The sequence below is a fragment of the Nocardia aobensis NBRC 100429 genome, from assembly GCF_000308375.1.
Taxonomy (GTDB): Bacteria; Actinomycetota; Actinomycetes; order Mycobacteriales; family Mycobacteriaceae; genus Nocardia; species Nocardia aobensis.
In genome coordinates, this window is sequence record NZ_BAFQ01000050.1 from 1 (window position 1) to 46,134 (window position 46,134).

The 46,134-nt window shown below is 67.8% G+C and carries 51 protein-coding genes; 34 read left to right on the forward strand and 17 right to left on the reverse strand.

The features are described from left to right. From aosR to RJ03_RS06085, 9 genes are all read left to right on the forward strand, one after another. Positions 1-552, forward strand: a 552-nt coding sequence (aosR, locus tag RJ03_RS06045; RefSeq protein WP_174372266.1) for an oxidative stress transcriptional regulator AosR, incomplete at its 5' end; no start/stop codon positions are given. A 42-nt stretch (positions 553-594) separates the two neighbouring features. Next, positions 595-1,653: a P1 family peptidase gene (locus RJ03_RS06050; RefSeq protein ID WP_036498667.1), complete on the forward strand. Its 1,059-nt coding sequence runs from the start codon at positions 595-597 to the stop codon at positions 1,651-1,653. A 163-nt stretch (positions 1,654-1,816) separates the two neighbouring features. Beyond that, complete coding sequence (locus tag RJ03_RS06055; protein WP_036498668.1) at positions 1,817-2,239, forward strand: M67 family metallopeptidase; 423 nt, start codon at positions 1,817-1,819, stop codon at positions 2,237-2,239. Positions 2,240-2,286: 47 nt separating this feature from the next. Continuing rightward, positions 2,287-2,598 carry a MoaD/ThiS family protein gene (locus RJ03_RS06060; protein WP_051024368.1) on the forward strand — a complete coding sequence of 104 codons (312 nt, stop codon included), beginning with the start codon at positions 2,287-2,289 and terminating at the stop codon, positions 2,596-2,598. A gap of 5 nt (positions 2,599-2,603) precedes the next feature. Then, positions 2,604-3,566, forward strand: coding sequence for a cysteine synthase (locus RJ03_RS06065; protein ID WP_036498670.1), 963 nt, complete (start codon positions 2,604-2,606; stop codon positions 3,564-3,566). 100 nt (positions 3,567-3,666) lie between these two features. Further along, positions 3,667-4,449, forward strand: coding sequence for a rhomboid family intramembrane serine protease (locus RJ03_RS06070; RefSeq protein WP_036498673.1), 783 nt, complete (start codon positions 3,667-3,669; stop codon positions 4,447-4,449). 69 nt (positions 4,450-4,518) lie between these two features. After that, positions 4,519-5,283, forward strand: a complete 765-nt coding sequence (locus tag RJ03_RS06075) for a cyclic nucleotide-degrading phosphodiesterase (RefSeq protein WP_036498675.1) — start codon at positions 4,519-4,521, stop codon at positions 5,281-5,283. Positions 5,284-5,335: 52 nt separating this feature from the next. Further along, a complete protein-coding gene (gene rph / locus RJ03_RS06080; protein ID WP_036498678.1) occupies positions 5,336-6,103 on the forward strand; it encodes a ribonuclease PH in 768 nt (255 codons plus the stop codon). After that, a complete protein-coding gene (locus RJ03_RS06085) occupies positions 6,103-6,711 on the forward strand; it encodes a non-canonical purine NTP pyrophosphatase (protein WP_036498681.1) in 609 nt (202 codons plus the stop codon). Before rph ends, RJ03_RS06085 begins: the two co-directional genes overlap by 1 nt. 155 nt (positions 6,712-6,866) lie before the next feature. On the opposite strand, the gene RJ03_RS06090 is transcribed toward RJ03_RS06085, so the two are convergent. Genes RJ03_RS06090 through RJ03_RS06100 form a run of 3 tightly spaced genes read right to left on the reverse strand, consistent with a single transcriptional unit; the run spans position 6,867 to position 8,693 of the window. Next, positions 6,867-7,283: a DUF3817 domain-containing protein gene (locus RJ03_RS06090; RefSeq protein WP_036498686.1), complete on the reverse strand. Its 417-nt coding sequence runs from the start codon at positions 7,281-7,283 to the stop codon at positions 6,867-6,869. After that, the gene (locus RJ03_RS06095) at positions 7,280-7,762 is read right to left on the reverse strand and encodes a hypothetical protein (protein WP_063820341.1); all 483 of its coding nucleotides are present in this window, start codon (positions 7,760-7,762) and stop codon (positions 7,280-7,282) included. Before RJ03_RS06095 ends, RJ03_RS06090 begins: the two co-directional genes overlap by 4 nt. A 55-nt stretch (positions 7,763-7,817) precedes the next feature. Then, the gene (locus RJ03_RS06100; protein WP_036498692.1) at positions 7,818-8,693 is read right to left on the reverse strand and encodes an oxidoreductase; all 876 of its coding nucleotides are present in this window, start codon (positions 8,691-8,693) and stop codon (positions 7,818-7,820) included. Positions 8,694-8,923: 230 nt separating this feature from the next. Here RJ03_RS06100 and RJ03_RS06105 point away from each other — a divergent pair, with 230 nt between their 5' ends. After that, positions 8,924-10,957 (forward strand): MDR family MFS transporter, encoded by a 2,034-nt coding sequence (locus tag RJ03_RS06105; protein ID WP_036498696.1) that lies wholly within the window; start codon positions 8,924-8,926, stop codon positions 10,955-10,957. 55 nt (positions 10,958-11,012) lie between these two features. Here RJ03_RS06105 and RJ03_RS06110 read toward each other — a convergent pair whose 3' ends face one another. Both RJ03_RS06110 and RJ03_RS06115 read right to left on the reverse strand, forming a co-directional pair. Further along, the gene (locus RJ03_RS06110) at positions 11,013-12,221 is read right to left on the reverse strand and encodes an FAD-dependent oxidoreductase (RefSeq protein WP_036498699.1); all 1,209 of its coding nucleotides are present in this window, start codon (positions 12,219-12,221) and stop codon (positions 11,013-11,015) included. 188 nt (positions 12,222-12,409) lie between these two features. Beyond that, complete coding sequence (locus RJ03_RS06115) at positions 12,410-13,069, reverse strand: PadR family transcriptional regulator (protein ID WP_036498701.1); 660 nt, start codon at positions 13,067-13,069, stop codon at positions 12,410-12,412. 380 nt (positions 13,070-13,449) lie between these two features. Here RJ03_RS06115 and RJ03_RS06120 point away from each other — a divergent pair, with 380 nt between their 5' ends. Continuing rightward, positions 13,450-14,064 (forward strand): NAD-dependent epimerase/dehydratase family protein, encoded by a 615-nt coding sequence (locus RJ03_RS06120; protein ID WP_036498705.1) that lies wholly within the window; start codon positions 13,450-13,452, stop codon positions 14,062-14,064. Between the two features lie 31 nt (positions 14,065-14,095). Here RJ03_RS06120 and RJ03_RS06125 read toward each other — a convergent pair whose 3' ends face one another. Then, a complete protein-coding gene (locus RJ03_RS06125) occupies positions 14,096-14,881 on the reverse strand; it encodes a helix-turn-helix domain-containing protein (protein ID WP_036498770.1) in 786 nt (261 codons plus the stop codon). An 85-nt stretch (positions 14,882-14,966) separates the two neighbouring features. On the opposite strand from RJ03_RS06125, the gene RJ03_RS06130 reads away from it, so the two are divergent. Together RJ03_RS06130 and RJ03_RS06135 are read left to right on the forward strand one after the other, a co-directional pair. Further along, entirely contained in the window at positions 14,967-15,404 is a 438-nt protein-coding gene (locus RJ03_RS06130) for a hypothetical protein (RefSeq protein WP_036498707.1), read from the forward strand. A gap of 41 nt (positions 15,405-15,445) precedes the next feature. Next, complete coding sequence (locus RJ03_RS06135; RefSeq protein WP_036498710.1) at positions 15,446-16,105, forward strand: pentapeptide repeat-containing protein; 660 nt, start codon at positions 15,446-15,448, stop codon at positions 16,103-16,105. On the opposite strand, the gene RJ03_RS06140 is transcribed toward RJ03_RS06135, so the two are convergent. Then, positions 16,102-16,839 (reverse strand): VIT1/CCC1 transporter family protein, encoded by a 738-nt coding sequence (locus tag RJ03_RS06140; RefSeq protein ID WP_051024369.1) that lies wholly within the window; start codon positions 16,837-16,839, stop codon positions 16,102-16,104. The two genes, RJ03_RS06135 and RJ03_RS06140, sit on opposite strands and share 4 nt — an antisense overlap. 101 nt (positions 16,840-16,940) lie before the next feature. Here RJ03_RS06140 and RJ03_RS06145 point away from each other — a divergent pair, with 101 nt between their 5' ends. Continuing rightward, on the forward strand, positions 16,941-17,588 hold the full coding sequence (locus RJ03_RS06145) for a class I SAM-dependent methyltransferase (RefSeq protein ID WP_036498714.1): 648 nt from the start codon (positions 16,941-16,943) through the stop codon (positions 17,586-17,588). Here the strand turns inward: RJ03_RS06145 and RJ03_RS06150 are convergent. Both RJ03_RS06150 and RJ03_RS06155 read right to left on the reverse strand, forming a co-directional pair. Continuing rightward, a complete protein-coding gene (locus RJ03_RS06150) occupies positions 17,560-18,522 on the reverse strand; it encodes an MBL fold metallo-hydrolase (protein WP_245552196.1) in 963 nt (320 codons plus the stop codon). The genes RJ03_RS06145 and RJ03_RS06150 overlap by 29 nt on opposite strands. Before the next feature lie 22 nt (positions 18,523-18,544). Continuing rightward, complete coding sequence (locus RJ03_RS06155; RefSeq protein WP_051024370.1) at positions 18,545-18,991, reverse strand: MarR family winged helix-turn-helix transcriptional regulator; 447 nt, start codon at positions 18,989-18,991, stop codon at positions 18,545-18,547. A 93-nt stretch (positions 18,992-19,084) separates the two neighbouring features. Here RJ03_RS06155 and RJ03_RS06160 point away from each other — a divergent pair, with 93 nt between their 5' ends. Then, positions 19,085-20,032 carry a phosphotransferase gene (locus RJ03_RS06160; protein ID WP_036498718.1) on the forward strand — a complete coding sequence of 316 codons (948 nt, stop codon included), beginning with the start codon at positions 19,085-19,087 and terminating at the stop codon, positions 20,030-20,032. Between the two features lie 11 nt (positions 20,033-20,043). Here the strand turns inward: RJ03_RS06160 and RJ03_RS06165 are convergent, their stop codons facing one another. Then, complete coding sequence (locus RJ03_RS06165; RefSeq protein WP_036498721.1) at positions 20,044-20,610, reverse strand: YbhB/YbcL family Raf kinase inhibitor-like protein; 567 nt, start codon at positions 20,608-20,610, stop codon at positions 20,044-20,046. Next, positions 20,607-21,509 carry a CE1 family esterase gene (locus RJ03_RS34850; RefSeq protein ID WP_051024371.1) on the reverse strand — a complete coding sequence of 301 codons (903 nt, stop codon included), beginning with the start codon at positions 21,507-21,509 and terminating at the stop codon, positions 20,607-20,609. Before RJ03_RS34850 ends, RJ03_RS06165 begins: the two co-directional genes overlap by 4 nt. A gap of 82 nt (positions 21,510-21,591) precedes the next feature. On the opposite strand from RJ03_RS34850, the gene RJ03_RS06175 reads away from it, so the two are divergent. The 12 genes from RJ03_RS06175 to RJ03_RS06230 all read left to right on the forward strand — a co-directional run bounded on the left by RJ03_RS06175 (position 21,592) and on the right by RJ03_RS06230 (position 32,668). Further along, positions 21,592-22,026 (forward strand): MarR family winged helix-turn-helix transcriptional regulator, encoded by a 435-nt coding sequence (locus RJ03_RS06175; RefSeq protein WP_036498724.1) that lies wholly within the window; start codon positions 21,592-21,594, stop codon positions 22,024-22,026. A gap of 106 nt (positions 22,027-22,132) precedes the next feature. Continuing rightward, positions 22,133-22,708, forward strand: a complete 576-nt coding sequence (locus RJ03_RS34855) for a methyltransferase family protein (RefSeq protein WP_051024372.1) — start codon at positions 22,133-22,135, stop codon at positions 22,706-22,708. Positions 22,709-22,777: 69 nt separating this feature from the next. Then, entirely contained in the window at positions 22,778-23,866 is a 1,089-nt protein-coding gene (locus RJ03_RS06185) for a calcium:cation antiporter (protein WP_036498727.1), read from the forward strand. Positions 23,867-24,143: 277 nt separating this feature from the next. Continuing rightward, on the forward strand, positions 24,144-24,989 hold the full coding sequence (locus tag RJ03_RS06190) for an ABC transporter permease (protein ID WP_036498730.1): 846 nt from the start codon (positions 24,144-24,146) through the stop codon (positions 24,987-24,989). Position 24,990: 1 nt separating this feature from the next. Continuing rightward, a complete protein-coding gene (locus tag RJ03_RS06195; RefSeq protein WP_036498733.1) occupies positions 24,991-25,857 on the forward strand; it encodes an MlaE family ABC transporter permease in 867 nt (288 codons plus the stop codon). A gap of 5 nt (positions 25,858-25,862) precedes the next feature. Next, the gene (locus RJ03_RS06200; RefSeq protein WP_083870621.1) at positions 25,863-26,888 is read left to right on the forward strand and encodes an MlaD family protein; all 1,026 of its coding nucleotides are present in this window, start codon (positions 25,863-25,865) and stop codon (positions 26,886-26,888) included. Then, positions 26,885-27,883: an MlaD family protein gene (locus RJ03_RS06205; protein ID WP_036498738.1), complete on the forward strand. Its 999-nt coding sequence runs from the start codon at positions 26,885-26,887 to the stop codon at positions 27,881-27,883. Before RJ03_RS06200 ends, RJ03_RS06205 begins: the two co-directional genes overlap by 4 nt. Further along, positions 27,871-28,917: an MlaD family protein gene (locus RJ03_RS06210; RefSeq protein ID WP_036498741.1), complete on the forward strand. Its 1,047-nt coding sequence runs from the start codon at positions 27,871-27,873 to the stop codon at positions 28,915-28,917. The genes RJ03_RS06205 and RJ03_RS06210 overlap by 13 nt, the downstream gene beginning before the upstream one ends. After that, positions 28,917-30,002 (forward strand): MlaD family protein, encoded by a 1,086-nt coding sequence (locus RJ03_RS06215; RefSeq protein ID WP_036498785.1) that lies wholly within the window; start codon positions 28,917-28,919, stop codon positions 30,000-30,002. Before RJ03_RS06210 ends, RJ03_RS06215 begins: the two co-directional genes overlap by 1 nt. Next, the gene (locus RJ03_RS06220) at positions 29,999-31,060 is read left to right on the forward strand and encodes an MlaD family protein (RefSeq protein ID WP_051024373.1); all 1,062 of its coding nucleotides are present in this window, start codon (positions 29,999-30,001) and stop codon (positions 31,058-31,060) included. Before RJ03_RS06215 ends, RJ03_RS06220 begins: the two co-directional genes overlap by 4 nt. Further along, positions 31,057-32,013, forward strand: a complete 957-nt coding sequence (locus RJ03_RS06225) for an MlaD family protein (RefSeq protein ID WP_036498743.1) — start codon at positions 31,057-31,059, stop codon at positions 32,011-32,013. Before RJ03_RS06220 ends, RJ03_RS06225 begins: the two co-directional genes overlap by 4 nt. Positions 32,014-32,035: 22 nt before the next feature. Then, positions 32,036-32,668, forward strand: coding sequence for a hypothetical protein (locus RJ03_RS06230; protein WP_036498745.1), 633 nt, complete (start codon positions 32,036-32,038; stop codon positions 32,666-32,668). A 25-nt stretch (positions 32,669-32,693) separates the two neighbouring features. Here the strand turns inward: RJ03_RS06230 and RJ03_RS06235 are convergent, their stop codons facing one another. Further along, positions 32,694-33,173, reverse strand: a complete 480-nt coding sequence (locus RJ03_RS06235) for a carboxymuconolactone decarboxylase family protein (RefSeq protein WP_036498747.1) — start codon at positions 33,171-33,173, stop codon at positions 32,694-32,696. After that, on the reverse strand, positions 33,170-34,264 hold the full coding sequence (locus tag RJ03_RS06240) for an NAD(P)H-dependent amine dehydrogenase family protein (RefSeq protein ID WP_051024374.1): 1,095 nt from the start codon (positions 34,262-34,264) through the stop codon (positions 33,170-33,172). Before RJ03_RS06240 ends, RJ03_RS06235 begins: the two co-directional genes overlap by 4 nt. Before the next feature lie 124 nt (positions 34,265-34,388). Between RJ03_RS06240 and RJ03_RS06245 the strand changes: the two genes are divergently transcribed. Then, the gene (locus RJ03_RS06245; protein WP_036498749.1) at positions 34,389-34,685 is read left to right on the forward strand and encodes a DUF6412 domain-containing protein; all 297 of its coding nucleotides are present in this window, start codon (positions 34,389-34,391) and stop codon (positions 34,683-34,685) included. 113 nt (positions 34,686-34,798) lie between these two features. Further along, the gene (gene yidC / locus RJ03_RS06250) at positions 34,799-35,632 is read left to right on the forward strand and encodes a membrane protein insertase YidC (RefSeq protein ID WP_051024375.1); all 834 of its coding nucleotides are present in this window, start codon (positions 34,799-34,801) and stop codon (positions 35,630-35,632) included. Here the strand turns inward: yidC and ctaD are convergent. Next, positions 35,629-37,374: an aa3-type cytochrome oxidase subunit I gene (ctaD, locus tag RJ03_RS06255; RefSeq protein ID WP_083870622.1), complete on the reverse strand. Its 1,746-nt coding sequence runs from the start codon at positions 37,372-37,374 to the stop codon at positions 35,629-35,631. The two genes, yidC and ctaD, sit on opposite strands and share 4 nt — an antisense overlap. Before the next feature lie 339 nt (positions 37,375-37,713). On the opposite strand from ctaD, the gene RJ03_RS06260 reads away from it, so the two are divergent. Further along, entirely contained in the window at positions 37,714-40,263 is a 2,550-nt protein-coding gene (locus tag RJ03_RS06260; RefSeq protein WP_036498751.1) for an ATP-dependent Clp protease ATP-binding subunit, read from the forward strand. Positions 40,264-40,277: 14 nt separating this feature from the next. After that, positions 40,278-40,688: a DUF1801 domain-containing protein gene (locus RJ03_RS06265; protein ID WP_218000926.1), complete on the forward strand. Its 411-nt coding sequence runs from the start codon at positions 40,278-40,280 to the stop codon at positions 40,686-40,688. Between the two features lie 75 nt (positions 40,689-40,763). On the opposite strand, the gene RJ03_RS06270 is transcribed toward RJ03_RS06265, so the two are convergent. Beyond that, positions 40,764-41,480 (reverse strand): TetR/AcrR family transcriptional regulator, encoded by a 717-nt coding sequence (locus RJ03_RS06270; RefSeq protein ID WP_051024376.1) that lies wholly within the window; start codon positions 41,478-41,480, stop codon positions 40,764-40,766. Between the two features lie 113 nt (positions 41,481-41,593). On the opposite strand from RJ03_RS06270, the gene RJ03_RS06275 reads away from it, so the two are divergent. Next, positions 41,594-42,364 carry an SDR family NAD(P)-dependent oxidoreductase gene (locus RJ03_RS06275; RefSeq protein WP_036498754.1) on the forward strand — a complete coding sequence of 257 codons (771 nt, stop codon included), beginning with the start codon at positions 41,594-41,596 and terminating at the stop codon, positions 42,362-42,364. Positions 42,365-42,468: 104 nt separating this feature from the next. After that, positions 42,469-42,951, forward strand: coding sequence for a nuclear transport factor 2 family protein (locus tag RJ03_RS06280; RefSeq protein ID WP_036498801.1), 483 nt, complete (start codon positions 42,469-42,471; stop codon positions 42,949-42,951). Between the two features lie 13 nt (positions 42,952-42,964). On the opposite strand, the gene RJ03_RS06285 is transcribed toward RJ03_RS06280, so the two are convergent. Then, a complete protein-coding gene (locus RJ03_RS06285; RefSeq protein ID WP_232329416.1) occupies positions 42,965-44,032 on the reverse strand; it encodes an AraC family transcriptional regulator in 1,068 nt (355 codons plus the stop codon). Positions 44,033-44,041: 9 nt separating this feature from the next. Between RJ03_RS06285 and RJ03_RS06290 the strand changes: the two genes are divergently transcribed. Beyond that, positions 44,042-45,514, forward strand: coding sequence for a flavin-containing monooxygenase (locus RJ03_RS06290; protein WP_036498757.1), 1,473 nt, complete (start codon positions 44,042-44,044; stop codon positions 45,512-45,514). 55 nt (positions 45,515-45,569) lie between these two features. On the opposite strand, the gene RJ03_RS06295 is transcribed toward RJ03_RS06290, so the two are convergent. Then, the gene (locus RJ03_RS06295) at positions 45,570-45,992 is read right to left on the reverse strand and encodes a PPOX class F420-dependent oxidoreductase (RefSeq protein ID WP_036498760.1); all 423 of its coding nucleotides are present in this window, start codon (positions 45,990-45,992) and stop codon (positions 45,570-45,572) included. Positions 45,993-46,134 lie beyond the last annotated feature (142 nt).

Below are 46,134 nucleotides of genomic sequence, written 5' to 3' on the forward strand. Positions count from 1 at the left end.
AAGAACTCGCTGAGCGGGCTCAAGCTGCGGTCGGAGATGGACCCCCGGGAGGCGGACGTCCTGCGTTCGCTGGTGGGGGCGGTAACCGGACTGCTCACCGATCGGGCCCGATCCACCCCCGAGGACGATCTCGCGGAGCTGACCGGACTTCGCACCGGCAACAGCGTTCCCCCGGACGATCCGCGACTGGCGCGGCTGCTGCCCGACTTCCATCGCAAGGAACCCGGTTCTCCGGACGCCGACCGCGCCGATCTCAACAGCGCCCTGCGCAGTCTGCACGAACCCGAGATCATCGACGCGAAGGTGGCCGCCGGCACGGTGGTCCTGGAAACCCTGCCCGAGCGCGGCGGCAAGATCGTGCTCACCCCCGAACAGGCCGACGCCTGGCTGAACGCCCTCAACGACGTGCGGCTGGCGCTGGGCACCGCACTGGGCATCGACGCCGACACGCCCGACCAGCTCGATCCCGATGATCCGCGCGCCCCGCACCTGGACGTCTACCACTGGCTCACCTGGATGCAGGATTCGCTGCTGCACGCCCTCGCTCCCTGACTCCGCGCGCGCTCGCGCAGGCCCACCTCTGCAGGAGGACATGTGACTTCGGTGCCGGGACCTCGGGATTCGATCACCGATGTGGCGGGTGTGCTCGTCGGCCACCACCACGAACTCGATCCGGACGCGACGCTCGGCTCCGGCGCCGCGACCGGCTGCACCGTGGTGCGCGTGCCGGGCGGAGCCACCGCGTCGGTCGATGTGCGGGGCGGGGGACCGGGCACCCGTGAGACCGATCTGCTCGATCCCGGACAGACGGTGCGGCAGGTGAACGCGGTGCTGCTCACCGGCGGCAGCGCCTACGGGCTGGCGGCCGCCGACGGGGTGATGCGCCGGCTGGAGGAGGACGGCGAGGGCATTCCGATGGATCCGGCCGATCCCTCGCGGGTGGTGCCGATCGTTTCCGGCGCGGTGATCTTCGATCTCCCGGTGGGAGCGTGGGGTATCCGGCCGACCCCGGAATTCGGTTATCGCGCAACGCGATCGGCGAGCGAGACTTTCGAGCGTGGCAGTGTGGGGGCCGGCGTCGGTGCGCGGGCCGGTTCCATCAAGGGCGGAATCGGTACGGCCAGTGTGCGTTTCACCGCGGGACCGGCCGCCGGCCACACCGTCGGGGCGCTGGTGGTCGCCAATCCGGTGGGTTCGGTATTCGATCCGCGTACCGGCCTGCCGTGGGGTGCGGGTACCGACGGACCGGAGCATTTCGGTCTGGCACCGGCCACCGCCGAAGCCCTGGCCCGTGCCAATGCGCTGCCGGTGAAGGGGACGGTGCTCAACACCACCATCGGTGTCGTCGCCACCGATGCCGCGCTGGATCCGGCGGGCTGTCGCCGGCTCGCGGTCACCGCGCACGACGGGCTGGCTCGGGCGATCCGGCCCGCCCATTCCCCGCTCGACGGCGACACGCTGTTCGCGCTGGCCACCGGCACGATCACCGCGGAGTCGAATATTCCACTGCCACCCGCGTTTCCGGCGGATCTGTTGCTGCTCGACGAACTGTGCACCGCGGCCGCGGTCTGTGTGGAGCGGGCGATCGTGGACGCGATCCTGCGGGCGAACCCGGTGGCCGGCATCCCGACCTACCGCGAGTTGTTCGGCTGAGCCCCGGCCTGCCCCGATCGAGGCATTCCGTGCCGTGTGATGCGCTATATCAGGCCCGCCCGTGCGGTGGGTGGGAATAGCCGAATATCCTCGGCCGTTGACGGCAGCGATACGACCCGCGCGGGCCGGGCGCGTCGCGGGCGTGAGCGGAAGGATTCGAACTGTGCTGGTGATCAGGGCCGATCTCGTGGATGCGATGGTGGCGCACGCCCGCGCCGATCATCCCGACGAGGCCTGCGGTGTGATCGCCGGCGCCGAGGGCTCCGACCGCCCCGAGCGTTTCGTGGCCATGGTCAACGCCGAGCGCTCGCCCACCTTCTACCGGTTCGACTCCGGCGAGCAGTTGCGGGTCTGGCGGGAGATGGACGACCGTGACGAGGAGCCGGTGGTGATCTACCACTCGCACACCGCCACGGAGGCCTATCCCAGCCGGACGGACATCTCGTACGCCTCCGAGCCCAACGCCCACTACGTGCTGGTGTCCACCCGCGACCCGCAGGAGCACGAACTGCGCAGCTACCGGATCCTCGACGGTGTGGTCACCGAGGAACCGGTCAAGATCGTGACCGAGTACCCCCCGGCCTGAGCCCGACGCGTCCGCGAACCAGGCGACCAGAAGAAACAGGAGCACCCATGTCGGTAACCGTGTCCATCCCGACCATCATGCGCACCCTCACCGGAGGTGAGAAGCGGGTCCAGGCGACCGGTTCCACCCTCGCCGAGGTGATCGGCGACCTCGAGGCCAACTACCCCGGACTCGAGCAGCGCCTGCTGTCCGACGGCAAGCTCAACCGCTACGTCAACATCTACGTCGACGACGAGGACGTGCGCTTCGCCGGTGGGCTGGAGGCCGAGGTTCCGGCCGACGGCTCGGTGACCATCCTGCCTGCCGTCGCCGGAGGCGGCCTGGACAGCACCGTCGCCGGCGGCGCGCTCGGCCGCTGATTTCCGTGGCACGCTACGAATCGCTGATCGAGACCCTCGGCAACACCCCGCTGGTGGGTCTGAAGACGCTGTCGCCCCGATGGGATGGTGACGACCACGTCCGGTTGTGGGCCAAACTGGAGGACCGCAACCCGACCGGGTCGATCAAGGACCGTCCGGCCCTGCGCATGATCGAGCAGGCCGAGACCGACGGCACGCTGCGGCCCGGCTGCACGATCCTGGAGCCGACCAGTGGCAACACCGGCATCTCGCTGGCCATGGCCGCCAAACTCAAGGGGTATCGCCTGGTCTGTGTGATGCCGGAGAACACCTCGGTCGAGCGGCGGCAGTTGCTGACCATGTTCGGCGCCGAGATCATCGACTCCCCGGCCGCCGGCGGCTCCAACCAGGCCGTCGCGAAGGCCAAGCAGATCGCCGCCGAACATCCCGACTGGGTGATGCTGTACCAGTACGGTAATCCGGCCAATGCCGATGCGCACTATCAGGGCACCGGCCCGGAGATCTTGGCGGACCTGCCGGAGATCACCCACTTCGTCGCTGGGCTCGGCACCACCGGGACCCTGATGGGGACCGGCCGCTACCTGCGGGAGAACGTCGCGGAGATCGATATCGTGGCCGCCGAGCCGCGCTACGGCGAACTGGTCTACGGGCTGCGCAACATCGATGAGGGCTTCATTCCGGAACTCTACGACGAATCGGTGCTGACCTCGCGGTTCTCGGTGGGGCCCTACGACGCGGTACGGCGCACGCGGGAGCTGGTGCTGGAGGAAGGCATTTTCGCCGGTATCTCCACCGGCGCGATCCTGCACGCCGCCCTCGGGGTGGGCAACAAGGCGTTGCGCGCGGGTAAGCGGGCCGATATCGCGTTCGTGGTGGCCGACGGCGGCTGGAAATACCTGTCGACCGGCGCGTACGACGGCACGCTGGAGGAAGCCGAGGAACGTCTCGAAGGTCAGCTCTGGGCCTAGTGCTTCCGGCGGGCCGGTCGTCCCGCGGCCGAGTGCCGGTCCTGGCCGCAGCGGTACCGTTGAGGGCGAGCGACCGGACGGCCGGTCTCGCGAGGAGGTGATGGCGGTGGCCGAGCAGATGGGTCCGTCGTTCGACCCGGATCGGATTGCCGCGCTGCGGGCCGAACTGCAGAAGTCCGCGGGAACGCCCGCTGGTTCCGTACCGTCCGGTTCGCAGTTTCCGTCGCCCCGGCCCACCTCCTCGGCGCCGGCGTCGGCGTCGGAGCCCGGACGTACCGCCGCGCTGAAGTTGTTGTGGCAGCGGGCAATTGCGATGACTCTCACGTTCGTGGCGTTGTTGTACGCGGTCGAGGGCGTCGACACCGTCTCGCATCACGACCTCGACGGTGCGGGGGTGCGACCCCGGACGGCCGCGGGGCTGGAGGGCATCGTCTTCGCTCCCGTACTGCACGCGAACTGGGCGCATCTGATCGGCAACACCCTGCCGGTGATCGTGCTGGGCCTGCTGACGCTGCTCACCGGGATCGGTCGCGGACTGGCCGCCACCGCGATCGTCTGGGTCGTGGCGGGGGTCGGCACCTGGCTCACCGGGGCGAGTGGTTCGGTGCACATCGGCGCCTCGGTGCTGGTGTTCGGCTGGCTCACCTATCTGATCTCGCGCGGCCTGTTCACCCGCCACCTGTGGCAGATCCTGGTGGGTGTCGTCGTGGGGTTGGTGTACGGCTCGATTCTGTGGGGTGTGCTGCCCGGCCAGGCCGGAATCTCTTGGCAAGGACATCTTTTCGGTGCGTTGGGTGGACTGCTGGCCGGCTGGGTACTCTCATCGAATGAACGTCGTCATCGTCGCGAGGAGAGTGCCGGCCGCCTCGCATCGTCGGGGTGACTGCGGCACTCGGCCGGCGATTTGGGGGATCCCCAGTTGAGTGAGAATGCAGCGTGGCAGCATGGGGGAATGCGACTCACCGTCCTCGGGTGTTCGGGCAGTGTGTCCGGCCCGGATTCCCCTGCGTCGGGCTATTTGCTGACCGGTCCGGATATGACCCCCACCGTGATCGATTTCGGTCCCGGCGTGCTGGGCGCGTTGCAGCGCTACCTGGACCCTGGCGAGGTCGACATCTTCCTCACCCATCTGCACGCCGATCACTGCCTGGACCTGCCCGGATTGCTGGTGTGGCGGCGATATCACCCGAACCCGCCGACGGGGAAGGCCATCGTGCAGGGTCCCTCGGATTCGGCGCTGCGGATCGGTAACGCCTCGGCCGAGATCGGCGGCGAATGCGACGACTGGTCCGACGTGATCGATATGCGCCCCTGGCAGGAGGGCGCCGAGGTGCGTTTCGGTCCCGGCCATACGGTGGTCGCCCGCCGGATGTACCACCCGCCGGAGTCCTACGGCCTGCGCATCACCACCGCCGCCGGCCGCACCCTGGTCTACACCGGTGATACCGCCTTGTGCCCCGCGGTGTTCGAACTCGCGGAGGGCGCCGACGTGCTGCTCTCGGAGGCCTCGTGGACCCACGATCCGGCCAATCGCCCACCGGGCATTCACCTTTCGGGTACCGAGGCCGGAATGATCGCCGCCCGTGCGGGTGTCGGCGAACTGCTGCTCACCCACATTCCGCCGTGGACCTCGCGCGAGGACGTCATCGCGGAGGCCAAGGAGCAGTTCAGCGGTCCCGTGCACGCGGTCTCGCCGGGTGAGGTCATCGAAATCTGAGCACCCACCCCGCCGGGGCGGAGGCGTCGTACCCATCCCTTAGGCTGGCGTTGTGTCTAGACGAGCCGATGGCAGAGCGGACGACGAACTCCGCGAGGTAAGGATCACCCGGGGATTCACCACGCATCCGGCGGGTTCGGTACTGGTCGAATTCGGTCAGACGCGGGTGATGTGCACCGCGAGCGTCACCGAGGGGGTGCCCCCGTGGCGGCGTGATTCCGGATTGGGCTGGCTCACAGCCGAATACGCGATGCTACCGGCCGCCACCCACACCCGCAGCGGGCGCGAGTCGGTGAAGGGCAGGGTCGGCGGGCGCACCCAGGAAATCAGCCGTCTGGTCGGCCGGTCGCTGCGGGCGTGCATCGACCTGGCCGCGATCGGCGAGAACACCATCGCCCTCGACTGCGACGTCCTGCAGGCCGACGGCGGCACCCGCACCGCCGCGATCACCGGCGCCTACGTGGCGCTGTCGGACGCGATCACCTACCTGGGCGCCGCCGGCCGCCTGGCCGACCCGCAGCCGATCTCGTGCATGATCGCCGCGGTCAGCGTCGGCGTGGTCGACGGGCGGGTGCGCCTGGACCTGCCGTACGAGGAGGATTCGCGCGCCGAGGTCGATATGAACGTGGTCGCGACCGACACCGGCACCCTGGTCGAGATCCAGGGCACCGGCGAGGGCGCCACCTTCCCGCGCTCCACCCTGGACAAGCTGCTGGATTCGGCACTGGCCGGCTGCGAGCAGCTGTTCGAGGTGCAGAAGCAGGCGCTCGCGCTGCCGTATCCGGGGCAGCTGCCCGAGCCGGGCGAGAAGAGGAAGTAATGGCGCGCCGGGTACTGGTGGCCAGCCGCAACGCCAAGAAGCTCGGCGAATTGCGCCGCATCCTCGACGAGGCGGGAGTCGCGGGTCTCGAGATCGTCGGCCTGGACGAGGTGCCGCCGTTCCCGGAGGCCCCGGAAACGGGCGCGACCTTCGAGGAGAACGCTCTCGCCAAGGCGCGCGACGGCGCGGCGGCGACCGGATTGCCTTGTGTGGCAGACGATTCCGGCCTCGCCGTCGACGCCCTCAACGGTATGCCCGGCGTGCTGTCCGCGCGCTGGTCGGGTCGCCACGGTGACGATGCGGCGAACAACGACCTGCTGCTCGCCCAGCTGGGTGACGTCCCCGACGACCGCCGCGGCGCCCGCTTCGTCTCGGCCTGCGCCCTGGTCGCCGACGGCCGCGAGGTCGTCACGATCGGCGAATGGCCGGGCACGATCGCGCGAAAGCCGGTCGGCGACGGCGGTTTCGGCTACGACCCGCTGTTCGTCCCGGACGGCGGAACGGTCTCGGCGGCCCAGCTCACCCCGGCGGACAAGGACGCCGCATCACACCGCGGCCGGGCCTTGCGCGCCCTGCTACCCGCACTGGCCGACCTGGCGAAGTCCTGAAACATGACTCCCGCGCAACCCTGACCGCGTGCGCGGGAATCCGTTCGAACAAATCTCAGTTACGGCTGATTTGGTGAGCACATGGGTAACTCACCGGGTACGGGCTGACTGGCTACCGGCCTGACCGCCAGCCGCCAACGCGCGTCTCCCCGCGCCTAGGTCTGGCCCAAAACCCCGGAGAGGCGGATTTGCCGGGTGCGGTAGTGCTCGCAGACGAAGGACAGGAACGGGATGGTGCCGGCCAGGGCGGTGATCACCAGCGTGAGCGGCTTCCACCGCGTCTTGATGCCCAGGTCGATGGTGAACACCAGGTACAGCATGTAGAAGATGCCGTGGATCTGGCCGACGTAGAAGAGCCAGTGCGGCGCCTTGCTGCTGTCGTCGAGCAGCAGGTACTTGTACACCATCTCCGCGCACAACAGCAGCAGCCAGACACCGGTGATGTAGGCGAGCACGCGGTAGCGGGTCAGCGCCGAGCGGATGCGGCCGGTGTCGCGGGCCGCGGGGGCCGGCGTGGCGGCCGGTGCCGGTGTGGTGGTGGCGGCCGGGGTGGTGGGGTGGTCGGCGCTCAACCGGCTCTCCTCTCGGTGTCGGGGCCGTCGAGCCCCACGGCGTGCATCCGCTCGCGCACATCCTGTGCGTGCAGATCGGCAAGATATTTGTTGTATTCGGCCAGCACCGGGTCATCGTCGCGGGCGGCGGTCGGCCGTTCCGGCAGGATCCCGGCCGGGATCTCGCGCGGGGCAGCCCGTTCGATCCTCCGCCGGGCCGGGGTCGCGGATTCGGCCGGGCTCGATGGCTCGGTGGTCTCCGGTGCCTCGGTGTGCTGGGCGGCGGTATCGCGCTCGAGTCGCACGAACCGGAAGTAGGCGAAGACCACGAATCCGGCGAACAGCGGCCATTGCAGCGCGTAGCCGAGGTTCTGCGCGGTTCCGGACGAGGATTCGAACCGTCCCCACTGCCACCAGCCCAGCCCCAGGCAGGCCAGCGCGGCCACGACCACCAAGATGATCAGAGCCGGGCGACGATGTGGTGCGGACACGCGTACCACGGTACCCGGTCTACTACACGGCCCGTAGTGTGAGGTGCCCGGCGATCACCGCTGGTCAGAATTTGTAGGTGACGCCGGTCAGCCGCTCGGATTCCTCCCACAGCCGCCGCTGCAGATCGGTGTTCTTCGACAGCGCGCTCGACGGCGACGGCCGGACCGGACCGCGCGAACCGAACAGCAGCGTCGGCCCCCAGTAGGTGTTCGGATCGGCGTCCGGCACGGTGGCCGCGAACAGGCTCGACTCGGCGGCCTTGCGCGGCGAGTGGCCGGCCAGGGCGATGAAGGGTTTGGCGACCTTGTCGAGCGGGGTCTCGGTGCGGGTGAACAGATCGGTGGGCGAGACACCGGGATGTACGGCGTAGGACCGGATGGCTGATCCCGATTCGGCCAGGCGTCGCTGTAGTTCCCGGGCGAACATCAGATTCGACAACTTCGACTGGGCGTAGGCGAGGTTGCGCTGGTAGCGGCGGTTCTCGTAGTTGAGGTCGTCGATCCACAGCTTCGGGGTCTGCCGGTGCGCGATGCTGGCGAGGCTGATCACCCGGTCGCCGATGCGGTCCAGCAGCAGTCCGGTCAGCGCGAAGTGCCCGAGATGGTTGACCCCCCACTGGGTTTCGAACCCGTCCGCGGTGCGCGAGAAGGGGATGTTCATCAGTCCCGCGTTGTTGATCAGCACATCGAATTCCCCGGTGCGCTCGGCGAATTCGCGAATCGATGCGAGGTCGGCCAGATCCAGTGCGGATACCCGGACGTCTCCCTCGATACCCTCGGCGACCTGCTGTGCGGTCGAGGTATTGCGGCAGGCCATGATCACGGTCGCCCCCTTGGCGGCCAGGGCCCGGGTGGTGTGCTTGCCGATACCGCCGTTGGCCCCGGTGATCACGAACGTGCGTCCGTGCTGCGCCGGGATCTCGCTGGGATTCCACGCCATGGTGAGACCTCACTGTTTACCGTTGGGGAAGGAGCCTCGTCGCATCCTCACCGCCTGACCTTACTCCAGAGTAAGTTCCGGCGGTAGGGTTGTGTCACAGTGTCCTCAGGGTATCGATCGTGGTCTCCGCGCACTCGATTTGAGTGCCGGAGATTTGCGGTGTCGGCGAGCGAGCTGGCCTATTGCCGTGTTGCGCCGACCGAATCGGGCTCAGGGCACATACTGAGCTAATGTCCGGTGTTGCCGCAGTCGCCGAATCGCCCGCACCCGTGAGTCATACCCGCGCCAACGTCGTCTTCATCACCGTGGTGCTGGGGATGTTGATGGCCGCGTTGGATCAGACCATCGTGTCGACGGCGTTGCCCACCATCGTCGCCGATCTGGGCGGCGCCGGGCATATGGCCTGGGTGGTGACGGCATATCTGCTGGCCGAGGCGGTCGCCACCGCGCTGGCCGGCAAATTCGGTGACCTGTTCGGCCGCAAACTGATCTTCCAGCTCAGTGGCCTGATCTTCATCATCGGCTCCATGGTGGCGGGGCTCGCCCACGGCATGACGTTGCTGATCGTCGCGCGCGGTATCCAGGGCGTCGGCGCGGGCGGGCTGATGGTGACCTCGATGGCGCTGATCGCCGATGTGATCCCGCTGCGTGACCGGGGCAAATATCAGGGTGCGCTGGGCGCGGTCTTCGGCATCACCACCGTGGTCGGCCCGACGCTGGGCGGGCTGTTCACCGACCATGCCAGCTGGCGCTGGTGCTTCTACGTGAACGTGCCGCTGGCGATTCTGATGATCGCCGTTGCGGCGCGGGCGATTCCGTCGATCCGCGCGGCGGTGCGGCCGGTGGTCGACTATGCCGGCATCGCGCTGGTCGCGATCGGTGTCAGCTGTCTGATCCTGGGACTGGAATGGGGTGGTCAGGAATATCCGTGGGGTTCGGCGACGATCATCGGACTGTTCGCGGCCGCGGTGGTGCTGCTGGCCGCGTTCGTCTTCGTCGAGACACGCGCGGCCGAGCCGATGCTGCCGATGCATCTGTTCCGCAGCAACGTCTTCACCGTCTGCTCGATCCTCAGCTTCATCGTGGGGTTCGCGATGCTCGGCGCGATGACCTATCTGCCGGCCTATCTGCAGTACGTCAACGGTGTGTCGGCCACTGCCTCCGGACTGCGCACGTTGCCGTTGGTGGTCGGCCTGTTCACCACCTCGATCATCTCCGGGCAGGTGGTCGGCCGGACCGGCTACTACAAGTACTTCCCGGTCGCCGGTACCGCGGTCATGGCGGTGGGGCTCTATCTGATGTCGACCATGGGCCGGACCACGGGCTTCTGGCTGCAATCGCTGTACATGCTGATCCTGGGTCTGGGTATCGGCCTGGCGATGCAGGTGCTCACGATCGTCGTGCAGAACACCGTCCCGTACCAGGACCTGGGCACCGCCACCTCGGGTGTCACCTTCTTCCGGACCGTCGGATCGACTTTCGGCACCGCGATCTTCGGCACGCTCTACAGCAATCAGCTGGAACCGAATCTGCGTCAGGCGCTCACCGAGGTGCCCGGGGTGCCGCCCGCGGTGGCGCAGAGTCCGCAACTGCTGCACCAGCTTCCGTACGCGCAGGCGATTCCGATCATCGACGCCTATGCCGACACCATCGATTACGTCTTCCGCTGGGTGGTGCCGGTGGCCGTGGTCGGCTTCGTCGTGGCGTGGTTCCTCAAACAGGTGCCGCTGCGCGACAGCGTCCGTGCGGAGGCGGCCGATGTGGGCGGCGGCTTCTCCGTGCCCGATTCCCCGGATCGCGCTGTCCGCCTGGAACATTCACTGGCGAACGTGCTGCGCAGACTGCGCGACGACGAGCTGCCCGATCCGCGGATCCTGGCGGCCGCCGACAGTCCGCTCGGCCGGGATCAGGCCTGGGCCATCGGGCAGGTGAAGATGTTGCAGCGCGCCCGTGGATCGGCAGATCTGGCAGCCGTGGCCCGTGCGCACTGGATGCCGCCGGAAGTGCTGGAACCGGTGTACGACAAGGCCGTACGATCCGGATACATCGAAGTGGACGGCGACCGAATGGAATTGACCGCGAGTGGCCAGGCGGAGTACGACCGCATTCTCGCCGCCTGGCGCAAGTGGCTGTGCCGCTATCTCGACGATTGGGATTGCGCCGACCCGGATGATCGCGCACTCTTCGACCGGGCGCTGGACAACATCGCGGCGAAACTGCTGGAGGAAGTGGAACGACCGGAGGCGCTGCGGCTGACGGTGTGATTCACCGCCGGCCGCAGCACCGCGTCCGATTATTCTGAACTACACGGCGATACGCTCACGCGACGGCGAGTTCGGCGCGCTCGTCGACCGGTGCGTCCCAGTCGATGGTGTAGCTCTGCTCGCGCGCCATGACCTCTTCCATCTTGAAGAGTTTGGTCGCCAGCGGCATGACCAGCGGCATCATCCGGCGCATCACCGGGCCGACGGTCTTCGACTGGTTGATCTTGGCGCCGCGGGCCGCGACCTTCTCCACCCGGGGACGGCGGATCCGTTCGTAGGCGGCGAAAGCGGTTGCCGGCGAATCGAAATCGCGCAGGCATCGAGCCAGCTGCACGGCGCTCTCGATGGCCAGCGACGCTCCCTGGCCGGTGCTGTTGGACGGCGCGTGCACCGCGTCGCCGACCAGGACCATACGGTCGCGATACCAGTGCGGCACCGGCGGCATGATGTGCAGGCCGCCGGTGACGACCAGCTCTTCCGGCGGCGTGTTGCGCACCAGCTCGGCGCCGGGGGTGTCCTCGGCGTAGACCTCGCGCAGTGTCCGCAACCACTGTTCGGCCGGAACCTCGCGAGCCTCGGTCAGCGAAAGATATTGCTTCTGCGGCAGATTCGCGCCCCAGGCGATCCGGCCGTCCGGCATGGGCCAGTACAGGTAGTAGGCGTTGCGTCCGTAGGCGAACACCATGGTCTCCGGGGGGACCGGAGCCGAGCATTCGGTGTAGGCGCCGAACCCGAGCATGCCGGTGTAGTCGGCCCCCGGGGCGTTCGGATCGATGAGCGTGCGCACGCGCGATTTGATGCCGTCGGCGCCGACGACGATGTCGGCGGTGGCGGTGGATCCATCGGCGAACCGAGCGGTCACACCGTCACGATGTTCCTCGACGCCGACCAGGCGCTTGGAATATTCGACGGCCACACCGGCCTCGACGGCGTGATCGTGCAGCACCTGGTGCAGATCGCTGCGATCGATCGCGTGCAGCGGTTCCAGGCCGGCGGCGGTGGGCAACTCGATGTCCTTGTGGCCCAACGACATCACCATGCGACGGATCGGCAGTGCGATCGCGCGCACGGCATCGCCGGCGCCGATGACGTCCAGGGCCGCCAGGCCGTTGGGGGCGAACCCCAGGGCGCTGCCGATGTTGTAGGCCGGTCCCGGATAGGCCTCGTAGACGGTGGCCTCGATCCCGGCCGCGCGCAGGGCGGTGGCGGCGACGGGGCCGGCGACGCCGCCCCCGATGACGAGGGCGGATGTAACTGCGGACATGGGAATTCTCCTCGAGTGGATGAACCCGATCCGATCCGCGCACGCGCCGCCCAGTTATCCTGAAGTTGCCATACTCGGGCTGGGTTCGCCTGCGTGAATGCGGTTCGAGAGGTAGGTGGATCGGGCTCGGCGCGGTGTTGCCGCACTTCGCCGGGCCCGGTTCGTATCGTGGTTTTTCGTCCTGGATTTCAGTCGGCGGTCGGCTGTCGGAACGTCCCTCCTTCCACCATCGCGGCGATCTCGGCGGGCGGAATCTGCTCCGAGTGGGCACGCCGCCAGAAATCGATATCGGGGAATGTGCCGGCGGCGAGTTCGGTGCGCAGTCCGGCGACCCACGCCGCCTCGGCCTCGAGCATCGCCACGCCGAATTCGGCCTCGACCAGGAAGAGCCGGGGCAGAAATTGCGTCTGCTCTTCGATTTCGCGGCGCCGCACGGCGATCTCCGCGGCGAGCAGCCGGGTGCGTTCGTCGAGCAGCGGGATCACCTCGTCCGGCGGCAGCAGGGCCACCACGGACAGGCCGGCCACGAACCGATGCGGTTCGGGTTCGGGGGTCGAGATCAGTTCGCGGATCCAGTCCTCGGCCTCGGCGCGGCCGGCGTCGGTGAGCCGGTAGATCGTCCGCTCGGGCCGGGCGCCGTCGCGTTCGCTGCCGATGACCTCGACGAACCCGTGCTTCTCGAGGTTCTGTACGACCGTGTAGAGCGACCCCCATTTGATGTCCATATCGCGGTCCTTGCCGCGTTCGCGCATCTGGGCCGCGATCTCGTACCGGTGCATGGGACGTTCGATCAGCGTCGCCAGGACCGCCAGGGCCAGCAGGTTGGCGACCTTTCGCTTCTTTGGCATCGCCCGCACCTCCTTACTCGTCTACGAATATACGTCTGCGAGTATGGCGTCGGCAAGAGTCTTCATTGCGTGATGGGTCGTGGGGTACATACGACGAGCACCCCCGGGGGTGGCGTGCCGGCGCCGTCCCGGGGGTGGATCGTCACGAGCGACGCGCGCGACCGCCGAGGGGCGGGCTGCCGGTGGGCGGCGACGACCGGGGCCGATGAGGGGTACCCCGTCGCTCGCGCCCCGCGCGAGACGGCGTGACGTTCGAGGGTGGGGACAGGTTCTGGGTCCCCATATCTACTATTTGTGTACGTAGACAGTAGGTCAACGGCCAGGGTCGGTCAAGAGTGTCGAACCGGCCGACCGACGCCGGGCGGTTATCGTGATCCGTCGTGCGGATCTTTGTGGCGGGCGCTACCGGAGTACTGGGCGCCAGACTGACACCCCTGCTGGTCTCGGCCGGATTCGAGGTCGCCGGGCTGACGCGCTCGGAGTCGAAGGCGTCGATGCTGACCGGCTTCGGCGCCCGGCCCGTCGTGTGCGATGTCTACGACGCGGCGGCGCTGGAACAGGCGGTGCGCGATTTCGCGCCCGATCTGGTGATGCATCAGCTCACCGACCTGCCCGACGATCCCGCCGATCTGCCCGCCGGCCGGGCGGCGAATTCGCGGATGCGCCGCGAGGGCACCGCCAACCTGCTCGCCGCGGCACAGGCGGCGGGCGCGAAACGCTTTCTCGCCCAGAGTGTCGCGTGGGAGATGACCGGAGAGGGACAGGCCGCCAAGCAGTTCCTGGAGGACGCGGTGCTCGGCGTCCGCGGCGTCGTCCTGCGCTACGGCCAGTTCTACGGTCCCGGAACCTACTATCCCGAGAACGCGGACCGGCCCGATCCGCCGCGCATTCATATCGCCGAGGCCGCGGCGCGCACCGTGGTCGCGCTGGATCTGGCCTCGGGCATCTATGCGGTGACCGAAGACGGCCGCGTGGATTTCGAACCGGTGCAATAGTCTCCGACGCCCGCCGATCGTCGGCGACGGGTCATCCGGCGCGCTGCCGGAGCACTTCGGCGGTGGGCTCGTCGGCGGGCAGGAAGGCCTCGAGGTGCAGTTCCGCCAGCGAGACGTCGGTGGCGGTGGCGAACGAGGTGAGCGTGGTGATCAATCGCAATTCACCGGCCTCGCTGCGCAGTCGCAGCGGCACCGCGAAGCCGAGGTAGCCGGGTCCGGGGTCGGTCTCCGGGAGATAGCTCTCGAATTCGGCGACCAGTTCCTCGGCGCGCGGATCCGGTGACGTGCGGTTGCGCGCCCGCATGGATTCGGTGACATGCCGGCCCCATTCGGCGAAGTTGACCACCCGCGGCGCCAGGCCGTCCGGATGTAATGCCAAGCGGCGCACATTGATCGGCGCGGTGAGCAGTTCGGGCGCGCAGCCGTCGGTGAAGACGTCGAACGCGGCGTTCGCCTCGATCAGGCTTCCATAGCGGTCTGCGATCAGCGCCGGATAGGGCATATGGCCGGACAGGATCGTGCGCAGGGCCTCGCGTACCGGAGCCAAGTGCGGTGCGTCGACGCCGGATTCGTCGTAGGCGGGTGTGAAGCCGGCCGTCGCCAGCAGCGCATTGCGTTCGCGCAGCGACAGTTCCAGCGATTCGGCCAGCCGTAGCACGATGGCGCGACCCGGCCGGGAACGGCCCTGTTCGAGATAACTGAGATGGCGCTGCGTGGTGTCGGCGCGGATGGCCAGATCGAGCTGGCTCCACCGCCGCAGCCCTCGCCAGCGTCGCAGTTCCTGTGCGAAGGGGCCCGGTCGCGCGACTGTCGTCATGGGATCATCGTCGGCCCCGACGGGGCGCTTCGCCATACCCTGTGGGGAATCGCGCGAGTGCGCGCCGACGGACAGACTCGGCGGCATGAGCTACGAACCCACCGATATCGAACTGAAGAATCTGCTCGACCGCTGGATCGGCCAGTGGAACGAGCCCGATGCCGACCGGCGCCGCGAGCTGATCCGCGAGGTCTGGGCCGAGGACGGCTATCAGATCCTGGTCAACCCGCCCGAGGGCATCCGCGATACCGCCCGCCAGTACGGAGTGTCCGCCCCGGCGGTCGAGGTCCGCGGCTACGACGCGATGTTCGCCCGCGTCACCCGGGCGTACGAGATGTTCGTCGCCGATGGTGAGCACTTCTTCGAAGCCGAGGGCGAGCCGGTTCGGCACGCCGGGTCCGCCGTGGCGCTGACCTGGGTGATGCGCGCACGCGCGGACGGCACGGTCGCCGGCGCCGGACTCGAGGTGCTGACTTTCGACCCCGACGGGAGGGTGCGCACCGACCACGAATTCGTGAACTGAGCCGGCGTAGACCTGTCGGTGCGCCTGTCTAGGGTGCAGGAATGCCTCGCGACCTCGCCGACCTGCCCTATGCCCGGAATCTGACGCCGCTGCTGGAACCGCTCGCCCCCGATACCGAGTACGAGCGGGTCCACCTCGACGCCACCTCTGTCGACGAGGTGTCGGCCGGCGGCTCCTGGTTCAGTGAGTCGGCGCTGACCGGTGTGGTGCTCGGCGGCGGCAGTCTGAACCACTGCCGGTTCGACGACGTCTGGCTGCGCGGGGTGCGGTGGATCGGAGTCGATGCCTGCGAAACCCGTTGGCTGGATGCCGAATTCGTCGACTCCGCGTGGTCCGGGGTGGTCGCCGTCGACGCGCAGCTGCGCCGTATCCGTTTCGAGGGCTGCAAATTCGAATCGGTGAACTTCCGTGCGGCCACCCTGCGGAACGTGACCTTCGCCGAATGTGTCTTCCGCGACACCGACTTCTCCGCCGCCACACTCCGGAAGGTCGATTTTCCCGGATCGCGGCTCGAAGGCGTCGCCCTGCACGGCGCCACCTTCGAAGATGTCGATCTGCGGGGTGCGGCGGCACTGGACCTCATCGCCGATATCGGAACGCTGAAGGGCGCGATCATCAGCACACCTCAGCTGATGGAGATGGCTCCCGCCTTCGCGCGAGCGGCGGGAATCATCGTGCGCGACAATCGAATCCGCGACTAGCCGCTGGAAACCCCGGGGATCTGCCCGATACCGTAGGTCACCGCCATGGCCAGCGCGCCACCGATCACCACCCGAAGGACGGCCCGGCGCCGATTGCTGCCGCCCAGGCGTGCGCTCAGCGATCCGGTCGCTGCCAGCGCCAGCAGTACCGCGCCGAAAGTCACCGGAATACGCCAGTTCGCCGGCGGCAGCAGAATCGCCAGCAGCGGCAACAGGGCGCCGCAGGTGAACGCCAGCGCGGAGGAGAAGGCGGCCTGCCACGGGTTGGTCAGCTCGTTCGGGTCCAGACCCAATTCCGCCTCGGCGTGCGCGGCGAAGGCATCGTGGGCGGTCAATTCCTGCGCGACCTGCCGCGCGGTCGCCTCCGAGAGTCCTTTGTGCCGATAGATCTCGGTCAACTCGGTGAGTTCGTAATCGGGGTCTTCGGCGAGCTCCCGCTTCTCCAGCGACAGCAGGGCACGTTCGCTGTCGCGCTGCGTGCTCACCGAGACGTATTCGCCGACCGCCATCGACAGCGCACCCGCGACGAGCCCGGCCACACCCGCGGTGAGGATGGGCGTGGTGGCCGCGGTGGCCGAGGCGACGCCGACCACCAGGCCCGCGGTCGACACGATGCCGTCGTTGGCGCCCAGGACCCCGGCGCGCAACCAGTTCAGCCGGGACGCGAAACCTCCGCCGTGCGGTTCGTGCGGATGCTTCCAGCTCCCGGTCCCCACATTGTCGGAGTCGTCCACGGATGCAGAGTAGGCCGTCGCCCGGGCCGGGCGGTGGATCCGCGCCGCAGGCGAGCCGCGCCCGCCGGTGCGGCGAGGTCCGGATCGGTAGCATGCGAGGCATGAATTCCCTTGTCACGCGCGCTATGTCCACGGTCGCCGCGCAACTGGGCAATCCGCACGGGGTGCTGGGCAAGGTGGTCGCGCGGATGCTGAACCGGGCCAATCGCTTCGCCATCGATGCCGCGGTCGAGGCGGCCGAGGTGGGTGCGGGGCAGGCCGCGGCCGATATCGGTTTCGGCGGCGGCGTGGGACTGTCGATCCTGCTGCGCGAGGTCGGCGACACCGGGACCGTGCACGGCGTGGAGATCTCTCCGGATATGTCGGCGCGGGCCCGTGCACGCTTCACCCGCGACATCGGCACCGGCCGGCTGCGGATCGTCGAGGGCGGACTCACCGAGTTGCCGCTCGCCTCGGCGAGCCTGGACGCGGTGATCACGGTGAATACCGTCTATTTCATCGATGATCTGGACCGGGCCTGCGCGGAGCTGGCGCGCGTGCTGCGCCCGGGCGGGCGGGTGGTGGTCGGTATCGGTGATCCGGCGGCGATGGCGAAGATGCCGTTCACCGCGCACGGCTTCCGGTTGCGGCCGGTCGACGACGTATCGGAGGCGCTGGAACGAGCCGGGCTGGCGGTCGAACACCGGCGGATCGACCGGCAGCCGATTCCGGCTCATCTGCTCATCGGCCGCCGGGGGAGCGAGGACTGAGCACCGGCAGGGCGACCACGTCGATCTCGCGACTCACGGCGCCGATCTCGTCGGCCACCGAGGCCAGGGCGATATCGATGGTGAAGCCCATCGGCGCGTCGAGCGGCCGGAGGAAATCGTCGTAGTGCATGGGTACCACGGTGGCGGGGCGTAGCCGGGTCAGGATTCGGCGCCAGTAGTCCGGCGTCACCGACCGTCCGGCCACCCCGGCGAGGAAGATGTCGATGTCGCGATGCCGGATCGCCTCGTCGACGAGGTCGGCGCTGCCCTGGTGATAGATCTCGACACCGGCCACCGCGATGTGGATACCCCAGGTCTGTCCGCAGCCGTAGGCCATCGGCGCCAGCGCGGCCAGGGATTCGCAACTGGTGTCGCCGGGGGACGGGATCCGGGTGCCGAAGGGGATCTTCGAATGCACGCTCGGCACGAAGGTCACCGTGAACGGCCCGAGTTCGTAGCGGCGGTAGGGTTCCACCTCCACACCGCGCCCGCCGAGCCCGTGCAGATCCATGAGATTGCGCACCGATCGTGAGCCGTAGACCGCGCAGCCGAAGCGGCGCGCGAGCTCGGGGGCGTCCAAGGCGTGATCCCAATGACCGTGTCCGACAACGATTCCCGCTACCTTGTCGAGGGCCGGCAGGAAGCGGACGATCGATGCGGGATCGGGAAGTGCGGTGCGGCGGCGTACCACCGTCGACAGCGGCACCCGGGTGAGGAAGGGATCGACGAGCAGCGTCACGCCCTCGTAGGTCATCCGGTATCCGGCGGTGCCCAGCCATTCGATCTCCAGACCGGCCGGCAGCGTGAGCGGCCGGGCCTCGAGCTCGCGCAACGCCTGCGCGTCCTCGCGGTCGCGCGCGTTCTTGTTCAGGAAGTAACGGGCATAGCCGGCGGTGTGCCGAAGCGGATCGAGAACCGTCGAGAGAGCGGGCATCGGTCCATTGTGCGCGCCCGGCTCAAGGCCGGTCGTCGGCGAGCACCTTGTGCAGGGCGGTGGCGAGGGCGCCGAGTTCGTCGGCCGCCAGACCGGCGAAATGTTGATCGACGACCGCATGGTGATGCGGAGTGGCCTCGTGCAACCGCTGCCGCCCGGCCGCGGTGATGGCGACATATGCCGATCGGCCGTCCGCGGGATTGGTTTCGCGGGTGACCAGGCCGCGCGCCTCCAATTCGGTGACCAACCGGCTCACCCGGGTGCGGCTGAGCACCATGGTCTCGCCGAGGTCGCTCATCCGCAGACGGGTGGTGCCCGCGAGTTCGACGAGCATGTCGTACCAGCTGGCGGGCATGCCGTGGCCCCGGCGCAGTTCGGCATCCAGTTCCGGGCGCAGGTCGACGTACACCCGCTGCAGCGCCCGCCACACCTGGACCGAGGCGGGTACTGAGCTCCCGGATTCCGGCACGCCGCCGATCTTAGACCGCCGCCACCCCGCCCGCCCGGCCGCGCGGATCGCCGGGCGGCGATAACCGCTGGACACCGGATCTACGATGCGGACATGGATATGCGCGCGAGCGTGGAACTTCCTCCCGATTGGCAGGCCCGGGTGCGCGGCGCTCTCGTGGACTCACCCCGGCCGGAGTTGGCGGACGGTTCACTGCGGCTGCTGGGCGCGGGTTTGGACAGTGTTGCGCTCCAGCTGGATTCGGCGGCGGATGCCTATGTGCTGCGCCTGCCGCAGGATCCGCACGGGGCGGAAGGGATCGCCCGCGAGGCCGGACTGCTTCCGGAGTTGGCCCCGCTGCTGCCGGTGCCGATTCCGCAATTCCTGTTCACCGCGCCGAATCCGCTGGGGCCCGGGGAGTTCTGCGTGTATCCGCTCGTGCCGGGCGAATCGCTCGACGAAACGGACTGGGCCGAGCGGGGACTGCTGCGCGCCGAATCGGCACGCACGATCGCGGAACTGATCGAACGGATCCACTCGTTTCCGGTGGACCGCGCCCGGGACTTCGGTGTCGAGGTCACCGATCTGCGGGGGGATTTCGCCGCGGATCTGAAGTCCGTTCGTGCCGAGGTGCTTCCGTTGCTGGACGCGGCCGAGGCCGCAGAGCTGTCGGGGGCGTGGCAGCGATATCTCGACGACGACGCCAACTTCGATTTCGAACCGACGCTCATCCATGCCGATATGAGTCTGGATCATCTGTTGATCAGCGGCGGCACGATCACCGGACTGATCGACTTCGGCGATGTGGAGATCGGTGACCCCGACTACGACCTCTGCTACCTGTATCCGGAGGCGGGGCACGAGTTCGTGCGCGAGATCCAGCGGTGTCGCGCACGGGATCTCGGGCCCGTCATCGAGAACAAGCTGCGCTTCTGGGCGTGTGCCGATCCCGCGCTCGACGTGCTGGACGCGATCGAACAGGGCCGCACGGACTTTCGCGAACAGCGGCTGACTGTCCTGCGGCAGGCGCTGCGCAGCTATCGGCCGAACGGCATGTCCTGAGCCTCTGGGCCTCAGCGGCGTTCGTAGAATCCGTCGATCCGCGCCCGGCCCTCGGCCTGTGCGGCCGCCAGCACCTCCCGGGGTTTCGCACTCTCGACGGATTTCCCCGCGGCCGTGGTGAGGGGCGCGTTCAGGGCGAACAACTCGAAGACGTACCGGTGCGGTCCGTGCCCCTTGATCGGTGCGGGACCCATGTACCCGCGGCCGAATCCGGACCGCAGTACCCGCACACCAGCTTCGTCGGTATCGGCGCGTAACGCGTTGCGGGACAAGCTCCGCACCGACGGATCGAGGAGCGCGACGCAGTGGACGAACGGCTTTCGCATCGGAGCGTCAGGATCCTCGACGACCAGCAGATAGCCCGTCGCAGTGTCCGGCGCGCCGCTCCAGCTCAAGGCGGGAGACTCGTCGGCGCCACCGATCCGGCGGGAGGCATGCCGGATGTCGAGCGTGGTCTCCGGCTCGAAGTCCGGACTCGTGAGTCGAAAAACGTTGTCGCCGAGCAGGTTCGGCTGATTCCATGCCAGCTCCGATTCACCGGCGCGGTGATGGGCGAGTAGCTTGCCGAGGATACTCATCGGTTCTCCTTCTCCGACCGAGGTGGAAGTAGCCGCCGCGCTGCCGGTCGCAGGAGCGGGCGGGCGAAGTGATGGATTTCTACCGTGGCATCGAATTCCAGGGTGGATGCCGCGCCGGGAGTGCCGGCCCATTCCTCCGGCACGGCGACGCCCGGCCAGGTGTGGCCCCCGCCGAACACCGTCCATGCCGTGACGGCGGTATCGGCGATGCCGTGGGCGGTGGTGACGCGGCGCGAGCCGGCGGTCGTGACGGTGGTTCGGTCGCCCGGGCACCGGTCGAGCCTCGCCCAGTGGTCGGCGGTCGCGGCGGCGCCGAGAATCCGCCCGCGCGGTTCACCGTTCGGCCCGCGGTGGCGGGAGTGGCCGCCGCCCAGCGGGACCAGGGGATCGGCATCGCCGTTGATCAGCATCGCCGACACCGCATGGGTCGGCCGCACCGCGGTCAGGTTGGCGGGCAGCGCCCCGGCCACCGCGGCGAAGGCGGCGACCCGTTCGCTGCATTCGAGCGCGAGCCGATGAGACATGAAGGCGCCGTTGGATATTCCGGTCATGAGCGTTCGATCGGCCGCGGTCGCGTAGGTGTGCGCGCACCAGTCGATCAGGCTGCGTAGGAATCCCACATCATCGACCCCGTGCTCCTCCGCGGCCGTGACGCCGCGGCCGTCGGCCCAACTGCCGTAGCAGCCGTCGGGATAGACGACACCGACGCCCCAGTCCTCGGCGTGATCGGCGAATCGGGTCCAGTCGTGCATGAGCAGGCCGCCGCCTCCGGTCTCCGGTCCCATATTCCCGTGCAACGCGACGATCAGCGGACTGTCCGGTTCCCGGGGTGGCCGCAGATGAAAGCTTCGCTTGCGGCCGTCGTGGGTCGGCTCGCCCGGAATCAGTTCGGCGGTCATCGGCTTCCCTCCGCGCGGCATGCCCGTTCGCCGTCGGATTAATACAGTAATACTGCGCAGTTCTACTGTAGATTAGTCGATCATGGACGACGTGACAAACGCTCGGGAGGCGATCGCCGAGGAGCTGCAAAGTGTGGTCGGCGCACTCGTGCGGCGCATGCGCTCGGCCTCGCCGGCGCGCCGTATCTCGTTGTCGCAGTTGTCGATTCTGAAGCGGCTCGACCGCGAGGGGCCGGCCACGGTGGCCGATCTGGCGCGGGCCGACAAGGTCCGGCATCAAACCGTCGCGGTGGCGGTTTCCGCCCTGGAAGGCCGGGGGCTGCTGAGGCGCACCCCCGATCTGGACGATCAGCGGCGCAAGCGGTTGCACATCACCGATGCCGGGCTGGAGCTGCTGTCGGAACGGCGCGAGGCCGGGTACGGCCACCTGGCCGAACTGATCGCCGCTCGTCTGACGCCCGCCGAACAGCGGCAATTGGCGGCGTCGCTTCCGATTCTGGGCAAACTCCTGGACTGAATCGGGGGAGATCTCCGGGACCTTCCCGATGTGCCGGACGTGGCCGCGGTGGTTTGTTTCCTATCGGCGGGTATCCGGTCCGCCGCGAGGTCGTGGGAGGGTCGTCGTGAATGCCGCCGTGGTGACGACGTGGATCTGGTTGATCTTCGAGATCGGACTGGCGCTTCGGGATCGGTTGCGCAGCAAGGGATCCACCGCCCGTGACCGCGGAACCCGTACCACCATCATGATTGTCGTCGCCGTAGCGATCGGGGTGGCGAATGTGGTGTCGATCGTGCTGCCGGCCGACAGCGATCTGCGCTTCACCACTCGTCACGAGGTCGTCTGGCAGATCGCCGGAGTCGCGCTGATGGTCGCGGGGCTCGGTGTGCGAATCTGGGCTATCGCGGTGCTGGGCGCGGCATTTCGCACCACCGTCGAGGTCGACACCGATCAGGCCGTCGTCGATCGCGGGCCGTACCACTGGGTGCGCCACCCCTCCTACACCGGAGTTCTGTTGCTCACCACGGGTTTCGGTGTCGCGGCGGGGAACTGGATCTCGCTGCTGCTCCTGATCGTCGTGCCCACCTTGGCGTTTCTGCGCCGGATCGAGGTGGAAGAGGCGGCGATGGTCGAAACCCTCGGCCGTTCCTACGAGGACTATCGCGCTCGCACCAGACGGCTCGTCCCCGGCCTCTGGTAGCCGTTACATCGTTCGGGCGAATGGAGGTGCATCTCTCCTTTTGGTCGATTTGTCCGATTCGCCGGGACAATGGTGATCATGAAGTATGCGTTGACCCGACACTGGACGACCGTTGTTCCGCTCCTGGCCGCCGTGGTGCTGGCAATCGCATGGTTCACCCATCCCGCCGGAGCGGCGGCGGTACTCGTGGCGCTGGCGCTCGCGGGTGCGGTTCTGGCGGCGGTGCAGCATGCCGAGGTGGTGGCACATCGCGTGGGGGAGCCGTTCGGCTCGCTGGTGCTGGCGATCGCGGTCACGGTGATCGAGGTCGGGCTCATCGTCACCCTGATGGTCTCCGGTGGGCAGGATGCCTCGACACTCGCCCGCGACACCGTCTTCGCCGCGGTCATGATCACCTGCAACGGAATCTTCGGCCTGTCACTACTGGTCGGGGCGTTGCGCCGGCGCGTGGCGGTCTTCAACGCCGAAGGTGCGGGCGCGGCCCTGGCCACGGTCGCGACCCTGGCGACCTTGAGCCTGGTGTTGCCGACCTTCACCACCAGCAAGCCGGGCCCGGAGTTCTCCGGCTCGCAACTGGCCTTCGCGGCGGTCATGTCACTGCTGCTCTACGGATTGTTCGTCATGGTGCAGACCGTGCGGCATCGCGACGACTTTCTCCCGGTCGAGGAGACCGAGATCGACGAGCACGATGTCCGTCCGGCCGCTCGCACCGCCGCGCTGTCGCTGGCGCTGATGGTTCTCGCGCTGATCTGTGTGGTCGGGCTCGCGAAGATGGTCTCGCCCTCGATCGAGCGCGGGGTCGCCGCCGCGGGACTGCCGCGCTCGGCGGTCGGTGTGGTGATCGCCCTGCTGGTGCTGCTGCCCGAAACGATCGCCGCGGTGCGCGCCGCCCGCGGGGACCGGGTGCAGGTCAGTCTGAATCTGGCACTCGGTTCGGCGATGGCCAGCATCGGTCTCACCATTCCGGCGATCGCCCTGGCGTCGATCTGGCTCGACGGGCCCCTGACCCTCGGCCTCGGCGCCACCCAGATGGTGTTGCTGGCGTTGACCGTCGGCGCGGGTGTGCTGACAGTTGTCCCGGGCCGCGCCACTCCCTTGCAAGGCGGTGTTCACCTGGTGTTGCTGGCCGGATTCGTCTTTCTCGCGGCGAGTCCGTAACGGCGAATCATTGTGGCGGGCCACACGTGATGTGGGTCATAGCGATAGCAGATCAGTGCTGATAACAGGTTCTAGAATGCTCGTTTACTTAGAAAAACATGCACGTTAGCTGGATTTATCGCCGTCCTTCGCGCAGGTCTCGAAGCGGCCACCCTCACACCGTGATCGGCTTTACTGTAACTAGTTGTAACCGATAGCTTCGTGTTGGCAGTGTTGCCGATCACGGAGAGACGATTGTGAAATTCGAGCCACACCGCCCGGACCGGGCCCGCCGCTCATGGCGCCGGTGACCCGGGCTACCTCGGGCGCGTCCGCTGTTCGTATCGTTCGCAAGAATTTCTCGGACACCGTCGTGTCCGCACTGCGAACCTTCGGCAGGGCAGTGGATATCGCCCGGGAATCGGTGACCGGCACGACCACCGACATCGTCCGGCGCGAATTCCAGTGGCGGGAAGCGGTTCTGCAGGCGTGGCGGCTGGTGACGGTGACCGCGATCCCCGCGATCCTGATCGCCATCCCGTTCGGTGTGATCGTCTCGGTGCAGGTCGGCAACCTCATCCACACCCTGGGCGCGGATTCGCTGCTCGGCGCGACCGGCGGGCTCGGTGTGATCAAACAGGGCGCACCGCTGGCCACCGGCTTCCTGCTCGGCGGCGCGGGCGCGGCCGCGATCGCCGCCGATCTGGGCGCCCGCACCATCCGCGAGGAGATCGACGCGCTCAACACGATGGGCATCTCGCCGATCCACCGGTTGGTGATCCCGCGGCTGGTGGCGATGATCCTCGTCGCGCCGCTGCTGAACATCCTCATCATCTTCGTCGGCATCGTCGCCGGCTACGCGGTGGCCGTCGGCGGCCAGAACGTCACCCCCGGAAGTTATTGGGCCACTTTCGGATCCTTCACCACCGTCGCCGACGTGTGGGTCTCGCTGCTCAAGGCCGTGCTGTTCGGATTCCTGGTGGTGATCATCGCCTGTCAGCGCGGACTGGAGGCCAAGGGCGGCCCGCGCGGGGTGGCCGACGCCGTGAACGCGGCCGTGGTGCTGTCGGTGGTGTCGATCGCGATCGTCAATCTCGGCGTGACCCAGGTGGTCGAGATGTTCCTGCCGACGAGGTTGGTCTGACGTGGCGATTTCGACCTATAGGCCCAAGGGGCTCAGCCACTTCGTGCGCTTCTACCGCCGCCGCGGTCTGCTCCTGGCGCGCGTGGAGGGACTGGGCTTCGTCCTGTCCTTCATCTGGCAGGTGCTGTCGTCGATTCCCTTGACGCTCAGGCGGTACCGGGACGAGACGCTGCGCATCATCTCCGATATGACCTGGGGGCGCGGGTCGGTGATCGTCGGCGGCGGCACGGTGCCGATGATGATCGTGCTCGGCTTGGTGATGGGCGCCTCGGTGGCCGTCGAATCCTTCACCATGTTGAACATCCTGGGCATGGGCCCGGTGTCGGGCATCGTCTCGGCCTACGCCACGACCCGCGAGCTGGCGCCGATCGTGGCCGCCATCGGATTCGCCGCCCAGGCCGGCTGCCGCATGACCGCCGAGATCGGCTCGATGCGCATCTCGGAGGAGATCGACGCGATCGAGGCGCTGGGCCTGCGGTCGGTCCCGTTCGTGGTGACCACCCGGGTGATCGCGGGCGCCATTTCGATCGTGCCGACCTTCCTGATCGGGCTGATCCTGTCGTATCTGGCCTGCCGCGGGCTCATCACACTGGTCCACGGCCAGTCCGCCGGTGTCTACGACCACTACTTCTTCCAGTTCGTTTCCGGATTCGACGTGATCGCCGCGGTGATCAAGGTGGCGATCTTCGCGACCGTCGTGATCCTCATCCACAGCTACTACGGCTTCTTCGCCACCGGCGGGCCCGAGGGGGTCGGCATCGCGTCCGGCCGCGCGGTGCGTGCGTCGTCGGTCGCGATCGTGGCCATCGACATGGTGCTGACGCTGATGCTCTGGGGTTTCAACGCGTCGATCGACTTCACGGGGTAGTACAGGTGCCGAATTACGGAATGCCCGGAGTGGCGGTGGACAAGCGGCGCTCGCTGCTGGTCGGCGGGGTGGCGATCGCGGTCGTGGCCGCCGTCGCGATCGCCTCGCTGGCCTATCGCGGGCTGCGGTCCGACGACAGCCTGCGCATCGCCCTGCACACCGAGCAGATCGGTGACGGCGTGCTGGCCGGCACACCGGTGCGGGTGGACGGTGTGCAGGTCGGCGAGGTCGCGGCGATCGTGCCCGTCGACGGCGGGACCCAGCGAATCAGTCTGCGGCTGGACCGATCTCAGCTGCACGGCATCGACGACAGCCTCCGGGTGGACTACGCGCCGGCGAACCTGTTCGGTATCAGCGAGATCGAACTGCGGCCCGGCTCCGGCGGCGCCCCGTTACGCGGCGGGTCGACGATCGACCTGACCGGACAGCACGCCGACGCGGTCTACGACGCGACCATGGGTGGTCTGCTGCGCGGACTGTCGCAGACCGGCAACGCTCTGCTGACTCCGCAGATGGCCACGGTGATCGCCCAGGTCTCCAACGATGTGCGGGGTTTCACGCCGCTGGCCCAGGCCTTGATCTCGGTGGCGCAGACCATCACCGACAACCAGACGATGCCCAGTTCCGAACTGGTCGGACGGCTCGGCCCGGCCTTCGACGGCGGCGGTCGCTTCGCGGGCGCGACCATCCAGGTGCTCGATCTGTTGCGCAATATTCCACGGCTGCAGGATCATCGGGGCTCCTACGACGCCGGAACCTCGGCGCTGACCGGTTCGGTGCTACCCGCGCTGGCCGGTCTGGGCACGCGTGCGGGATCCGAATTATCCGGCGCCACAGACACTCTGGCGCCGATGCTGGCGGTCCTCGCGCAGCTGGTTCCGCATCCGCAGCAATCCGGCGCCGACCTCGCCGAACTCGTGCGACGCCTGCGCGCCGGACTGCACGACACCCCGGACGGCCCGGTGCTGGACACGGAAATCGACGTGCGCGGCGTGCCGGTGCTGGCACCGCTGCTGGGAGGAATCCGATGAAGGTCGGCGCCGCCGCCTGGCGGCTGGGTTTGTTCGCGGTGGTGATGATCGTCGTGCTGTCGGTGGTGTTCACCGCGATCAAGCGGCCCGTCGCGGGCGACACCGATACGCATCAGGCGCTGTTCACCGATGCCAACGGGCTCAAGGTGGGCGACGACGTGCGCCAGTTCGGTGTGCAGGTCGGCAAGGTCGAGGACATCTCGCTCGACGGGGCACTGGCGCGAGTCCGGTTGTCGCTGAGGACCGATGCGCCGATCTTCGACAATTCGAAGCTCGCCATCCGCTATCAGAATCTCACCGGTCAGCGCTATATCGATCTGCAACAGCAGCCGAAGCCGGGGACGCGGCTGCCGGCCGGCCGCACGATCGGCGTCGACCACACTGTGCCGTCGTTCGATGTGACGAGCATGTTCAACGGACTGAAACCGGTGCTGGCCACCATTTCCCCGGACGCGATCAACCAGTTCAGCGCCAGCATGGTCGCGCTGATCGAGGGCGACGGCACCAACGTCGAACCGGTGCTGGCCGCGATCGGGCGGCTCGCCTCCTACGTGGACAACCGTCAGCAGGTGATCGGCGCCCTCATCCACAACATGTCCGATCTGTCGCAGCGCGTCGGCGGGCGGGTGCACTACCTGGTGCCGCTGCTGGCCCGGCTGACCGACATCTTCGAGGCCCTGCAGACGAATATCGGCGGGCTCGCGCAGTTCGCGATGGCCGCGCCGTCGGTGCTGGGACCGTTGGACAGCCTGTTCGACGCCCTCGGGCTGCAGTCCGGCACCGATGTCGACGCGCTCATCCGGCGGCTGTTCCCCGACCCGGAAGAGGCCGTGGACGTCTTCGGCAAGTTGCCGGCCCTGCTCGGCGGACTGGACGCGGCCACACCGAAGCCGGTGGCGGGCTGGAAACCGCAGTGCTCCAAGGGAAATGCCGAAGTGCCGCAGGTGGTGCGGGTGCTCGTCGCGGGACAGCAGGTGGCGATATGCAACGGCTGAATCGGTTCGGGTCCGGCCTGTTCCGGCCACGGGATCGGCGCGTCGCGGACGCGGCGACCACTCGCCGCCGCGAAATCCGGCTCGGTATCGTCGGCGTCGCGCTCGTCGTGGTCTGCGCGGCCGCCGCGGGCATCCTGTACGTGGTGCCGTTCGGCAAGAAGACCTACAGCGCCGAACTGTCCGAAGCGCAGTCGGTGAAGGTCGGCGACGATATTCGCGTCGCCGGAATCCCGGTCGGCAAGGTGGAATCACTGGAGCTGCACCCGGATCGGGTGCGGATGCGGTTCACCGTCGATTCGGACGTCTTCGTCGGCGACCGGTCCACACTCGACATCCGGATGCTGACCATCGTCGGCGGCAACTACGTCGCGCTGTTTCCCGCGGGCGATAAGTCGCTGGGCGACAGGGCGATTCCGATGGATCGCGTGCGGCTGCCCTACAGTCTCGTGCAGACCTTCCAGGACGCGGCGCAACCGCTGCGGCAGATCGACGGCGACACGCTGCGCCGCAATCTCGCCGCCCTGGACACCTCGATCGAGGCCGCACCGGATGCGCTGCGCACGACGCTGAACACGCTCGGCACCTACGTCGACGCGCTCAACCGGCAGCGCACCCAGGTCACCGATGCGATCGCGGTCGCCGACGAATACGTCACCATGTACGACGGGGCCAAACACGATCTCGGCCGCCTGATGGTCAACGTCAACCAGATGGAGACGTTGCTGGTCGACAAGCGCGCCGAACTGCGTGAGGGCGTGCGATTGCTGCGTGCGGTGATCGAGCGGGTGGCCGCGCTGGCGCCCACCTACGATTCGGCGCTGAAACCGAAACTCCAGCAGTTGAGTGAGGCACTGCCGCAGCTGGAAAAGCTCGGTGGCGAACTCGAGCCGGTGATCGGCACGGTGCAGAGCCTGCAGCAGAAGTTCGCGCAACTCAGCGGTGCGGACGACGCGGTGACGGTCGACCAGTCGGGGCAGACGGTCGGCGCGCCGGCCGCTCACCTGTGTATCCCGGTGCCGGGAAAGGACTGCTGATGCTGCACAAGCTGCTCGGTTCGCGGGCCTTCATGTCGATCGCCGGGACGGTGGCCGTCGTCGCGGTCGCGGTGTTCGGCTATCTCGTCGCCTTCCAGCCGCTGAAGGCGACCACGGCCTACTGCGCGATCATGCCCGACAGCGTCGGGCTCTACCCCGGCAACCAGGTCACCATGCGCGGCATCACCGTCGGGACGGTGAAATCCGTTGCCGTGCAGGGCAATGCTGTCAAGGTCGAATTCGACGTCGACACCGATCACCCCGTCCTCGCCGACGCCGGTGCCACGACCCTGTCGGACAGCATCGTGGCCTCCCGCGAACTCGCGGTGGTGTCCGGCGGCAAGGACACCGCGCGCTGGGATCCCGCCCGCTGCCTCACCAAGACGCTGACCCCCAAGAGCATCAGCGACACCCTGAACGCGCTGGCCCAGCTGTCGTCGCAGATCCAGGGCCCCGACGCCGCGCACCCCGATGCGCTCGCCCGCGGACTCACCTCGCTGAACAACGCCACGGCGGGCACCGGACCGCAGATCAACGCGCTGGTGCAGAAGCTCGGCGCCGCACTCTCCGCGCCGGACGCCGATATCGCCCATCTGGCAGGCATTTTCGATGCGTTCGCCTCGGTGTCCAAGGATGTGGAGGCGCACTGGGGTGAGCTGAAGACGATGCTCACCCGCCTGGGCCCGGTCCTGGACCAGGCCACCGAGGATCTGCTGCGGCCCGGCGCGGCGCTGTTCGACGGCCTCGGTCGGGTGCTGCCGATGCTCAACGACATCACCACCCTGTTCGGCGATCCGATCATGCGCGCCCTCGACGACACGGTCCCGCTGGTGAAGTTCCTGCGCGCGAGCGTGGGCTCACTGGCCCAGATGATCTCGCTGACACCGGTTCTCGCCCAGGTCGTACACACGGCCGGTGCCTCCGGCATCGGCTACGCCCCGCCGAAGGTGGCGATTCCGCAGGACCACGCCGACCAGGTGTGCGCGGCGATCGATGCCCTCGTCCCCGGGCGCTGCACGGCGGCCGACGGTCTGGCGAAGGTGGACATGGCGGCCCTGATATTCGGATTGGCAGGTGCGCGATGAGATTTCGGCGAATCACGCTCGGCTCGGCGATCGTCGTGGCGGCCGCGTTGTCGGCCTCCGGATGCGCGTTCGACCCCTCGTCGGTACCGGTGCCGGGAACCACGGTGTCGGGTCCGACGTACCACGTGCGCATCGAGTTCTCGAATGTGCTGAACCTGCCGGCGCGCGCCAAGATCATGGCCAACGGCGCACAGCTCGGCACGGTCTCCGGGGTGACCGTCGTGAAACCGGGCGCCGCGGGTGGACGCGGTGGCTACGTCGTGGTCGACGCCGACATCTCGAAGTCGGTGCGCCTTCCCGCGACCACCGTCGCCGAACTACGGCAGAACACGGTGCTCGGCGATATCCACGTCGCGCTGACCACTCCGCCGAACGGTTTCGGCACCCTGCTGCACGACGGATCCACGATTCCGGTGGCGCAGACGAAACCGCCTGTGCAACTGGAGGACACGATGGCGCTGGTGGCCGCGTTCACCCAGGGCGGTGCGGTGACACAGCTGCAGGACGTCATCGAGCAGTTCAATCGCACGCTGCCGCAGGATCCGGCGCAGACCGCCCGGATCTCGCACACCATGGCCACCGATGCCACGGATTTGGCGGACAACCTGGACCGCGTCGACGCGCTGCTCAACGGCCTGGGCACGAATGCGCAGGTGCTGCACGACATTCAGCCCGAACTCGACGACATCCTCAGCCGCACCTCGGTCGATCAGATGAACGGCATCTCCGACTCCATCGTGGGCGTGACGAAGATCTTCGGTGGGCTGGGGCCGGTGGGTGCGTCGCTGACCTGGCTCGGGCCCGTGCTGCGTGATGCCGACGGGGCGGCCCGGGCGTTCGCGCCGTTGCTGCTCTCAGCCGGCCCGGTGGACCTGAGCCGGCCGTCGAATCTGCAGGCCGTCGTGGAACTGTTGCGCGACAAGGTGATTCCGTTCGTCGAACGCGGGCCGAAGGTGAACATCGTCGGAGTGCGCTCCGACGCGTCCGCGGACGTGCCGCCCGATCAGCAGACCGACCGCATCCTGGCGACCCTGCGGATGATCGGAGTGGTGCGATGAGGTGGGGTGCGCTGACCTCGCTGGGCGGCATCGTCGCGATCACCGTCCTGGGGGCGAGCTATCTGACCTTCGGCGTCGTCCGCGCCGACCCCTTCGCCGACTACCACCGAACCACCATGGTGCTGACCGATTCCGGTGGTCTGGGTGTGGGATCGCCGGTGCTGCTCACCGGACTCGAGGTCGGCCGCGTGACCGCCGTGCACCATACCGCCGCGGGTGTCGAGGTCGGCATGCGGCTGGCCGCGGACAAACGGGTGCCGGCAGACAGCACGGTGACCATCGAACATCTGTCGGCGCTCGGCGAACCGTATGTCGAATTCCGGCCCGTCTCGGGCGGCGGGCCGTACCTGCACGACGGCCAGCGCCTGGAAACGTCGAATGTGCGCATGCCGCTGTCCATTCCGGACGTCGCGCGGCTGGTCACCAAGACCATGAACCAGCTCGATCCCGAGGTGGTGGGCTCGCTGGTCGCCACCGCGAGCTCCGCGCTGAACGGCACCGACGCCGCGATTCCGAATCTGACCCGATCCGGAGATCTGCTGGCCGCCGCGATCATGAGCCGCAGCCCGCGAATCGCGGATCTGCTCAACAGCTTTCAGGCCGCGGCGGCCGACATCGAGTGGGCCGGCCCGGCCACGAGTACCGCGGCGCCGGCGTTCGTGCGGTTCACCCACGCCCTGAACGATCTGGTCGCGGCGGTGGGCCGGATGGTGGACGCGCGTCCCGCCGGAAGCTACACCGAGGGTAACGGTCTGGCGCCGTTCCTGGCGAAGCTGACCGACCGGCTCGCGGAACTCGGCCCGGAGCTGAAGTCCCTGGGGCCGGTGCTCGCGCCGCTCGCGGAGGCGACCACGAATGCCGCGCCGCGCATCGACATCTCCAGTCTGATCACGCAGGCCCTCGACGATGTGGGCACCGACGGAACCGTGCGGGTGCGGATCAATGTCAAGTAGTACCACCGAGAAGGAGGACACCATGTCGAACGACACTGGTACCGAACCGAAGCGGGCAGTCGACGCGGAGGCCGAGTCCTCCGTGCCCACCACCAACACCACCGAAACTGGGGTGAAACCCGCGAAAGCGCCTCGCACACTGTCGATCCGGCTCTCCACCGTGGTCACCGCGGCGGCCGCAGTGGCATTGATCGCGTTGGCCGCGGTCTTCGGATCGCTGTGGCTGTCGGCGCGCGGCGATCTGCACGAGCGCGACGACCGGGCGGCGGCGCAGCAGCATGCCGAGCAGGTGGCCACCGATTACGCGGTCGGCGCCTCGAATATCGACTACCAGAACGTCGGCGCGTGGATCGGCAAACTGAAGGCCGGCACCTCGTCACAACTGGCGCAGAAATTCGACGCCACCGCGCCGAAGCTGCAGGAGATCCTGGTCCCACTGAAGTGGACCTCGTCGGCGACCCCGATCGCCGCCAAGGTGATGAGCACCGAGAACGGCCTCTACAAGGTCGACGTGTTCCTCAACGTCAACTCCACCAGCGCGCAGACGCCGCAGGGTGCGCAGACCACCGTCACCTACACGGTCGACATCGACCCGGGCAGCGGCTGGAAGGTGACCGACGTCGGCGGGATGGCCGGGGCCCTGCCCAAGCAGTGACACCCCTGCGGAGCAGTAGTAGCGGTCAGTGGCCGGGCAGGACGCACACGGTGTCGAGTCCGAGCACGCGGTTGAGCCGGCCGAACGCCAGCCATGAGCCGATGCACATACTCAGCTCGACGATCTCGGCCTGACTGTAGTGCGCTCGCATCCGGGTCCAGAACTCGTCGTCCAGGTTGTGGTGATCGAGCACGTAGCGTTCGGCGTATTCGGCGGCCAGCCGGGTCCGATCGTCGAAGGAATCGGTGGTGCGCCATTCGGTGACGGCCTGGTCGAAACCGTCTTCGACCTTCTGCCCGTCGCGTTCGGTGCGCCAGTCCTGACAGAACAGGCAACCGTTGATCTGGGCGATCCGCAACCGCGCCGCCTCGAATTCACGAAGTCCGACGGTGCTGTGCGAGTAGACCGCCAGCGACAACTTCGAGGCGGCGGGCCCGATGCCCGGCACCATCTCACCCCAGACGTAGCCGATCGGATCCTTCCCCTCGGGGATATCGATGTTCATTGCGGTGTCCTTTCCGATGGGGCGCTCGCGAATCTGCCGACGGCGGGGCGCAAGGGAACGTCGAGGGCGTCATAGAGACCGGGCTCGGCCGCGGCCAGCCAGTCGATGGCGTTGACCAATCTGCCGACGGCAGTGGCATTTCCGCCGGCGGCGCGGTTACCGCCCTCGGTCTCGGCCTCGACGGTCACCTCGATGCGCGGATCGCCCTCCACGATGATGCGATGCGCGCCCGCACCGTCGGGCGGCCGCGGCCAGTCCGGTGCGCAGTCGGGATGGATGCGGGTGACGTGTTCGATCACGATGCGCGGCCGGCCGCCGACCATGCCCTGCACCTCGAACCGCACCGCGCCCTGCGTGCCCGCCTCGAAGTCACCCATCGCCGCGGTGGTCACCGTGGTGTCGAGGGCGCGGCGGTCCAGCGTCTCGCGGATACCGTCGAGTTCGGCGCCCAGGGCGCGTGCCATCAGCCGAATCTGCCCGCCCCACACCATGGTCGGGACGCCGGGCGCGGTCATCGGCGGTTCGTAGTCCATCGGCTGCCCCATCCCGACCAGGTAACGCACCGAATCCGGCTGGTCGTAGGTGGAATAGTCGAAGATCTCCTGGCAGCGGATCGTGTCCACCCGGTGCCCCAGCCCGCTCACGAGCAACGGCAGCACGTCGTTGCCCCACCCGGGGTCGATCCCGGAGACGAACAGCGAACCGCCGCCGGCCGCGATCGCCGCCCGCACCGGCTCGCGCACCTCGGCGGGGGCGTTGCGGGGATCGTAGAGCGCGTAGAGCGCGGGCGTGACGACCACCGCGCCGGCGCGGATCGCGGTGACGATATCGCGCAGTGCGTCGTCGGGCCGGATATCGCCCGACGCGGCGTACACGACCGCGCGGGGATGGCGGTCCAGCAGGGCGTCGACATCGGCCGAGGCCGTGACGCCGAGGTCGTGGTCGAGTCCGGCCAGCCGGCCCGCATCGCGCCCGACCTTGGCCGGATCGTGCACCAGCACCCCGGTCAATTCCAGTTCGGGATGTGCGTGCGCGGCCCGGATCGCGGCACGGCCGACATTGCCCGTACCCCAGACGATCGTCGAGATCATCCCACCGACACTAGCAAGCGCTTGGTTCCGTGTGGGCGTTTTGCGTGGGTCCGCGGGCCCCGCGTCCGGACATGAGGTCGCCGGCTGAGCTCCACGTGCGTGGACGTTCGGTATTCTGATCGGCATGGCGATGCGGATCCGTTCGACGGCGCTGATGCTGTGCGCCGTCGTGCTGTCCATCGTCGCCGTCACGGTTGTGCCTGCGGGCGAACCGAATTCGCTGCTGGTGGTCGGAGCCGCGGCGATTCTCGCATTGGCGGTGGTCGCCGCCTGTTCCGGCCGGATGCGGCCGGCGCCGGTCGCGGTCCACAGCGGGCCTCCCGGCTCCGCGCAGCAGCGGCGACGGGGTTCCTTTCTCCGACAGAGCAATCCGGATACGGCGGGCCGGGTGCGGCCCAGGGCACCGGGTCACCGGAGCTGATCGCGCGTCACCACGCCGGGGCTCTCGCCGGTCGAAGTGAACGCGCGGCTGCTCGGCCGACCCTGTTCACTCGCCCGTACCTGCACGGGTGCCTCGAAGTGAGGTGATATCCCATGCTCGATTTCGTGTACTACCCGGTCGCCGCTGTTCTCTGGTTGTGGCACACCGGATTCGCCGTCCCGTTCGGTGCCGCGAGCGGTCTGTCCTGGGCCCTGGCGATCGTCATGCTCGTGGTGACCCTGCGCGCCGTCCTGTATCGGCCGTACCTGGCTCAGGTCCGCTTCTCACGCACCATGGCCGTGCTGCAACCGAAGATGCGGCAACTGCGCGCCGAATGCGGCGACGACCGCGAGCGGCTCGCCGTCGAAACCCGGAAACTGCAGCAGCAGCACAACTTCAACGCGCTCAGCGGTTGCCTGCCGGTGCTCGCGCAGTTGCTGATGTTCCTGGGACTGCTGCACGTGCTGCATTCCTTCGACCGCACCGCGGTCTCGCATGTGCCGTTCCTCGGCAGTTCCACCGCGATGACGGCGGCACAGAACGCCGACACCGCGAACTACGTGTTCGCACCGGAACAGGTGCGGTCGTTCCTGCACGCCGATCTGTTCGGCGCGCCGCTGTCGGCGACGCTCACCTCCGCCGATTCCGTCGCGTCGGTGGCCGTGGTGGCGATCCCGCTGGTGCTGATCGCGGCCGTCGCGACGCACTGCACCGCCCGGGCGTCGATCGCCCGCCAGCTCGAGACCACTGCGCAGACGCGGCTGATCAACGCGATGACACTGTGGCTGTTCCCACTCGGCACACTGGTCGCCGGACTGGTGATGCCGATCGGCATTCTGGTCTACTTCGCGACCGGCAACACCTGGACCTTCGTGCAGCAGCATGTGGTCCATCGCAGGCTCGGCCCGCTGGAATCCCTACCGCCACCGGCAGTTCCGACGGTCTAGGTCCGCTCCGGTTCGGCCGCCGCGGTCTCGTGCACGTCCGCATGCGGGGCGCCCCAGCCGATATGCGATTCGGCGCGCAGGCGGTCGATCATGTGCGGATAGTGCAACTCGAATGCCGGTCGCTCCGAACGGATCCGGGGCAGTTCGTAGAAGTTGTGCCGCGGCGGCGGGCAGGTCGTGGCCCATTCCAGCGAATTGCCGTACCCCCACGGATCGTCCACCGTGACCACCTCGCCGTAGCGGTAGCTGCGGAACACATTCCAGACGAAGGTGATCATCGAGAAGCCGAGGATGAACGAGCCGATGGTGGAGACGGTATTGAGCGTGGTGAAGCCGTCGGAGGGCAGATAGTCGGCGTAGCGGCGCGGCATACCTTCGTTGCCCAGCCAATGCTGCACCAGGAAGGTGGTGTGGAAACCCAGGAAGGTGGTCCAGAAGTGGATCTTGCCGAGCCGCTCGTCGAGCAGCCGGCCGGTCATCTTCGGGAACCAGAAGTAGATGCCGCCGAAGGTCGCGAACACGATCGTCCCGAACAACACGTAATGGAAGTGCGCCACGACGAAATACGTGTCGGTGACGTGGAAGTCCAGTGGCGGGCTGGCGAGGATGACACCCGACAGGCCGCCGAACAGGAAGGTGACCAGGAATCCCAGCGCCCACAGCATCGGCGTTTCGAACGTCAGCTGCCCCTTCCACATGGTGCCGATCCAGTTGAAGAACTTCACTCCGGTCGGCACGGCGATCATGAAGGTCATGAACGAGAAGTACGGCAGCAGTACGGCTCCGGTGGCGAACATGTGGTGCGCCCACACCGCCACCGACAGCGCCCCGATACTCATCGTCGCGTAGACCAGTGCGGTGTAGCCGAAGACCGGTTTGCGGCTGAACACCGGGAAGATCTCGGTGACGATGCCGAAGAACGGCAGCGCGATGATGTACACCTCGGGATGACCGAAGTACCAGAACAGGTGCTGGTAGAGCAGATTGCCGCCGGTGGCGGGATCGTAGATGTGTCCGCCGAGATGACGATCGAAGGCCAGCGCCATCAGCGCCGCGGTGAGGATCGGGAAGGCCAGCAGGACCAGCACGCTGGTGACCACGATGTTCCAGGTGAACATCGGCATCCGGAACAAGGTCATACCCGGCGCGCGCAGCACGACCACGGTGGTGAGCATATTGACCGCCCCGAGGATGGTGCCCAGACCGGAGACGGCCAGACCCAGAATCCACATATCGCAGCCCACGCCGGGGGCGTGGACCACATCCGACAGCGGGGTGTAGGCGGTCCAGCCGAAGTCCGCGGCGCCGCCGGGAGTGACGAATCCGGCGGTGGCGATCGAGGCGCCGAAGAGATAGAGCCAGTAGCTGAGCGCGTTGAGTCGCGGGAACGCTACATCGGGCGCGCCGATCTGTAACGGCAGGATGCAGTTGGCGAAGCCGAACACGATGGGCGTGGCATAGAACAGCAGCATCAGGGTGCCGTGCATGGTGAACAGCTGATTGAACTGCTCCGGCGACAGGAACTGCAGGCCGGGGCGGGCGAGCTCGGCCCGCATCAGCAGCGCCATCAGCCCGCCGATGAGGAAGAACGCCATCGAGCTGACGATGTACATCATGCCGAGCAGCTTCGGATCGGTCGTCGTGACGATCGTCCAGATCTGCGAACCCTTCGGGGCGATCCGCCGGGGATAAGGCCTTACGGCTTCGATCTCGGCGGCGCCGCGAGATGGTGCTGTAGTCACAGTTCCTCCTCGAGCCCAACCATCTTCGAGTGTGGCACCGCGGCAAGATCAACGTGTTCGAATCCCGCCGGGCATCGGTATGCGATCGGTGGTGATCTTCGGGACGGGGCCCATGCTCCCATCGATACCCACTTCACGACGGATGGATCGCCGGAAACATCCACGTGGATCGCTGGAAAGTAACGGATGCATCGGCGGCCGCCCCGGAAGGGCTGGCCGAGGGTACGGTGGGACCCGACCGTTTCGGAGTGGTTCTGCGAGTGAGTGCGGCGATGCGGACCGTAGCTGTCCGTTCGCTCGCCGCTGCGACGACGAGATTCCGAGATATGAGGTGTGGACATGACCGCTGCCTGGCCCAGTTCGTTCAATTCCTTCGACGACCTCTTCAACCGCTTCTTCGGTCCCGGTATGGCCGCGCAGCCGCCGGTGCAGCGCATCGATCTGGGGCGGCTGCTCAGCGACAGCGCCAAGGAGCTGATCGCGATCGCCCGGTCGGCCGCCCAGGACTGGGGAAATCCGGAGGTCACCGCCGAACATCTGCTCTACGCCGCTACCCAGGTCGAGCCGTCGCGCGGGATCATCGGCCAACTGGGCCTGGATCCGGACAAAGTCGCCGCGCAAATGAGGGGTGCGGTCGGCAGCGGAGAGGCCACCGCGACCGCGGGCGGTCAGGTGGTACTCGGGCCCGGCAGCAAACTGGCCCTGCGCACCGCACAGCGCAACGCCGCCGAGGCGGGATCCAGCTACATCGGCCCGGAACATATTCTGCTCGGCATCGCCGACAATCCGGAAAGTCCTGCCGCGCAGTCGCTTTCGGTTGCGAAACTGCCGGTCGCCGAGGGGCAGAAGAAGCCCACCGACACTCCGACGCTCGACGAATACGGCCGGGATCTGACCGCCGAGGCCCGCGCGGGCAAGGTCGACCCGGTCGTCGGCCGCGCCGAGGAGATCGAGCAGACCGTGGAAATCCTGTCCCGGCGGCGGAAGAACAATCCGGTGCTCATCGGCGATCCCGGCGTCGGCAAGACCGCGATCGTCGAAGGTCTGGCGCAGCGCATCGTCAACGGCGATGTGCCCAGCACGCTGGCCGATCGGCGGGTGGTGGCCCTCGATGTGGGCTCCCTGGTGGCGGGCAGTAAATATCGCGGCGAATTCGAGGAGCGGCTGACCAAGATTCTCGACGAGGTCCGCGAGCACTCCGACGAACTGGTGCTGTTCATCGACGAGCTGCACACCATCGTGGGCGCCGGCACCGGCGGCGAGGGTTCGATGGACGCCGGCAACCTGCTCAAGCCGGCCCTGGCCCGCGGCGAACTCCATGCCATCGGCGCCACCACCATCGACGAATACCGGCGCTACATCGAAAAGGACGCCGCCCTGGAACGCCGCTTCCAGCCGGTGCTGGTCTCGGAACCGTCGGTCGCCGACACCATCGAAATCCTGCGCGGACTCGCCGACGTCTACGAGGAGCACCATCAGGTGCACTACGAGGACGAGGCGCTGATCGCCGCGGCGGAGCTCTCCGATCGCTACATCACCGATCGGTTCATGCCCGACAAGGCGATCGACCTGGTCGATCAGGCCGGTGCGCGGGTCCGGTTGCGTACCCGCATGCCCGGCCCCGATCTTCGTGCGGCACAGGAGGAATTGTCGCGCCTCGAGCGGGAGAAGGATGCCGCTGTCGCGGGTGAGGACTACGCCCGCGCGGACGAACTCAAGAGCGAGATCACCGCCGCCGAGGAGCGGGTCGGCCACATCACCGCCGACGAGGTGCCGACGGTCACTCTCGACGACATCGCCGAGGTGGTGTCCAAGCAGACCGGAATTCCGGTGTCGGAGTTGACGGTCGAGGAACGGCAGCGCCTGCTGCAGTTGGAGGACGTGCTGCACCAGCGGGTGATCGGGCAGGAGGAGGCGATCGTGGCGGTCGCCGAGGCGGTGCGCCGCGCCCGGGCCGGGATGAAGGATCCGAACCGCCCGATCGGCTCGTTCCTGTTCCTCGGCCCGACCGGTGTCGGCAAGACCGAATTGGCGAAAGCCTTGGCGGAAGCGGTATTCGGCGACGAGGACCGGCTGATCCGGTTCGACATGAGCGAATTCCAGGAGAAGCACACGGTGTCCCGGCTGGTCGGCGCACCGCCCGGATATGTGGGCTACGAGGATGCCGCACAGCTCACCGACAAGGTGCGCCGCCAACCGTATTCGGTGATCCTGTTCGACGAGGTGGAGAAGGCCCATCCGGACGTGTTCAACGTGTTGCTGCAGTTGCTCGACGACGGGCGCGTCACCGACGCCAAGGGCCGCACCGTCGATTTCAAGAACACCATCGTGATCATGACCAGCAATATCGGTTCGGACCTGATCCTGAAGGCCACCTCGGCGGAGCTCGACGCCATCACCCCCCGGCTGATGGAACGGCTGCAACAGCATTTCCGGCCGGAATTCCTCAACCGCATCGACGAGACCATCGTGTTCCATCGGCTCGACCAGGAACAGTTGCGCCGCATCGTCGATCTGGTTCTCGACGGCCCCCGTCGTCGCCTGCGCGCTCAGGACATCGAGCTCGACGTCACCGACGCGGCGCGGGATTGGCTGTCCGAGAACGGATATCAGCCCGAATTCGGTGCCCGCCCACTTCGCCGGACGGTACAGAAGCAGCTGGAGAATCAGGTGTCCCGGCTGGTACTCGGTGGCGAGCTGAACCCGGGCGACACCGTACGCGTCGACGCCGACGAGTCCGGACTGATCGTCGCCGCGGTGGCCGGCTCCGGAGCCGAACGATCTCTCGACGCCTCCGCGAACGGCCAGAAGCCGAAGGGAAAGAAGGCCAACGGCAAGGCGGAAGCCAAGTCGGAGAAGAAGTCCGGAGCGAAATCCGCGAAGAGCTGATCCGGGAGAAGCCGGTGGTGAGCTACGTGGCCGACCCGCGCGTCGACGCCTACATCGACGCGCTACCGGCCTGGCAGCGCGACATCTGCCGCGAGGTGCGCGAACTCGTCCACGCCGCCGACCCGGAGGTGACGGAGACCGTCAAGCGCAGGGTACGACCGTATTTCGTGCTCGACGGCAACATCTGCGCGCTGCTGGCGACGAAGACGCACGTCGACATCTTCCTCTACGACGGTGCGATCGTGCCCGATCCGGCCGGCATCATCACCGGCGGGCACGACAACACGACGGCACGCACCGTGGCGATTCGCGAGGGCGAGAAGGTCGACGCTCCCGCGCTATCGGCGATGCTGCGGCAGATCATCGCGAACAATCGCGCGGGCGGGTGGCGCAAGCTGAAACGCGATGCGGCACCGGCGGATTGATCGGAGAGGGTCCGGCAGAGGGCGGTTGGTCGTCGTCGGCGGCGGATCGCACGGGCCGGGCCGCCGCCGCGACCCTCAGCCCGACGCTGTCGTATCCGTAGGAGCTTGCGCATAGACGCCGGCGGTGAGTTCGCGCATACATCTGACCACGAGGGGAGCGGGTCCGCCCGATCGTGTTGCGGTCGAAGGTATTTCATCGAGCCCGTCGGCCGGTGCGGGCGAGTGCGCCGGGCTGTCGTCGTCGGCCCATTGCTCCAGTCCGATGCGGATCGCGCCGGCGGCCGCGGCGGCCAGCGTGCGCAGGCGCAGTGGATCGGTGTCCGGGGACAGTTTCGTCAGCAGCTCCAGCAGGGCGTGCTCGCCGGTGAGATTGACCCGGAACCAGACCGCGCGCAGGGCCGTATCGTCGGCCATCGCGCGCAACAGGCCGCGGGTGATGTCGAGTTCGTCGCGGTCGACCACGGTCAGGGCGCGGATCGCGGCGATTTCCAGTTCCGCGATGGTAGGCAACCGGTCCGGTCCGTCGCCGAGGATGTCCAGCCAGCGAGACGCACCCGCCGACAGCATCGGTTCCACGGCATCCTCTTTGGTACGGCAATAGCGATAGAAGGTGCGCAGGCCGACGCCGGAGGCGGCGGCGATCTGCTCGGCGGTGACCGCTGCGGTGCCACGCTCGGCGAACAGGCGGGCGGCGGTGTGGGCGATCTCCATCCGGGTCGCCGACTTGCGCCGCTGGGCCAGATTCGGCCGCGGCGATGCGGTGGCGGAAGGGCCGGTTCTCGACTCGGGCATGAGTCACCTCCTGTCCGCACAGTCTAAGCGCGATTTGTCACCCTGGCACAACGTGCCACTCGGGCGTAGTGTGTCAATCGAACGAGAAAATCGCAGATGAGGAGAGTTTCGCAATGGAGCGTTTCGCAGATCGCCGAGTTCTGATCACCGGCGCCGGATCCGGTATCGGCCGCGCCACCGTGCATCGCATCCTGTCCGAGGGCGGCACTGTGGTTGCCGCCGACGTCAGCGAGGCGGGCCTGGCCGAAACCGCGAAACAGGCGGCCGAGAAGGGCAGCGCCGATCGGCTGACCACCGTCACGATCGACATCTCCGACGAGTCCTCGGTGCAGGCCGGGGTCGCCAAGGCCGTGGAAACCCTGGGCGGGCTGGACGCGCTGGTCAACGCCGCCGGCATTCTCCGCTCGGCGCACACCCACGAGATGCCGCTGGCCGACTGGAACCGCATCATCACCACCAACCTCACGGGCACCTTCCTGATGATTCGCGAATCGCTGCCGGCGCTGCTGGACAGTGGCCGTGGCGTCATCGTGAACTTCGCCTCCACCTCCACCTACTTCGCGCACCCGTACATGGCCGCCTACGCCGCGTCCAAGGGCGGCATCATGTCCATGACCCACGCGCTGGCCTCGGAATACTCCAAGCAGAACCTGCGCGCGGTGGCCGTGGCGCCCGGCTCGATCTCGAGCGATATGACCGACGGCCGCGGCCCGGGCCTGCCCGAGGACGCCGATTTCTCGCTGTTCACCAAGCTGATGCCGATGCTCGGCCAGGGTTTCGCCTCGCCCGACACGGTCGCCGGCGTGGTGGCCATGCTCGCCTCCGACGACGGCGCCTTCATCACCGGCACCGAGGTGCGCATCGACGGCGGCACCCACGCCTGACCGGTCCGAATCGGTCCGGGCCGTCCCGGTCAACGGGAAAGCCCGGACCGAAACAGAAACCTGTTCTATTGTGCTGGCGGGGCCGATACCAGGAGGTGACCGCGATGGATCTGGTTGCGTTGGAAGAGATTCGTGCGTTGAAATACCGCTATCTGCGGACGCTGGATCTGCGGGAGTGGGACGAGTTCGCGGATACTCTCGCCGCGGACGCGGTGGCCGACTACGGCTCGCCCTCCGGCGGTAAACCGCTGCAGTTCCAGGGGCGCGACGCCATCGTCGGCTATCTCAGCGGCGCGATGTCCGGCACCATGATCACCTCGCACGTGTGCAGCCACCCCGAGATCGCGGTGGACGGTGACTTCGCCTCCGGCAGTTGGTGTCTGGAGGATACGGTCATCGTTCCCGACCACGGGATCATGATTCGCGGCGCCGCGTACTACCGCGACACCTATCGCCGGGAATCCGACGGCCGCTGGCGCATCACGAGCACCGGATATCAGCGCAACTACGAGGCCATGATTCCGCTCGCCTCGATCCAGGGCTTCACCATCACCGCCAGCCGCTGGGATCCGAGCGTCACGCACTGAGCCGACCGGCCGCTCAGGCCCGGGCGGTGCGCCGGATCGCGGTGGGAGTGCTGTCCCACCAGCGGCGCGCACAGCGGGTCAGAGTGGCCTGTTCCGCGAGGCCGAGCAGTGAGGCGATCTGGCTCATCGGCAGATCCGTCGTGGTCAGATAGCGCCGCGCCTCACCGCGGCGCACATCGTCGACGATGGCGGCGAAGCTCGTGTGCTCGGCCGCCAGGCGGCGCTGCAGAGTGCGCGGATGGATCGTCAGAAGCCTCGCCACCGAATCGATCTGCGGAGCGGTCGTACCCAGTAGTTGCTGCACGGCGGCTCGCACCCCCGGCACCGTGGAGGCGCCGGTGTCGCCGGCCTGTTCGGCCAGGAACGCCACCGCCAGCCGGCGCAGATTCGCATCGCCGCCCGCGATGGCCCGCGACGTGAGGTTGCTCGGCAGCCGCAGCATCGCCGCCGGTCGCTCGAAGCGCACCGGGACGCCGAAGAAGTTCTCGTAGGTCGCGCGCGAACCCGGCGGGCGGTACGGCAGTTCCACCGAGCGCAACCCGTACGGGCCTTCCACCAGCCGGATCAATGTGCGATGCAGGAATCCCAGGCCCAGGTCGGTGCCCTGGACGGGTTGCGGAAATCCGGGTTCGACGCCGTAGCGCAGGGCCGTCACACCGCGGTCGCCGTAGGGATCCGGTTCGATCGTCAGGCTCAGCGAGCGGGCGTGCACGAACAGGTAGCGCGAGGTGCACTCCAGCGCGTCGGCCAGGGTGGGGGAGCTGCGGATGGCCAGCGCGAGCGGTCCCAGCATGCCGAGGTCCTGCCGGGCGGCGATCCGCAGGCCCAGATCGGGACACCGCAGCCGGTCGGCGGCGATCTCCAGTACCAGGGCCATCGCCTCGTCGGAGACCAGCAGGTCGTCGGCGTCCAGGGCGGCGATCGGGTATCCGGCGGCAGCCGCGTATTCCTCCGCGTTTCCCCCGAGTTCGGCCACGGTCGCGCGGAAACCGCGCAAACCGGCCGAGCGGATCACCGACATGTCGTCCAGAATCAAATACTTGTCGTGCAAAGTCAAGAATGCCGGGAAAGGAACCAGCACACTGGAACCATGACCGCAGCTGGTGAATATGTCGATGTCGTCATCGTGGGCGCCGGTCTGTCCGGAATCGGCGCCGGTTACCGCGTGCAGACGGAATTGCCCGGAAAGTCCTATGCGATCCTCGAGGCGCGCGAGGCGCTGGGCGGCACGTGGGACCTGTTCCGATACCCCGGCATCCGGTCCGATTCGGATATGTTCACCCTCGGCTATCCGTTCGAGCCGTGGCGCGATGCCAAATCGATCGCCGACGGTCCCTCGATTCTGCGCTACATCACCGAGACGGCGCGCCGGCACGGGATCGACAAGCATATTCGCTACGGCACCAAAGTCGTTGCGGCACAATGGTCCAGCGCCGAATCGCGCTGGACGCTGACCGTGCGGCAGGGCGATGCGGAGCGCACGCTGAGCTGTCGCTTCCTCTATTCGTGCTCCGGCTACTACGACTACGACCAGGGGCACGCCCCCGAGTTCCCGGGTGTGGAAACGTTCTCCGGCACCATGGTGCATCCGCAGTTCTGGCCGGAGGATCTCGACTACGCCGGCAAGAAGGTCGTGGTCATCGGCAGCGGCGCCACCGCCGTGACGCTGGTTCCGGCGATGGCCGAACAGGCCGAGCGGGTGACCATGCTGCAGCGTTCACCGACCTGGATCTCCGCGGTCCCCGGCCGGGACAAGCAGGCCGACAAGATTCGGGAACTGCTGCCGGCGGGCTTGGCGCACCGGGTGATCCGCACCAAGAACATCCTGTTCAACGTCGGTTTCTACCAGTACTGCCGGCGTCGCCCGCAGGCCGCGCGCAAGCTGCTGACCGGGCTGACCACTCGCATTCTCAAGGACGAGAAGTTGGTCGCCGAACATTTCACCCCGGAGTACAACCCGTGGGATCAGCGGCTGTGCGCGGTGCCGGACGCCGACTTCTTCAAGGCGATGCGCAAGGGCAAGGCCGAGGTGGTCACCGATCACATCGACACCTTCGTGCCCGAGGGGATCCGCCTGAAGTCGGGCCGGGTGCTTCCCGCCGACATCGTCATCTCGGCGACCGGTCTGAAGCTGCTCGCCTTCGGCGGGATCACGCTGGAGGTCGACGGTGAGCCGGTGAACCTGTCCGACCGGTTCGTCTGGCAGGGAACGATGCTCACCGGCGTCCCCAACTTCGCGGTCTGCATCGGCTACACGAACGCGTCGTGGACGCTGCGCGCCGACCTGACCTCGCGGCTGGTGTGCAGGGTGATCGCCCATATGGACCGGCGCGGATACGAGGCGGTGGTGCCGCAGCCGCAGGCCGAGCTCACCGAACATCCGCTGCTCGACCTCGCCTCGGGCTATATCCAGCGCTCGATCGGCGACTTTCCGAGGCAGGGCGACCGGCATCCGTGGAAGGTGCGCCAGAACTACCTGCTGGATTCGGCCACGACCATGCGCACGAATCTGGACAAGACGTTGCAGCCGGTCCGGCGCACGGCGGTGCTGTCGAACGCCTGAGCGCGGCGCCGGACGGGTGCGCGGCGCCGGCCCGGGCACGCCCGCGCTGATCCGTTCAGTTCGTCCAGGGACCGATCCCGCCGATCCGGTCGATCCGGATGCGGGTCAGCAGGCCCGGCGGCGCGTCGGCGGGCGGGAACTTCGATGTGGGCGAGGACAACACCGCGGCCAACTCCCGCAGCAGTTCCGGTGCCCCGCCCTCGACGATGCGTGCGGTGCCGGTGACCGACAGATACGGCCGCATGAACTCGCTCGGCTGATCCGAGACGATGGTCAACGCCACCCGCGGGTCGCGGCGCACGTTGCGCACCTTCAGATATTCGCCGAGGTGGGCGCTGACCAGCTCGTCGCCCTCGGGTGTGGACTGCAATGCCACCCAGACGACGGAGACCTGCGGGCTGCCGTCGGCGTTCAGGGTGACCAGGGTCGCGTTGGCGCCGGCGCCGACGAATTCGCGCGCGGAATCGGGAAGTCGCATATCCGGTCCGACGCCCGCGCGAATCGTTTCATTCCCGCGGTACGCGCACCCGGCGCGCGACAGGACGCGATGTCTGATTTCCGCCGGTATTCGATCCGGAGCTCCGGCAGATTGGGGAGCGTACGGATCGAATACCGAAAGG

What these genes read in the sequence shown, in the direction of transcription:
- RJ03_RS06060 (WP_051024368.1), top strand. Translation starts at nt 2,287, where the DNA reads ATGTCGGTAACCGTGTCCATCCCGACCATCATGCGCACCCTCACCGGA.
- RJ03_RS06070 (WP_036498673.1), top strand. Translation starts at nt 3,667, where the DNA reads ATGGCGGTGGCCGAGCAGATGGGTCCGTCGTTCGACCCGGATCGGATT.
- RJ03_RS06075 (WP_036498675.1), top strand. Translation starts at nt 4,519, where the DNA reads ATGCGACTCACCGTCCTCGGGTGTTCGGGCAGTGTGTCCGGCCCGGAT.
- RJ03_RS06085 (WP_036498681.1), top strand. Translation starts at nt 6,103, where the DNA reads ATGGCGCGCCGGGTACTGGTGGCCAGCCGCAACGCCAAGAAGCTCGGC.
- RJ03_RS06100 (WP_036498692.1), bottom strand. Translation starts at nt 8,693, where the DNA reads ATGGCGTGGAATCCCAGCGAGATCCCGGCGCAGCACGGACGCACGTTC.
- RJ03_RS06105 (WP_036498696.1), top strand. Translation starts at nt 8,924, where the DNA reads ATGTCCGGTGTTGCCGCAGTCGCCGAATCGCCCGCACCCGTGAGTCAT.
- RJ03_RS06110 (WP_036498699.1), bottom strand. Translation starts at nt 12,221, where the DNA reads ATGTCCGCAGTTACATCCGCCCTCGTCATCGGGGGCGGCGTCGCCGGC.
- RJ03_RS06115 (WP_036498701.1), bottom strand. Translation starts at nt 13,069, where the DNA reads ATGCCAAAGAAGCGAAAGGTCGCCAACCTGCTGGCCCTGGCGGTCCTG.
- RJ03_RS06125 (WP_036498770.1), bottom strand. Translation starts at nt 14,881, where the DNA reads ATGACGACAGTCGCGCGACCGGGCCCCTTCGCACAGGAACTGCGACGC.
- RJ03_RS06130 (WP_036498707.1), top strand. Translation starts at nt 14,967, where the DNA reads ATGAGCTACGAACCCACCGATATCGAACTGAAGAATCTGCTCGACCGC.
- RJ03_RS06135 (WP_036498710.1), top strand. Translation starts at nt 15,446, where the DNA reads ATGCCTCGCGACCTCGCCGACCTGCCCTATGCCCGGAATCTGACGCCG.
- RJ03_RS06145 (WP_036498714.1), top strand. Translation starts at nt 16,941, where the DNA reads ATGAATTCCCTTGTCACGCGCGCTATGTCCACGGTCGCCGCGCAACTG.
- RJ03_RS06150 (WP_245552196.1), bottom strand. Translation starts at nt 18,522, where the DNA reads ATGCCCGCTCTCTCGACGGTTCTCGATCCGCTTCGGCACACCGCCGGC.
- RJ03_RS06160 (WP_036498718.1), top strand. Translation starts at nt 19,085, where the DNA reads ATGGATATGCGCGCGAGCGTGGAACTTCCTCCCGATTGGCAGGCCCGG.
- RJ03_RS06165 (WP_036498721.1), bottom strand. Translation starts at nt 20,610, where the DNA reads ATGAGTATCCTCGGCAAGCTACTCGCCCATCACCGCGCCGGTGAATCG.
- RJ03_RS34850 (WP_051024371.1), bottom strand. Translation starts at nt 21,509, where the DNA reads ATGACCGCCGAACTGATTCCGGGCGAGCCGACCCACGACGGCCGCAAG.
- RJ03_RS06175 (WP_036498724.1), top strand. Translation starts at nt 21,592, where the DNA reads ATGGACGACGTGACAAACGCTCGGGAGGCGATCGCCGAGGAGCTGCAA.
- RJ03_RS06185 (WP_036498727.1), top strand. Translation starts at nt 22,778, where the DNA reads ATGGTGATCATGAAGTATGCGTTGACCCGACACTGGACGACCGTTGTT.
- RJ03_RS06190 (WP_036498730.1), top strand. Translation starts at nt 24,144, where the DNA reads ATGGCGCCGGTGACCCGGGCTACCTCGGGCGCGTCCGCTGTTCGTATC.
- RJ03_RS06205 (WP_036498738.1), top strand. Translation starts at nt 26,885, where the DNA reads ATGAAGGTCGGCGCCGCCGCCTGGCGGCTGGGTTTGTTCGCGGTGGTG.
- RJ03_RS06210 (WP_036498741.1), top strand. Translation starts at nt 27,871, where the DNA reads ATGCAACGGCTGAATCGGTTCGGGTCCGGCCTGTTCCGGCCACGGGAT.
- RJ03_RS06215 (WP_036498785.1), top strand. Translation starts at nt 28,917, where the DNA reads ATGCTGCACAAGCTGCTCGGTTCGCGGGCCTTCATGTCGATCGCCGGG.
- RJ03_RS06220 (WP_051024373.1), top strand. Translation starts at nt 29,999, where the DNA reads ATGAGATTTCGGCGAATCACGCTCGGCTCGGCGATCGTCGTGGCGGCC.
- RJ03_RS06225 (WP_036498743.1), top strand. Translation starts at nt 31,057, where the DNA reads ATGAGGTGGGGTGCGCTGACCTCGCTGGGCGGCATCGTCGCGATCACC.
- RJ03_RS06230 (WP_036498745.1), top strand. Translation starts at nt 32,036, where the DNA reads ATGTCGAACGACACTGGTACCGAACCGAAGCGGGCAGTCGACGCGGAG.
- RJ03_RS06235 (WP_036498747.1), bottom strand. Translation starts at nt 33,173, where the DNA reads ATGAACATCGATATCCCCGAGGGGAAGGATCCGATCGGCTACGTCTGG.
- RJ03_RS06240 (WP_051024374.1), bottom strand. Translation starts at nt 34,264, where the DNA reads ATGATCTCGACGATCGTCTGGGGTACGGGCAATGTCGGCCGTGCCGCG.
- RJ03_RS06245 (WP_036498749.1), top strand. Translation starts at nt 34,389, where the DNA reads ATGGCGATGCGGATCCGTTCGACGGCGCTGATGCTGTGCGCCGTCGTG.
- yidC (WP_051024375.1), top strand. Translation starts at nt 34,799, where the DNA reads ATGCTCGATTTCGTGTACTACCCGGTCGCCGCTGTTCTCTGGTTGTGG.
- RJ03_RS06260 (WP_036498751.1), top strand. Translation starts at nt 37,714, where the DNA reads ATGACCGCTGCCTGGCCCAGTTCGTTCAATTCCTTCGACGACCTCTTC.
- RJ03_RS06270 (WP_051024376.1), bottom strand. Translation starts at nt 41,480, where the DNA reads ATGCCCGAGTCGAGAACCGGCCCTTCCGCCACCGCATCGCCGCGGCCG.
- RJ03_RS06275 (WP_036498754.1), top strand. Translation starts at nt 41,594, where the DNA reads ATGGAGCGTTTCGCAGATCGCCGAGTTCTGATCACCGGCGCCGGATCC.
- RJ03_RS06280 (WP_036498801.1), top strand. Translation starts at nt 42,469, where the DNA reads ATGGATCTGGTTGCGTTGGAAGAGATTCGTGCGTTGAAATACCGCTAT.
- RJ03_RS06290 (WP_036498757.1), top strand. Translation starts at nt 44,042, where the DNA reads ATGACCGCAGCTGGTGAATATGTCGATGTCGTCATCGTGGGCGCCGGT.
- RJ03_RS06295 (WP_036498760.1), bottom strand. Translation starts at nt 45,992, where the DNA reads ATGCGACTTCCCGATTCCGCGCGCGAATTCGTCGGCGCCGGCGCCAAC.